Genomic DNA, 45,973 nt, shown 5'->3' on the forward strand with positions numbered 1-45,973 from the left:
CGGCTTGGGTCCGAAGCCGCTTTCCCTACCGCCGCTTTCGTCCAGTAAACCATCAGGAGCGTGGTTATGAAAAATTTTCCCTACACCCATGGTGTGGTATCCGGCATCCTTGAAATACTGGTGAAGGAGGGTGACCTGCTGGGTGGACTCGTTGGTTTCTTTGATTTTATTGTCATCAATAAACCCATATATACCTGTGGTAGAGGGTCTCAAACCAGTCATAATCGCCGTTCTTGACGGACTGCACATGGGAGCCTGACATTGGGCATTGGCAAACAATACCCCCCTGGAGATTAATCTGTCCAAATTAGGAGTGATAGCATCCGGGTGACCCATTCCACCGACAAAATCGTTCAGGTCGTCCACAGAGATCATCAGGATATTGGGTGGTTGAGAGTCCTGGGCTCGTACCCAAACTATGTTTAATACAAGTAGAAAAATAATACAAGGCAAAACTTGGTAGGGATTTTTCATCATCAACAAAAATCAGATTAATTCAATATGGTAAAGCACCAAAAACAAGAGCACCAGGTTTATAACTGTCCTTAAAATAGCAAACAACCAGTTCCTGCGCATTTTTTTTTCTTCTTCGTTATTCAATACCTGATAAAACAGTATGCCTATCAGGATGATATTAACAGTCAAAATAAGTAATGACAGGTATCCTACCCAGTGGGGCCAGTTCAAATACACCATCAAACCATTGAGCACATAAGCTGTCATGGTCAGGAAACTCGTATTGTTATGCAGCTCCTTGGGGTGAAAAAAAGAAATTGGATTGGCTTCCACAATTTTAATTTGGATAAAAAATCAGAGAAAATCAAATAAGGGTTTTTTTTAGGGCTTGGGCCTTCTTGCCTGTTGCCAAATGACCAGTTAGAAAAGGGGTATAATTCGTACAGCTTCATTAGAGATTGAAGGAGATTGATGGGAAGAGATTGAGGGAGATTGAAGGAAGGAGATTGATTGAGGTTGGTTTTAGGTTTAAAACAAAAATTCATATCCCACAACTTGCTTCAGTTTTTTATCCAACGTCCAGAGTTGGAGTTCGTTTTTCTGTACTGCATTAAAAATTACCGCATCGATTATTCCTACTCCATGATGAACCAAGCCAGAATGATAAGAAAGAAAACCAGATTCCATCACCAAAAAAGGTTCATCCAAAGTGGGAACCAAAGATGCATACTCCAGGATAACATTCACCTCTCTTTTGCTTTTTGCACCTTGCAACAGTTCTGCAAAAATAAGCTCAAGGCCGAACACCCTGCCATTCTCAAGAAGTTCCTGGCAAACATTAAAGTATTTGGGATTTCCCTTCAGGTATTCAATCCAGATGGAAGTATCGAACACAACACCTCTCATTCGCGATTCAAGTCCCGTAATTCCTTCGAAGCGTACCTAAACGCCAATGGTTCATTCAAAACCGTGGCTCCCAGTTGCTTGATTTTTTGGGTTCTGATGTAAGCAATTAAAGCGATTTTTACCGTTTCTGTGATTGTATCTGCCTTGGATAATTCCATGGCTTCCGCTATCAATTCGTCAGGAATAATGGCTGTAACTTTCATACTTTTAAATTTTTACGAATATACGATAAAGTATCGTATTTTCACCAGTTAATAAAAGCAAAATTCTAAACCATTTGGACCAACAGGATTTTACTTATATTGGTGGAGCTGTATGCGATTTAACTCCCACAATAGAAAAAGCCAACGGTCTCCCCTTTGCAACAGGGATCCCTTTATTGATCAGGAATGCTGTCATGTTTCTCCAGAAACTGTAGCACCTGACGCTCCACAAAACCGTTTTCATGGGGTATCATTCTGCCCAGTGCTTCATTTAATCTGGCTGAATGGATGCTATGTGCTGAATATAACTTCAGTAGCTTTACCAGCTGCGGACCATTTACCTGGCTAAGGTTCTCCATTGAATGATCCACTACCGCCGGATTTAAATGGGCTGCTTCAGCCAATCGATCAAAAATCAGGTTTTCTATGCCCGCGTCTACCTTACCGATAAGCTCGAAAATCCGAAGTTGCAGTTCATCCGATCCCAGCTGTTCTATTGTAATGGATTTCAACAAAAGGTAGGACTGGAAATATTCATCCTCAAGCAATACTCCGACCAATCCATCAATCACCAGATCATTTAGCTCTCGAAGTAAGCCAAGGCGTTCGAGGGCCCAGGTTCTGTCCGATTGATCAGTACTTTGAAGAATTTCTGTAAACAGATGTGGATCCAGGCCGCTTTCTGTAAGTGCTGTTACTTGCTCCTGAACGGGTCCGTGCACGATTTGATAAAGCTTATGGGTGGTATAAGCCGCTCCTGGTACGACATAAGCCAGTACATCCTTTGCTGTGGCACCCGACAAGCCGTCTACCGAAGCATGGTCGGATGCCGAATGACCCACCAGATCCTCAAACGCATAATTGCCCAACGGAAGAAACGGATCAGCCAAAAGCTCGTGCAGTTGCTCGTATTCGCCGGCAACAAAAGGCTCATGATCCTGCTTGCTCAGGTACTCTCCATCAGAGAGCTCAAATCCCAGGTATCTTCCGGTAATGTTCCAGTACAGCCTGATTTTCAGCGGCCGGCATTTGTTATCGAAACACACGCCGGTATGAAGCTCCAGATAATAATTTACAGGAATACCGGCAGCTCCGCCCTTTCGAGGCATTTCCTGCCGGTATAAGGAATCATTGATGGGTATGCTGACCAGACTGGAAGAATCCGCAATGGATATGGTAGCAGGCTGAAAATACCTGATATCCTCGGTTTCTCCATAAAAAAACAGGACCAGATAAAGCCCGGGCAATACACATTTTAACCAACTGACCATCCAATTTTTATCTTTTCACTATACTTCCGGCACAATTCCCCCATGCTCCTTCAGCAATGCTTTCAACTCATCCAGGGGGACCTGCGCTGGCGTTACCTTGTGTTTGATAGCCAATACTGCCGCTGCAGCAGCTGCCTGGCCCATGCCCATACAAGATGCCTGTACCCTCAAAGCAGAATTGGCGAGTCGATCGCTACTGAGACAACGTCCTGCTACCAGAAAATTTTGGCTGCCCTTCGGTATCAGTGCCCTAAGCGGGATGGTAGCGACCACATCTTCTTTCAGAAACTCCTGATAAATGGATTCACCATCCCTATGCAAATCAATCGGATAAAAGGAATAAGACAAAGAGTCGTCAAAAACCCTTCCTGAGACATAATCCTCATGACTTATTTTATAAAGTCCGTCGATCCTGAAAGTTTCCCTTACTGCTGTTTCGGTCTGTGCATCCATTAATTTTAATTTCTCGCAACCGGGAAATTTCCTTAACGTTCTGATCAATTCCAACAAGGAAGCTCTGCCTTCGATATTGGCTTTGGTATGCAATTCGGCTGTTGAAGAATCAGCACCGGGCACATAGACATAATTATAGGGCACAGTAGGAGGGAAATTATTAACTGATGATTCTACTTTCACATCTTCGTTGATGAGCATATTTTGCCTGAGCCTGCTATGGTATTCCTTTGGTATTTGGGAAAGATCGAGGGATTCGAAATCATAACCCCCGATCCGGAAAATGAAGGATCCCGGTTGGGTATCCGCCTCTCTGAGAAGGGGAAATCCGGCAATGGAAGCTGCGGCCGCATTACCGCTGCAGTCGATGATCTGGTTACAGCTAATTTCATTGGCAATTCCCTTTCCCACGGTTTCCACAGTCCATTTTCCTTTATTCTGCTTAATGGAAGTCGGCGTTTCATAATAGTGTATAGCCACTCCGGCCTCCCTGCACTTTTCTTCTGCCAGCAGCGCATAAAGGGATTTGTTGACGGTTACCTGGTGTCTCCAATGACGAATGGTATCGTTATTAGGAATAATGGAAAAGTTGGGCAGGATATCATCATTTAACTCAACGGCTTCCAGCACCAGCTCCCAACCTATGCCTCCGATGATTTGCTTCCCCCAGGCATGGAATATCCCGGGAAAGGATACCCCACCGGTGGTGGTGGTCCCTCCCAACTGACTGCCGCTTTCTATCAGGGTGGTTTTGGCCCCTGCCCTACCTGCCTGTATGGCGGCCACGACACCGGCAGTTCCTCCGCCAACTATTAAAATATCTGTTTCAATTTTCTGTTTTTGAACGCGATATGGCGATGCCAGCCTTTCACCTTTTGAGAGCTGTGGAGCAGTCAGCCCCACGGATAGGGCCCCCATTCTGGCAATCATTTCTCTTCTTTTCATTTTCATTTGGTTTGAACGAACAAAGCTGCCGGCCAAATGGCCGGCAAGTTTAGGTTTGCTTTACAATTTAATATCCCGGATTTTGATCGGTGGAAGGATCTATAGCTCCATTGAAATTGACCTCCTGTAAGGGGATTGGCCACAGGTAATGGGCTTCTGCAATTTGCAGTCCCTTATTTTTCATGACCATTTCCTGAGCTTTACCCGTTCTTTTCAAATCCAGCCATCGTTTTCCTTCAAACTGAAATTCATAAGCCCTTTCCTGCAATACAGCGTCCAGGAAAGGTTCGACGTCCGACGGGGCGAATTGGTAATCAATTGCGGAAGCTTCAAATATTGGGTTTCCGTAAGCCCGTCGTTTCACCTGATTCAATGCAGCAAGGGCCGGCTCGCTGACTGCGCCCTGATTTCTGACAGAAGCCTCTGCAAATATCAGCAACACTTCAGCATACCTGTAAATGGGAAGGTCATTGCCAGCATCATTGCGGCTTATGGCTGCGTTATCCACATATTTACTGCTGACCAGGGTGTTTGGGCCTAATCCAAAATCGATCTGATCCCACAGCGCCTTCCGGATATCCCCCTCATCCCATTCCATATAAAAAGGATTGGTAGCGTCACTGTAGTGTGCATAAGCTCCGCCAAAATTGAATAAACCCGTGCTGGGATGGTTCAAAATCCATAGCATAAAGTTTCCCTGCCCAAGTTCTCTTGCATACTTGAGATAAAAAATCTCTTCCGTTGTAGAAATCAACTCCGGGCCAAAAATATCCTGACGGATGTCTTCCACCGAATTGATTTCTACCAAAGCAAATTCGTCAGAAGCGATTACCTCGCTACTTTTTTCCATGGCCAGTTGATAATTTTCCAGGAAGAGGTGCACATCCGCCATCAAAGTTTTGGCTGCATAAACTGTAGGCCGGCCAATGTGCTTTGCTGTTGGAAGTAAATGGCTCTCTGCAAAGCCCAAATCCTCCAATATCAAATCGTAAACCTCCTGAACGGTACTCCTGGGAAGATCGATTTGCTGCATATTTTCTTCGGTCCGGAGAGGTACCCCTCCCCAGTTTCTTACCAAATCGAAATAAGCCAGCGCTCTTAAAAATTTAGCTTCTGCCAAATAGTAATTGAGGTCTTCCTCACTAATGTCAGTACCATCTGGCGCATTAGCGATCACCAGGTTGGCGTTTCGGATGGCTTGGTAGAACGAATTCCACCTCGAGCCCGCTGTATTGATATTGGTTGCATTTAATCCAGCAAAATCATTGTATTGGGCCCTGCTTCCTCTACCATATCCCCAATCGGTGTGCGCATCCAATATGGCAATTTGTTCAGCCCTTGTTGACCTGAGCGGACTGTAAATTGCATTTACTGCAGTTTCTACCTCTTCGGCGGTATTGTAGAAGTTTTCAACAGCTACAGTTTTCGGCTGCTCGATCAACAAATCCTCACATGCCGCCAGGGTCAATAGGACAGGCAGCAATAATACGTGTGCTATATTCAGATTTTTCATGGTTATTATCGAATTTAAATGATGATTAGTTTACAGCAATCGCTACCTAAAACCCAAGCCTCAGGCCCATAGTGAGGGTTTTTGGTATGGGATAACTGTAATGGTCTATACCCAATTGGGTACCAGCTCCCCTGGAGTTTACCTCCGGATCCCACCAGGAATACCCGGTAAGCGTGATGAAATTCTGTGCACTGATATAAACCTGTGCACTATTCAGGGATTTGTTGACCAATTTACCGGACGGAAAATTATAGGCAAGCTGTATATTTCTAAACCGGAGGTAAGAACCATCCTCAACAAACCTATCTGAAACCCTCACTGCCGTGTTCCGGCTGATTCTGGGGTATTTGGCAGTTGTATTTTCAGGAGTCCAATGGTCGTACAATACCTCTTTGGGCATGTTCATTCCCTGTCCGAAATCCAAAGTGCTTGGAATCGAACTCACATTGAATATATCATTCCCATGGGACCCCTGAATGAAAAAGCTAAACTCAAAATTCTTATAATTCATACTGGAATTAAGACCATAGATAAAATCCGGGTTTGGATCCCCGATGTAGGTCTTATCTCCTTCATTAATGATCCCATTATCGTCTCTGTCCACAAACCGGATGTTTCCATTTTCATCGTACCCATCTTCTTCAAAGCCCCAAAACTGTCCTATAGGTCGACCCTCCCTTAGTATGGTCACATTGTCACCCACTACCAACACGCCTACAAATGCGCCTAGGATGTCTTCTCCGTTGTGCAGACTGACCACCTTATTACGGTTAAAGGCCATATTACCAAATAAATTCCACTTAAAATCCCTATCCATTACCTTTGCATCAAGGCTCAGCTCTATGCCTTTATTCTGGACCTTGCCTACATTCTGGACGGTGGTGGTAAAGCCCAGGGAACTGGGTAAGCGTACCGTATTCAGGAGGTCACGGGTGTTTTTAATGTAGTAATCCGCATTGAAAATAAAACGGTCATTCAAAAATCCTACATCCAATCCGATATCTATCTGCTCGGTAGTTTCCCACTTCAGATCTCCTGGCAGCACCGTACTAGGAGCAAAGGTGTTGAAAAGCATGTTTTCAAAAATGGTATTGCCTGGATTCAATTGGTTTAGGGTGGCATAGGGTGAAATGGCCTGGCTACCGGTCAACCCCCAGCTTGTCCTCAGCTTTAGGTCAGAAAGAATTGAACTTTCTGACACGAAAGGCTCCTCGGATAGCCTCCAGGCGAAAGCCCCCGAGGGGAAATAGCCCCATTTGTTACCCGGACTATACCGGGAAGATCCATCCGAACGAAAACTAAAAGTGAAAAGAAACCGCTCATCATAGGTATAATTTATCCTGCTCAGGTAGGACAGCAATACGGATTGGGCATACCCGCTACTTGGTATGCCCGGGTTTTGCGCTGCTCCCAGGCTGTGGGTTTCGAAAGCATCGCTCAGGAAACCAACACCCCCTGCGCTTAAAAAAGTAGTAGTAAAATCCTGGTAGGTAAATCCCACCACCGCATTTAGCTGATGTGCTGCGCCAATTGTCTTATCATAACTTAAGGTATTTTCACTTAGCAAACTTCTGAATTGGCTGGTACTGATATTTGCGCTTCCCTCAGAATTGAAAAAATTCCTGCTTGTATAGCTATCGGTCCGGTCATCTCTGTTTTCAATACCGCCTGAGATTTTTAAGGTCAATTCCGGTAATGGTTTGTAAGTAAAGGCCAGGTTGGATAGCACTACATTGGCCTTAACTTCATTGAGCTGTTCGTTAATAAAATTTAAGGGATTGATGATATCCGGAGCAATAAAGGGAAATTCATTCCCCAAAACATTGTAGGTACCGTCCTCATTATAAGGTTGAGAGATGGGTGCTGCTGATATGGCTGCTCCTATCATGGAATTGCCCCGCTGTCCGCCTCCACTGTCCCGGCGCTCCGTTTTCAGGTGGCTGAGTGTATTGTTAAAGTTGATCGATATACGGTCGCTTATGGTATGGTTGATATTGGCCCTCAGCGAAAACCGGTCATAATCGCTACCTTTTATGATCCCATCCTGCCCAAAAAAACTGCCTGAAATGGCATACTTGGTTTTTGCATTGCCTCCACTTACATTTAGAGACGTGGACAAAATGGGCGCGTCCCGGAATATCAGGTCCTGCCAATCAAATCCCTGCCCAAATCCTTCAATTTCCTGATCTGTAAAGTACAGTGGAATATTGTCATTGGCAGCCTGTATATTTTGCAACCGTGCATATTCAGTGCCGTTCATCAGGTCCAGTTTTTTTCTCAGACTTTGTACACTATAACTGGTTTCGAAGTCCACTTTGGAAGTCCCTTCTTTGCCTTGCTTGGTAGTGATCAAAACAACACCGTTGGCACCCCTGGAACCATATATGGCAGTAGCTGAGGCATCTTTTAGTACCTCGATACTTTCAATATCAAAATTGTTTAAATTGGTGGGGTTTCCAGAAAACGGAAAACCGTCAATGACATATAGGGGTTCATTGCCTCCCTGTATGGAATTGGTACCTCTTATTCTGACACTTATTCCCGATCCCGGGGCACCGCTATTTTGAATCACCTGTACACCTGCAGCCCTGCCAGAAAGTGCCTGCATTACATTCGTGGTCGGAAAAGCATTGATCTCCTCTGATTTTACCTGAGAAACCGATCCGGTCAGATCACTTTTTTTCACCGTACCATAGCCTACCACCACCACTTCTTCCAAAGCGGAATCGTCCAGCTCCAATTGCACATCATACTGTGTCTGATTGCCAACGGTGATTCTTGTGGGCTGATAACCAATAAAGGAAATCACCAAAACAGCCCCCTCTTCCACATTGATAGAAAAATTTCCATCAATATCTGACACAGTACCGGTACTGGTATTTTCCACGGTAATCGTGGCCCCGGGTAACGGCTCTCCATTTTCATCTTTCACCGTTCCGGTAACGTCTATCGGAGCCAGTTCTGCTTCTCCGGAGACCGGGTTCTGCCCAACCTGTTGCCCGGTTTTCCGGACATGAATATTCCGGTTTATCTGCTTAAAATACAATCCCGTCTGCTGGCCAATTATTGATAAAAGGTCATACAAACTTTGGGACTGGCTATCTGTGGTCACCTTCGGAACGCCTTCTAATTCTTTATCGGTATACACAAAACTGAATCCGGTCATTTTCTCAATGGTCGAAAACGCCCTTTCTATCCTTACCTCCTCAAAGGTGACGGATATCATTACTTCTTCAATATCTTTGACCTGAGCAATGCCGTTGGAGGCAAATAAAACGCTCATCGACAAAAGCTGAATCAGAAACGCATAAGTGAATAGTTTGGTCATGCGTATGACATGTAATAGTATAAGATTTTTCATACCTTTACTTTGTTTGTTTTAAAACTATGGTGAATGGTTTTGGATAAACATGCCCCGGAATTCCGTCAGATAGTTTTCCGGAGATTGATTTGGCCGGGGATGTTGGCGCATTCCCGGCCTACTTTTTCAATTGGGTTTATTTCATAGGCAACTTTTACTTAGTCTTTAAAAATGATTCTTACATCCTCGCTATCAATTGTGAATTCAAATCTCGCCGAAAACTTCAATCCTTCCAGAACATTTTCCAGGGTCTCATCTTGAAATTTTCCCGAAAGCAATACTTGGTTGAGAGGCCTGTTTTCAATAGAGATTTGGACCCCATACCAATTTTCCAGAACCCGGATGGCTTCCATCAATGGCGTTTCTTTAAAAATGATCCATTTCCTGGTCCAGCCGATTACCAAATCTTTATCAAACCTGGTCTTGGCCAATTGCTCCTTTTCGGTATCGATCACCAGGCCTTCACCGGGAAGTAAAGTGACGGCCTCGTTCGCGTCCTCTTTCATGTCAACGGCCACTTTGCCTGTCAACAGGGAAATATTCACAGTTTCCCCGGCGTACGCCTTGACATTAAAGCTTGTGCCCAAAGCGGTGGTAGTCGAACCGCGGGAATTCACCGAAAAAGGTTTCAGGGAATCCCGGGCCACACTAAAGAAAGCCTCCCCCTCTAAAAAAACCTCTCTCCTGTTCTTTTCGAAATTTTTCAGGTATCTTAACTCACTTCCGGAATTGAGAATAACCACCGATCCATCGCTTAAAGTAAGATGTGATTTTACCCCCGGAACAGTCTTGTGTTCAACGTAAACACTCTCAGGAGTATCTGTTAGGGGAATAACAGGTTCGGAATAAATCCATCTGAATAAAAACCCCATTCCTATGGCCAGGGCCAATATACCCGCCACCCTGATACCAAATGCATCAAAGAGGTATCTCCGAGAACCCCGGTTTCGGGCTACACTTTCCAGCGTGCTCACCGCATGAATAGGAATCACCTTATCTTCTTCCTGCACATTTTCCGCTGCCACCGGTTCTGACATTTTGGTCGCGATATCTTTCCATAAGCCCGACATCTCGCGATCTGACAAATCCGGCTGCTCTTTGCTTTCCAATCGCAGGATAATAGCTCTGGCATCCCTGGCAGCCTTCTGCTTATGGGGATATTCCAATAATGCTTCCTGCCAATAAAGATTCAATGCAGCGTTGGGATGCAGGATCCATTTTTTGAAAGAAGGGTCCAATACAAAATCCTCTGTGGTATAATTGGAGATATTCATTATCAGTCAAATTCGACCACATAAGTCCGGTGCCAATAAAATCTATCCTTAATCCGGAGAAAAATTTATTTTTTTACAGATAAATTAAAAATTACTAATTAATGTTACGAATACTTCAATATATCCGAAAAATATTATTTATTTAAAATGGAATTTCTGCCTCAATGCAGTAAAGAAAATGCTAAGAAAAATGCCTTGCCACTGAGAATACGGATCTCCGGCGCCAGGATCCCAGATCATCCTTGACCCACCGGCGCTTAACACCAACAAAAAATCAGGAATACCAACAGCAATCGCTTTTTCAAATTAGCGATTGCCTTCCAGGCCAGGGAATACGCAGACTGAACATTGATTCCCATGATGATACAAATATCCTCATAGGAGTGGTTTTCATAATACAGCAAGTGCAAAACTTCTTGTTGCCTGCCCGGCAAAGATTCCAGGGCGCTTTGAAGATGCTTTCTTTTTTGCAGATTTGTCACCGCACCCATCAAATCTACTTCCGGATCTATAGACAGCCTTTCTTCAATTTCCGGGGTCAAATTGCTATACTTCTTTTTTTCCTTTCCGATTTCCTTATGAATTTTGTTGCTCAGACATTTAAACAGATAAAGTTTAACATTATCGTTGCCCTTTATGCTATGCCTGTAACGCCAAATGGTAAAAAATACATCCTGAATACAATCTTTCACCAAATTTCTGTCCGCTTTTATGGCCATACCAAGCCTGAAAAGTTCTTGGGTATATTTTACATATAGCGTTTCCAATCCCGAACTTTCATCATTCTTGATTTGCTGCCAGCAAACTTTATCGTCGGAATTCTCCTCGTGGGGCTCGAGACCTCTTTCTGTGCGCATGTAATGTCATTCGGGTTTATTGCCATCGAAAATAGGTATTAATACATATATTTAAAAAGGAATAGGGCTTTATTGTGCAAATCTCATCTGCTACTTATATCAAAATCAGAAAAGTTTAAATACCCGGAACATGTTTCAAGCAAACGAATGTAATTTTGGTGATGATGCCCTCCTCCCCAAAGGCCCCTTGCTTCTTCTGAATAAAAGAAGAAAATATATCAACAAATCCCAGCAGGCAAACCTTGCGATAAGCCTGTTTCCACCAATACAAGGTTTTGGAAGCATTGATTCAAAAGAATAGGAAAAGACAAAGGAATCCGGAAAAGGTACGGCAATATAAACTCAGTACCCCAGCTCTAAGCGTCTTTATAAAAAAATCTACCGCATCAGGTGGACAGCCCTGCGCAATCGCCGCACCATATCGAAATACCAGGGCACAGAGGCCCAATCACTGATTTGCTGCGTTCTTTTCCTCTTTTTCCAGCCTTTTAAAGTACCTTCTGAATAAAAAATTGGACCGCATTGCTTCCATATTGGTATCGAACTTCTCGGTGCTGGACTCCAGGTTCATCAGTGTCTGCGTCAAGGTGGCCCGGAAAAGAGAGTCTTCCAAAATTAACCCAGCCGTTCCTTCACCAGCTTTCACTCCCCCGATCAGCTGATTGAGGTGCCGTAGTACCAACTGTGTCTCCGCCGTAGTCGATTCGATCTGCACCAGGCTTCGCTCCACGCTTGCCGTCATCACCGAATCCGAAATCAAGGCGCCTGCCAAACCATCACCCTTTTCGATGTTTTCCAGCAATTCCTTCCCGGCCAGGGCCATCTGTGTCACCTGATTCCCCGACAGGCGAAACGAGCGAATCGCTTCTTTCATCTCCGCCAGCAGGAGGGTATCCGAGAGCGTATCCCAGAGATTCTCGTTTTGGTTGATCTTTTCTGTGATTTCAGATAGGTTCACCAGTGTATTTTGCAGGTAATCGCCCGAACTGGTAAGCTGTCGAAGCATGTCCTCAGTGCCAACTTGCTCCAGAGGAATCAGGACATCCCCCTCTTCAACCGGCGATGACTCTCCGTCCTGCGGGTGTATTTGCAGAATTTTGTTCCCGATCAGCCCATCGGTATTGATGGTGGTTCGGGCATTTTTGAGAATGAAAGGCGTCATTTTTCTGCGAATCAGGAGATCCACCTGAATGGTATTTTCATCCAGCACATTGATGTCACTCACCGTGCCCACATTCATCCCCTTGTACAACACGTTATTTCCTGGCAATAACCCATTTACATCTTCCATTTCTACAAAAACGTGCATGGATTTTCCCAGGATATTCTGATTCCTCCCGATCATGTAGAGCGAAAAGACGAGAAACAGTAAACCTGCGATCACAAGTGCGCCAAGCTTCGCATTGGATAATTTTCTATCTGTACTCATAGTCCTTCAAAGAATTCCCTCACCCTGGGGTCTTGGTTTTTGATTAAATTTTCAAATGTTCCTTCCGCATAATTCCTACCTTCAATCAGCATAATGATGCGGTTGGCAGTCATTCGGATACAATTCATGTCGTGCGAAATGATGATGGAAGCAGTGTTGTATTTTTCCTGAATCCGGTTCATCAGCTCACTGATTTCTCTAGCGGTAATCGGGTCCAAACCGGTGGTCGGTTCATCATAAAGAATAACCTTTGGCTTGAGAATAATTGTACGGGCCAGTGCAATTCGCTTGCGCATTCCTCCGGAGAGTTCGGCAGGCATCATATCGATGGTATGCAATAGGCCTACATCATCCAATGCTTCTTTCACCGCCGATTCGGCATGTATGGCACGCTGCTCCCTGGTCCAATGCCGGCGAAGCGGGAATTCGAGATTTTTTCGGACGGTCATGGAATCGTAGAGCGCATTGCTTTGAAATAAAAAGCCCACATCGGCGCGAAGCAAGTCCATTTCGTCCTGATCCAACAGGCTGATGTCCTGATCAAAAACCGTAATCCTTCCGCTGTCCTGTTCAATCAACCGGATAATGCATTTGATCAAAACGGATTTCCCGGAACCTGACTTTCCAAGAATCACCAGGTTCTCTCCCTGCGAAAGCTCAAGCGAAAAATCCCGAAGCACGTGATTCTGCCCAAAGGATTTATTCAGGTTTTTTACCTCGATGATGGACTTGCCTTTTTCCATAAAATCAGGTAAGCCCCAGCACATCGGCTACTTGAACCGCGATCAAATCCAATATAAATACCAACAGCGAAGCCACAATCACTGCCGTGGTCGCAGACCTTCCTACTCCTTCGGTTCCCTTTTGAGAATGGTAGCCTTTGTAGCAGCCTACAATGCCAATGGCAAAGCCAAAGAATATTGTCTTGACCATAGCCGGTACAAAATCCCCAAAAATCAATACCTTATAGGCCTGATACCAATACAACGACCAACTGACATCTCCTTTTAAATTTGCCCCCAAATAACCTCCGTACAAGGAAATCGCAATGGCCAAACTGGAAAGAATTGGTACCATGACTGTGGAGGCCAAAACGCGGGTAATGACCAGATATTTGAAAGGATTGGTTCCGGAGACCTCCATCGCATCGATTTGTTCGGTCACACGCATCGATCCCAGTTCTGCGCCAATTCCAGAGCCTATTTTACCCGCGCAAATCAAGGCTGTAATCACCGGCGCGATCTCCCGGACGAGCGAAACAGACACCATGGATGGAAGCATAGACGCTGCCCCAAACTCCACCAGGGTAGGGCGTGACTGTATCGTCAAAACCAGCCCCATGATAAACGCGGTAATACCTACAAGTGTAAAGGTCTTGTAACCGATGAAATAGCTTTGATTTACAAACTCCTCCCACTCCTGCCGGGGTTTACTGACTTCCCGGAAAAAACGGCTCGTAAATCGGGCAATTTCTCCTGCTTCCTGAAAGAAAGGCGTATTCAGTTTATTCAAAAGTGCCATAGATTGGGTTCATGGGTCTATAATTTACATGGCCATAGCCTGCCCCGTATCACAAGTGGGGGTAGTTTTTGCCGATCTCATCAGGATGAGGTCGCATGGTTTCCTCCCGATAGGTATTGGAGCTATAGGAGCATCTCAATATATACAGGTAACATAGTGCCGGACTGCCCCAGACAGGCTCCGTTTCGTTTCCCAAATTCATCAACTTTTCTAAGAAAAGCCGTTACATAGGTCAAGTCTATTTATGATAAAAATCAGTAAAATTTAAAGCTCCGAAACATTTTTCTACCAAACGAATTCTATTTTGGTGATAATAGCCTCATCCCAAAATCCTCTTGCCTCTACGGCTTTCCTGAAATGTACGGAAAGAAACCGCCGGGAATAAACCTGAATCAGACAAGAATACCGCAGGAGTTTCCCTGCCGGAAACTGATCCCTTATCAGGATAGGAGAATGGAATACTTGGACTACATTAAGGTTGTCTTAAATCTACAAATCCCTTACTTTTACCGTTAAGGTTGCATGTATGGACCTACGTTTATTGAAGCCATTCAATGGCTTTATTTTGAAAGCGGGGATATTACCTCTTTATCAATATTCCCGGCAGGTATATTGATCAAACCAACTGCCCCATGAATAGCAGAAGAAAATTTATCAACAAATCCTTGCAGGCAAGCCTGGCGATAAGCCTGTCTCCGCAACTGCAAGGTTTTGGAGAAATTGTTTCAGAAGATATGAAAAGACAAATGGATCTGAAAAATGTAAAATTGCCCGCCAACTATGGGTTGGGGGGTGTGGCCATAGGAAATGGATTCCGGCCTACCACTGATGAGCAAGCCCAACTGGCAATGGAAGGAGCCTGGGAAGCGGGCGTCAGGTTTTTTGATACCTCCCCCTGGTATGGCCTGGGTTTAAGCGAACGGCGCTTCGGTCGCTTTCTCCACAACCAAAGACGTGAAGATTATGTCCTCGCTACCAAGGTGGGACGGCTATTGAAACCTGCAAAAAAAGCGCCTGGCAACAACTCCTGGAAAAATGCTTCCCCATTCGACTATGAATACGATTACAGTGCTTCAGGGGTGCGCAGGTCCATTGAAGACAGCTTGCAACGACTGGGCATCAACAGCATAGACATCGTTTTCATCCATGACCTCTCACCCGATAATGGTGACATGAAGGATAACTGGAAAGATTACTTTGAGGTAGCTGCCAAAGGAGCCATGCCGGAACTGACAAAAATGAAAGAAGAAGGGCTGATCAAGGGCTGGGGCCTTGGTGTAAACCGAATAGACCCCATCTTGGAAACCCTAAAAGTGGCTGATCCGGACGTGTGCCTTTCTGCCACCCAATATTCACTGATGTACCATGAGGATGCCCTGGACCGCTTGTTTCCGGCATGTGAAGAAAAGGGAGTGGACATCGTGGTGGGTGCTCCGCTGAATGCCGGCTTCCTGGCTGGCATAGACCGGTACAATTACTGGGGAGAAATGCCGGAAGGCTTTAAGGAAAAGCGGCGACAAATGAAGGAGATCGCCGGCCACCATGGTATTGACCTGATAGCTGCAGCCCTACAGTTTTCTGCGGCTCCTGATGTGGTTTCTGCCGTGATTCCTGGTACAAGATATCCGGATCAGGCCAAGGCGAATGTAGAAGCCATGAAAGTAAAAATTCCTGAGGGCTTTTGGGAGGAGTTGGTAGAGAAAAAACTGATTTCCGAAAAAGCTCCCTGGCCGGGATAAATGTCTTGCTGCGGTGTTAACAGAAAGATTGAAGGCGCCTGGGTGGAAGGATTGATTCAGATTGAGGAGAGATTGAAGGAGCCTGGCCTTTGAGGAGCTCAGAGATCCGATTGAGAGAGGTTGTACTGTTGGTACAGATGAAGCAGGGCGTACATAAAATCAGGTCCTCCGGTGATGGCCTCATAATGATCGTGTTGATTGCTTGCTCTGGGAAGCGGATTTCCATCAGGCATAAACAAGTCAATTCCTGACCATGCAAAATATTCTGCTCTCCCGAGAAACTTCTCTGCGCCTGTGATTTTGTGGGTATTGATCATGAGCTGGATCACATTGGCAAATGCATCCGGTTTTTGCAATTCATTTTCATCAGGACTTGCCGCAAGATACTGCTCTGCTGCAGTAACTATAAGTGTTTTGTATTTCCCGGCCAGTTGCGGATGGCTTTCCTTCAATTGCAAATACCTGGAAAAAAGCAAATTCCCTAAATCCGCATGAGTAGAATACCCGTAACCTGAAGCCCAAACAGCCGTGTAGGGGATATTCATGGACCGGTGCCTGGGCTCTCCTGTTTTAGCATGAAGCGTCACTGTAAAACCACCGCCTTCATCAATATGGTGTTTTGTCCTGTGGAAATCCAAATCCTGCTCCATCGCCAAATGCTCCATCCGGATAGCCAGCTCCCTGTCAAACGGTTTGATCTTATCTGCTGCGTTCCACAGGCACCTGGCCATCTCCAGGTTATTGTTCAACCACACTACATTGATATGGTCTCCCTGCTCTGCCCTTCCCGCGATCAGGTAACCGGATTCGGCTATTTCACTGTTTTCTTCCATACGACGTACTACCGTAGTCATCGCATCAATCAAGTCTTCTCTTCGGGCATTATCTTCATTTTCCTTTCGGACATACGCATCAGCCCATGTTGAAATCATCTGTCCGGCATACCTGGGAAATTCGAAGCCCTGATACGTTTCACGCCTTGACCAGCGGGCGTGTCTGGAATAATCGCCTGTTTCCTTGCTGTCAATTTGGTTGTCCCACAAACCCAAGGCGAAACGCCAGCTTGCTTCCGGAGCCAATCGGTAACATTGCTCCCAGAATGGCCATTCCCCATTGATCTCGTGCATGTCTATGCCGCCTACCGCTTCACTGCGAAAATCCCAGAAAAGATGCTCTCCCCAGGCCATTAAGCCGGTTTCAGGACTTTGACAGTGGTCAAAGAAATATTTCAATGATTTATCCGCTTCCCGGGCATATTTCTCGTCAGCCGTAATTTCGGTCAACTGATAAAGAATCGCATACAACGACCGATCCTCCTGAGGATTGGCACCCCCCAGTGACCTGTCACTTTTGCGAACACCTTGAATCTCTCCGAAAAGGTCTGCCGATCCAAGCCTCATTCTGGACCTGTCAAGTGCTGCTGCGAATAGGGGCGATTGCTTATCCCCATAGCCGTCTCTGCCTTTTTCAATCATGGCATCTGCATAGTCCTTTACGATTTTTAAGAGCCTGTCCTTCTCATGCTCTTCATTGGAAACAAAAGAGTACAGGCCCAGTAAGAACAAAACTGAAAATAGCACTGCATACCGCTTCATATCATTTGCATTCTTCAATTTCATAACGCACGTATTTCTTCATCCTAATTCCTCAAAATAAAAACCGGGCAACCTTCTCCATTATAAAAATGGTCCTGGGACGGCCCTGATTAAAGGCGAAGTGGAAGCCAATAAACCCCAAGGAATTATCCAGCCCGGGAAATTATTTAAAACAATTAAACCTGCAAACCTTAAGCGGGAATATTTTGATGCCAGGATTAAACTTTACTTCCAATTTGTTATATTCAGGTATGGAAAAAGAAAAGGCCAAATCTTCCGTAAAAGAACCCGACCTAAGCTATGGCAGGTATACCTATGCCGATTACCTGTCCTGGGATATGGAAGAGATGGTCGAACTGATCAGGGGCAAAGTTTTCAAAAGGGCTGCCGCAGCTCCAAACCGGATTCATCAACGACTGACCGGAGACCTCTATACAGACTTAAACCTATTTTTGAAGGGCAAAACCTGCCAGGCCTATATCGCCCCTTTTGATGTCCGGCTTCCGGTCAAATCCAGAAAAGACGATAAAATATATACCGTCGTACAACCGGATATCTGCGTGGTCTGTGACCTCGACAAATTGGACGACAGAGGCTGCATCGGAGCACCTGACCTGGTGGTGGAGGTCCTCTCCCCGGGCAACAAACAACTTGAACTTCAATATAAATACGAGGTGTATGAGGAATCCGGGGTCAGGGAATATTGGCTGATGGATGCAGCCGGACAGACACTATTGATCTATACCCTGGCCCAAGGCAAGTACCACAGTTCCCGCCTGATGACTTCCGGAGATAGGGCAAGGTCTTCTGCTGTACCGGGGTTTGAATTGGACCTGGAAGCATTTTTTGCGGACATCAGATAATAAAATGCATTGGACAGTAAGGCAGCTGGTGGCCACTTCAGGGATTGAATGAAACAGAAAACTCCTATTCCACCACCTGCTGCTGGAGCCCGTCTTTTTCGGCAAATAAAATAGAGGACCCGGTACCCATACCTACAATCGACCGCATTGCTTTTTCAGGTTCTATGTCCAGGAATTTCAATTGAGAAACGGGAACATGATAAATATTTCCGTTCATCGGGTTGGGTGCAGTGGGTACAAAAATGGTATACATGTTTTCTGACACCGACTCGGTGACAAAGCCTGTGAGCAATACACCAGTATTGAAAGCGTCCACCAGCACAACCTGACTAAAGGGCATTTTTTTAAGACCAGTAAACTGGGCTATGGTCTCCTGTATGGTGGAGTACAATGGTATTTGCAACAAGTACCTGTACTCAAAAACCTTAAACATGCGTTTGCTTCTGCTATTATTGAGTATCAAACCGATTACGAAAATTATTGCAATGAGTATGAGCAATGCCAGCAAATTAATAATCAGGGTCGGTGATTCGGAGCCATTGTCCAGTAATGCGCTGATCGGCGAAACCAAATTGAATACGAACTTGAAAATCAAGGATAGTAAAAACAAAATGATGATGATGGGCAAAATCAGTAACAACCCATTCAATAATGTTTTGATAAAGAAGGATTTGGTCCAGAAACTTTCCTTGGGAAAAGTATCTCCGCCTGGCAGTAGTGCTTTATTTTTCATAGATTATTTGGGTTAAAATATCATTGATCACGGCTAAAAAATCTACAATACATGATGTTAAAAAACGCGATCGCCCTGTTTTTCTCCGGATAGAGGCACAAAAAAAGGAAGACTCTTTCAGAACGGGCAAAATCCGTGCCTTTTTATCTCCTCTGACCCAATTGACAAATGGGAGATCTGACCGCTTAAAAGCAACTCAAGCGTCAATTGGTATTGCCTGTTTTATTTACCCAAAGTTTCGTTCCATCACCTAAAGCTACCAGATCAAACTGACCGAAGCTGCCCAGTACCTCCACATCTCCGGAAAATGCCGCATGTTGAAATTCAGGCGATCCCCAATTTGATTTAAACCAATCTGTAGGCTGAAGGGTCCTTTGCTGTAGGGATGTGTCTGCCACTTCTGCCAGATTTTCCGCCAGAAATCCCTGACTGTTATCCGGAAGCCTGATCCTCAGCCAGCCATCAGACTGACCTTCAATTCTTAAAAGATCCTGCTTTTCCAACTTGCCCAAAATCTCAAAGCCGGTACCGGGACCTTGACGTAGATTGACCAGCCCAGCCTTTACCCTTCCCCAATTCTTTAACCATGCCGAATCTGCGACTGGAAGATCAGGCAACTCAGGGGATTGTTTGAAAAAATACAAAGGATCTATACTGCTCCATCCAGGCCCATATATACCAAAATGAAGGTGTGGGGCGGTGGTCCGCGCATTTCCCGTATTGCCCACCGTACCCAGGGTGTCGCCAGGCTTAACCCTACTGCCCGCAGCAACCATCTGGCTGTCCAGATGTGCATAATAAAAGGAATATCTACCCGAGGACACCCTTACCGTTTTTCCTCCCAGCCGGTTGTCAGCTACCCTGGAGACCCTCCCCTCGCTGACAGCAAGTACAGGTGTGCCTCTCGCTGCGAAAATATCCACTCCTTCATGCTTTCGCCTTCCTCCATCCCTGGGATCACCAAAAAAACTGGCTATATTCAAATAATTCTTATTCAACAGCGGAAAACTCAGGCTGGCAGCATAGCTGACGGACAATTCCACCAAGCCCCCCTTAAGCAATTCCGGCTGCAGGCGAAGCAGAAAATTTTCTTCAGATCCAACAGGATACCTTCCGAATGATCCCCCCTCTTCAGGTTTCAATTTCTTCAATTCACCGCCTTTCTGCACCTCAAAAAGATCAGTAAACCAGACCACACTGGTATCCGAAAGCATTTTCAAATCTATTGTAATTTCCTGTCCTTGATTGGCAGAAAACAGGAATGAAACCGCCTCCGGCTCAGCAGGGTCAAACCTCATAAGTTCCCTATAGGGGAGTTCTACGCGGTTTGAATCTGACAGTGCCGCCTTTCCTGCTCTCTCCCAATCCCTCACCATAGCATAGTCTTTCAGGTCGGAAGTCTTGAGCCCCTGCAGGTATTTTTCATAAGGACTTCCGGAGCGCAGTAGCTGCTCAATTTTTGTTCCCTGACAAGAAAGACACAAACAAAACAATATATAAAACGATATTTTTCTCATCTGCTATTCCTTACTTCCTATGATCATCATCTATAATCCAACAAAGGGAGAATCCATTTTATGAATGAGTTTATGGAACCTGATGCCGGAAAATCTCTCCAACCCTATAATTTCCTATTTCTGGTTTTGTATAATTTCCTCATAAAAAGCAAAGAGCCTGCCCATTTGCACAGGCAGGCTCTTCTATCAAGCTAATCCATTATAAAAATTACAGTGTTTTCTGCTCTTCATGAATTCCCTCCCTGATCTCTTCGATGAGTTTTTTATTGAAGGCAGGCAGGTCATCCGGCTTGCGGGCAGTTACCAGTGCTGAATCACAAACGCATTCGCTGTCTGTCCATGCTACTCCCGCATTGACCAGGTCGGTCTTGATTGAAGGCCAGGAGGTCATCTCCCTACCCTCCAGAGCACCTGTTTCGATCAATACCTGAGGACCATGACAAATGGCTGCAACAGGTTTGCCCTTCGCAAAAAAGGCCTTGATAAACTCAATTGCTTCTTTATTTGTCCTCAGCTTGTCCGGATTGATGACACCTCCGGGAAGTACCAGGGCATGGTAATCTTCGGGGCTGGCATCCCGTAACGGTTTGTCTATTTTGACTTCATCAGACCAATTGCCGTCTTTCCAACCTTTGATCGAACTGGCCGGAGAAATAACGTGTACTGTGGCACCCGCCTCTTCAAGGGCTTTTTTGGGGCTTTTCAATTCGCTCTCCTCAAATCCGGTTTCGGTTAAAATGGCTACGGTCTTATCTTTTAGCGTTGGCATGTTATTAAATAGTTTGGTTAAACAATCGTTTTCATCCCCAGGGCCAGATCATTACTGCCGCCGGAGATATCACAATAGGTTCAAGTACCATGCCATTTAAATAACTATTCTAAAAAAAACATAACATATCCAATTTTTTAAAGTATAAAACCTTTCAAAAGAGGTCCCTATTACCTTTTTATAGGATTTATTTCAATTTAGCTATTGGGAAAAACGGATTGACCAACACTCATTTGAAATCTCTGGAAGGAAACAATTCCCCCTGTTGGCCCTTCTCCCCTGAGGAGGATTGGGGTATTTTTTTACCAACCTTTCCTTTACCTGGAGGATCCGCTTTAAGCAGTCTGTTCAGGTTATGGCAGGAGCGCACCACCACATGGATGACTTCTCCTTCCACCTGCAGTTTACCCGAAACCATCAATAACCTGGATTGCAGGATGACAGACCGGTATTTTTCAAATGTTTTGGCCCACACCACCAGATTGGCAAAGCCGGTCTCGTCTTCGATGGTAATAAAAAGGACCCCTTTGGCGGTGCCCGGGCGCTGCCTTACCGTAATCAGACCGCATACTTTGACAAAAGCCCCATCTTTCATTTTCCCCAAATGGGCTGTAGGGCTCACACGCAACTGATCCAGAGGCTCACGCACATGGCTAAGGGGGTGGGACTTCAGGGAAAGTGTAGTACTGGCATAATCCCGAAGCACCTGTTCCATGGGAGGTATGGCAGGAAGCACTACTTTCTTTTCGCTGGGCGTTTCCTGAACCTGCCCGGTAAACACCCCTATAGGCCTTCCCTGAAGCGCCAGCACATCCCAAAGGGCCTGTCTGCGGTCCAGGCCCAGCGAACGAAAGGCATCTGCATCGGCCAGGCGCTCCAGGGCAGCCTTGGGTACGCCGGCATTGATCAGGTCGCTGATATGGGCGTAGGTTTTTTTCCTTTGCTCCACCAGTAGTTGCATGTCTGCCTCATGCAAGCCCTTCACTTGACGAAATCCCAGCCGGATGCAATAGTATCGACCTGACTTTTCTTCAAACACATGGTCCCAGCAGGAACGGTTTACATCCACCGGCCTCACTTCCACTCCATGCTTGCGGGCGTCACTGACGATCTGTGCCGGTCGGTAAAAACCCATGGGTTGGCTATTGAGCAGGGCGGTGGCAAAGACATCCGGGTAGTGGTACTTCAGCCAGCAGGAAACATAGACCAGCAAGGCAAAACTGGCCGCATGGCTCTCGGGAAAACCGTAGCTACCAAATCCTTCCAGTTGCCGAAACACCCGCCTGGCAAAGTCCTCTTCATAGCCACGGGCCACCATACCTCCCACGAGCTTTTTTTCGTACTGACTCACCAGACCATGGGCTTTGAAGGTCGCCATGCTTCGCCGCAGTCCATCTGCCTCTGCCGGGGTAAAGCCTGCCGCTACAATGGCAATCTCCATGGCCTGCTCCTGAAACAGGGGCACCCCCAGCGTACGGCCAAGGATCTCCTCCAGTTCGCGGGAGGGGTATTCCACTGGCTCTTCTCCCCTGCGTCTTTTGAGGTAGGGATGCACCATGTCTCCCTGTATCGGTCCCGGTCTTACAATCGCCACCTCTATCACCAGATCGTAAAAGGTCCTGGGCTTCAGACGTGGCAACATGGACATCTGGGCACGGCTCTCTATCTGAAATACCCCCAGAGTATCCGCATGACTGATCATTTCATAGACTCTGGGATCGTCCTGCGGAATATTGGCCAGGGTAAGGTGCCGGCCATAATGCGATTTGACCAGATCAAAAGCCTTGCGTATGCAGGTCAACATGCCCAATGCCAGCACATCCACTTTAAGGAAACCCAGGGCATCGATGTCGTCCTTGTCCCATTCGATGCAGGTGCGGTTTTCCATCCGCGCATGCAGTACCGGACAGAGATTGGAAAGCTGGTCCCGGGTGATCACAAAGCCTCCGGTATGCTGGCCCAGCTGCCGGGGAAACCCCATGTACTGCCAGGTAAGCAGCAGTGTCTTTCGCAAATGGATATCCCGGGGGTCAAATCCCTGGGAGGACACTTTCTCTCCCTGCAGCCATTCTTGCGTCAGTTCGTGTCCCGACTTCGCAAGCCGGTCTACCGCATCCAGTGACAAGCCCATGGCTTTGCCCACGTCCCGTACCGCCCCCTTCCAATGCAGCCGGGTGACGGTGGCCACGATGCCTGCACGGTCCCGACCATACTTTTCGTAAATGTACTGCATCACCTCCTCCCGGCGCTCGTGTTCAAAATCCACGTCTATATCCGGCGGTTCGTTGCGGGCATCGGACATAAAGCGGGCAAAAAGCAGCTTGAACTTGGAAGGATCCACGGATGTAATGCCCAGGCAATAGCAAACTACCGAATTGGCTGCCGACCCCCTTCCCTGACAGAGAATACCCCGCTTCCGGGCAAAGCGAACCAAATCGTAAACCGTCAAAAAATAAGAAGCATATTCCTTGCGGGCTATAAATTCCAACTCCTGCTGTATGGTGTTTTGGAGGGTTTCGGTAAGTTGCTCTCCAAAACTGCTTCGGGCTCCTTCCCAGGTCCGCAATTCCAGTTCTTCCTGTGTGCTGCGGCCTCCACTGCTGATTTCTTCGGGGTATTGGTAAGTCAACTGATCCATCGAAAATTGGCAGGAAGCACCAATTTCCACCGCCCGGCGAAGGGCTGCCGGGTATTCCCGAAACAGGCGGTGCATTTCTTCCCGGGATTTCAGGTAACGTTCTGCATTGGGATGGAGGCGAAAGCCCGCACTTTGAATGGTACATTTTTCCCGGATGCAGGTCAACAGGTCCTGCAAGGCCCTCCTTCCCGGCGCATGATAGTGCACGTCATTGACCGCCACCATGGGTATGTCCAGGCTTTTCTCCCACTGTGCTATGCGAAACAGCCGCTTCTGATCGCTGCCATTATAGGCAAAAGCAGCGGCCAGGTAAAGGTTGTCACCCAATGCCTCCCGGTATTCCTCCAGAGCAGAATAAAAGGACGGCTCAAAATCCAGGTGGGCATTCAGTTCATTTGGAGGAACGGCGATAAAAACGCTATCCTTTGCATGGGAATATACGTCCGCTTTGTACAAGTGACAGACACCCTTCTCTGCCCGGAGATTACCCAGGCTGAGCAGGGAAGATAGCCGGCCGTAGGCTTCCCGGTCTCTGGGATAAGCCAGCAGGCTGGGACCATCCAGCAAGTCCAGACGGCAGGCTGGAATGAAGCGAAGACCTGACTGCCTGGCTGCCTTGTGTGCCCGCACAATTCCTGCCAGGGTGTTCCGGTCAGTGAGTGCCAGGGCTTCGTAGCCCAGCTCAATGGCTTGCTGCACCAATTCTTCCGGATGCGAGCCTCCCCGAAGAAAGGAAAAATTGGAAGTCACCTGCAGTTCGCTATAGGCCGCTGCTTGCATGTTTTGTGTGTATCTAATCTTTGAATAAATTTTTCCGAATCAGGAGAAATAACCGTGCAAAAACCATTGGGGCTCCCCCTTTCCGTAAAGTCCCAGCCGGAAAAGCCAGTACCTACCTCCCTCGGGATCTTCCACACTGTAATAATCCCGGGGTGGTCCGGTCTGCAGCCACCACTCCTGCTCAATGCGCTCCGGCCCATCAGCACGGGCCACCCGAACCAGCTTGCCCTGATGCTTAAAATGCAGGGGAGGGTAATCTGGCAGGGGTACCATGACTGAAATGGGCTCCGGCACAGACAGCAGGTGCAGGGGGCGCACCGAATCGGGCCAATCCGTGTCGGGCATTTCGTCCAGGGAGCGCGCAGGACGCACCGAATGCTCCGGCCAATGCCGCTCCTGGGGCAGGAAACGGTGCATTCGCCCAGACCCCAGCCTGGTCCCTATCCGGTCTACCAACTCTGCCACCGCAGCCGGATCTCCGGAGCGATGCCAAAGCTGCTCCTGTGGCAGTTGAACCTTTTCCACCATTAATCCTTCCAGGTAAAACAGCTCTATCCCCAATGCCGGCTCCAGCAAGGGGATTTTCAGGGCAAAGAGCCGGAAAAGGTGCTCCGGATTGTGAGAAGCACGACCGGTACCAATGGAAATTTCTACCGTCTTCCCATCTATGCGCAGACCTTTGAAAACGGCCTTGCGCAGCCCCTTCCCTTCCCGGACCAGGCGCTGACAAAGCCCTTCCAGCAGCTTCCGAAGGGCGATCTCAATACCTCTGGCGGTGCGAATGGGCTCCAGACAGGGCAATTGCTCTTCGTAAGGAACCCGGGGCTGTACGGGTTGAAAAGCCTCCTCTTCCTCACCCAGGGCCTGCCCCAGCCGAAACAGCAACTCCTCTCCAAATCTCCTGCGCAAGGTAGCTGCGGGCAGGTCTATAAACTGTTCGATTTGCCGGAAACCCAATTTTTCCAACCCTTCCAGGGTCCGGGCTTCCAGTCGAAGGGCAGCGGGTGGCAAAGGCAGCAAGGCTTCCCGCTGCATTCCCTTCCCGGCGATACAGGCCTGTTCACCGTAACGTGCCAGAGCCCATGCTGCCCCTATGGTATCGGCAATGGCCGCCCGTACATGGTAGCCCTTGTTTTCCAATGCGGAAACCAAAGCCTCCAGATATGCGGATTCTCCTCCCCAGAGATGTGGGCAACCCGAAATATCCAGCATCAAGCCGGAAGGAGGATCTGCAGCAGGCAATGGGGTATACTGCAGGCACCAGCCAGCCAGCCGGTAGAGGAGCCGTTTGCTCCAGCCGGGCTTATCGGCATAGACCTGTATATCCGGGAAAATGGCCCTGGCATCAGCCACAGCCTTACCCGGCCGGATGCCCCGCGCATAAGCCTCCCGGCTACTGGCCTGCACCACAGCCCGACCCCGTTCGTTACCCGCCAAAACGAAGGGTTTTCCCCGTAGTTCCGGATATCTGATAGCCAGCCGGTCCGTGGTCAGGTGACAAAACCAGAGAGATAAAAACCGCTTAGGCATAATTTTTCCTGTTTTGAACAATTTCTTGTGGCTGCTGATGGAAAAGCTCCTGAAAACCCTCTCCGTCCCATTGCAACTGCCAGTGGCCCGGCTTTCCGTTTCGTACCTTGAGCAAGGATACCTTCCAGGCAGGCCAGCCCATGCCCGGCATGCCTGCCGGCACCGGACTGGGTAGTGGAGTCAGCTTCCATCGGGTGGCGCAGGCCAGAGCATGCAGGCTTCGGGGTTGGTGCCGGTGGAGAAAGCCAGTGACCCGGCTCCGCTCCACTGCTAACTGCAGCCGCTGGGATTCGGAAAAGCCCAACTCCCGGATTTCACCCACTACTGCCACCAAAGCTTCGCAACTGAGAGCCTGCTCCAGCGTCCACAGCAGGTCCCTTTCCCTGGGTACATTCACAAAAAGCACGCGATCGGGGGCTAGCCCAAAGTGCTTTAAGGCGGGAGGAAAGACCTGGGGGCGGGTCCCCAGCCAAAGGCAAAATCCGCCATTCTGCATCAGCATGCCCAGAATAACTGCCAGAAAACCTTGAGTGGAAGCAGCCTCGGAAGGACTGTGACTGATAAATTCGTGGTTGGCGCCCAGGGGAAATACCCTGCCGGGAAAGGCCTCATGCAAGGGGCCCAATTGCAGTCTGGAATCGGTTTGCTGTCCTTTTTGGGGAAGATACCCTTCCATCTCCATAATTTCCTGCTTTAACTGCCTCAGCCGCTCGATTTTATCGCTATTAAGTTTCATGGTTTCCGCAGAATGAGTATATTTGACACGATTAATAACAAACTGTTGACTCTAATACTAGCAAACTTCGATGAAAAAGTCAAAAAACTTTTTTCCGGGAAACCTGAAATTTCTCCGGGAGCGGAAGGGGCTGACCCAGCAAGGGCTGGCAACAGACCTGGAACTGACCCGGTCCAAACTCAATGCGCTGGAATCCGGGCAGACCAAAGCGCCTGCTCCCGAGGATTTTCTGGCAATATCCAGCTATTTCGGGATCAGTATCGACAGCCTGATACGGGTAGACCTGCGCACCCTGGGGGAGCTGAAATTGCGGGAGCTGGAAGCAGGAAACGACGTGTACATGCGGGGCGGCAACCTGCGGGTGTTGGCCATCAGTGTGGACAAGGGCAACCAGGAAAACGTGGAATACGTGCCCATCAAAGCCAAAGCGGGCTACCTTTCCGGGTACAACGATCCCGAGTTTATCGCCTCCCTGCCCCGGTTTTCCCTACCCAACCTTCCCCGGCAGGGTACCTACCGGATATTCCCTACTGTAGGGGACTCCATGTTGCCCATTCCGGGGGGGAGCGACATCATCACGAGGTACCAGGACGACTGGACTGCCCTGAAGCCGGACACCCCCTGCGTGGTAATCCTGAGTGGTCAGCAGGACTTTGTATTTAAATTGGTGACGGTACAGGCAGAGGGGCAGCTACTCCTTCGCTCCCTGAATCCCATCTTTGAGCCCTTTACCGTACCTGTGGGCGAGGTAGCAGAGATCTGGAAATTCCATGCCTATACCAGCAAAGAAATCCCCGAACCCGAAACCGACCTGCAGCAATTGGTCCGCGCTGTCCGGGACATGCAGCTGGAGATCAAGGGGAGGAAGAGATAGGGAATTCAGGTTTTGGTTTGTTCAGATAGAAAAAAGTTCTAAAAATGACAAATCGACCATCTTTGGATAAGATTAATACAAGTATCGACTTATTGAATTCAGCGTTTGAAAACTATCAAAAATACCCATCTGAAACTGTCCGAAAAATCGGGCAGCCTATAGGTGGGGCAATCAAAATTTATTTGGACGTGTTAGCTAGCTAAACGGCTAATCTGGAGGCTGTTTTCGAACTCCTACCCCTGCTGGGCGAAACAATAGAAAGAGAACGAGATCTTACCAATCCGATTCAAAATTGTCCGCTGTACCTCCCACCTAAAATTGGGACCCCAAACTCACGCTTAACCAAATCAATGTAAATTCTCCTTGACCAATTATTTTTAAAAAATTTATTGTAATTATTTAAAGTATTTTTATTAGAACAAAACCAAGAAAAAACAATTTTATTTAAGCTGATCATATACTTTTTTTCAACATTTTAAATTTTGACCGATAAATCTACCTATTTATTTAAAAAATATTACCCAATATAATTCAATATTTTGGCTGCTGAAAACACACAACCATTCGTTTGTCAGGTACTTAAACTTGCTATTCTAAAAAACTATGTTTACCTTCATAAACGTATAAACGTCGTTTGAACCAACCAAACTGTAATTATTCCCGAAACGCTAACTTTATAGCCATGAATTCTCCAGCCGCAGGACTACTTCTTTTACCCATTTTGATAGGGACACTAGGTATCGCAAAAACCCAACCAATCGGATCGGCTACCTAATTGGATGTGCTCTATGCCGAGGAAGAGTTCAAGGCCTGTCCGGTAGACGATGGGTAGTATTGTTATCGGAAAACCTACCGTATCCATACAAAGAGTTTATTTACCAAATTCATAATTCAATTAATTTAATTAATATTTATTACTCATGTAAATTAACAGACATATATATTGTGATTTAAAACATATGAACATGGAGGAGATCAAAGTTAATTCTAGTGATTTAAAAATAATAGGTGATAAAATATTAATTAATCAATTAAATAATTATATTGGTGATATTAAAAACGATAAAAACCTAATATGCAATTGTCTTTCATTTCAAAGACGCTTTAATAACACCTATTACTATGAAGGAGTCTCAACAGGTTGTATAATAATTGTATTTTCGACCATAAGTGATAATAGAGTGACTTCTATGTCTGGTAATATTTCGATATATAATGGTATTCCTTTATCTATTACCATTACAGGAAAAGATGAAAAGCATGGTTTTAAATGTTGTTAACATTTATTATTACTATTTTTATAGTAACATTTATTTAATTATTTTATAAATAATTTAAATTTAAGATGAGATTTCAAATAAAGAAAATTACTTTAAATATAGAAGGAAAAGAAGTAGTTGCTATTCCAGTATCAGATGAAGAGTTGAATAAAGTCAAAATTCATTTAGAGAAATCCTATAAAGATAAAGAATGTACTTGCGGCGATCAATGGTGTAGCCCAGATGGCTTTTGGTGGGTATGTAGCCTTGGAAGAGAAAATAATTGCATATGGTTTAAAACTGACTGGAGATGCAATCCTTGATTTAAATTTGACACTAACTTTCTTATATTTATTTAATAAATTGAAATATGGCTAATAACTTAATTATATTAACCCCCGATGGCGAATTGGTTGAAAGTACTTTCGCTAAAATTGAAAAATCCAGTTCAGCAAAAAATTGCGTGGGTAATGCTTGTGATTGTATTCATTGGCGATTAGATTCAAAGAAGAAAATAAAAGTTATGAATCAATGTAATAGTTCAGTTGAAATTCATTTTAAATTTGCAGATATGCTTGGAGGCTGTGGGAGTGGACAAAGAATAAAAGTATTTCCTAACGAAACCTATGAATTTCAAATGCCTACCCATTATCTGGGGATTTGTATGCCTGTAACAGCAAATAAAATTTAATTTCTATTAAAATTAGTAAAGTAAAAAATTTGATTATATTTAGTTTCAATCGGCATCTAGATTCAGGTAATAAATTCAACACTAACAGTTCAATTAATGTAGTTTTAGATTCTTCCATTGAATTGAATAACTAAAACAATTTCATTGAATAAGGCGTTTCTTAAACAGTAAATATAGGTCTGTAAATCCGCTATGGTCGATGGTGCTCGATTGATAAACGTAAATTACTACTACAGTTTAATAAAAATCTAATTAGATTCAAATTGAGGAGTTTCCTATTAAAAAAATTTTAACAATCAAAGGATTAAAAGGAAATCACCGGCTAACATCGTAGTTGTTTCAACACTAATTAAGCCTTTGCGAAATCTGATGGAATTTCATCCCAATGCTATTAAGTTAAGCTTTTTTGTTTTTTTATTTTAGTTTCAAAATGGATTAATTTTGATTTTCAGCTGACGGTTGCGGACTTTTTGTCAGGTTAAGGGCATACGCTTCCTTACTCCTGAAGCAGGTGCCTATTTTTCGGACGATATGCTATATTTTCTTCTCTTTCCTTCCGTTTTTTTACCGGTACCAACTTTTGCAGCTTTTGGGCTATCTTGGCGACCTGGATATTCCATTGAAATATTAAATCAGGCAAGCTTTATTCGATTTCTTTACACGATAAATCTTTGTATTTTTCATCACTTAAAAATTCGGCAATAACAACTTTCCTCCGAAGTCTGAATTATTTAAAAGTCTTGGTTTTCCGATAGATAGACAAGTATATGAACGACCCTAGTCTTTAATTTAGGTAGATCATAGTTTATAATTTCCCAAACCAGTTTTGAATCAATGCCGAAATACTCGTGCATATAGCTATTTCGCATGCCTTTTATCTGACCCCATTCAATCTCCCGGAATTTTATTTTGATCTCTTTAGAAATGTGAACGCTCGCTTCACCTATGATCTCCAATTACTTGATACAGGCAAGTCGCATCATTGAATACTTCAAGAACATTTCAAAATCCGCATTTTGTAGATAGGTCTCTATTTCAAAAATGGCAACAAGGATGTGGTTCAAACGAGCGTTGTCTCCGAGCCTATTTCGCATAAATCAGTTCTTTTTCAAGATCTAAGTAAGGTTTGACGTACTTTGACAAGCCGTTTGAAGAAACCAAATCAACCTTTGCATTCAATATCTTTTAGAGATCAATTTGCATCTGAATAAATTCCAAACCTATCTTTTTCGAGTAATCCAGGTCAACCAAAATATCTATATCGCTGTGCTGATCTGCCTGGCCTCTTGCATAAGAACCAAAAAGGTATGCTTTCAAAACCGGTCGGGTTTTTAAGTATGCTTTGATACTTGCGATTTTTGATTCATCCAGCCTCATACCTACAAATATAACGGTTTCTGTAATTTCATACACCAACGACAGGCAAATCGGATCCATTTATCACAAAGAGAGAATTGCTAAAAACCGGCAATAAAATTTTCAAGATCATGTATGATCGGCATACCTGGAACGTGGCTTCTTCTTCCTGTTTACCATAATAAACCAGTAAACCAAAGTACCTATAAAAACAAAGGCACTAACTAAAATTCCCCAACCGTACAGGTAATGATCAGAAAGGACTTTTAACGCAGCAAAAACAATAACTCCCAGTGCAGCTAATCCTAGAATAACTAATATCTCTTTCATCATCTATTTACTGATTTCTTTAATCTCCCCAATAACACGTTCAATGTCCAAAATATATTTGAGAAGCTTAGGCTGCATATAAATCTACTTTTGACCGGTAAATGGCTTCTCTTAGAATCGGATTCTTTAGTGATTTACTGGAAACAAGATCTACTTTTCTATTCAATATCCCTTGAATTCGTTCCAACAACGAAAAATAATTGTCGGCATAGTCCATTACATCCAGATCATCGGAAAAGTCAACCAGCAAATCGATATCGCTGTCCTCATGCATAGAGTTTTTTGCAGCAGACCCAAACAGGGAAATAGCATCAACCTGATGATCCTTACAGGCTGCAATTAGTTCATCGAGATTATTTTGAATCAACTTAACCATCTGATCAAAGATACATCAAAATTTCAATAATCCCTTTACCTTAATCATAACATCGGCATACAGGAAATCGTCCACCCATTCAATTTCCTCCAAAAAAATCCTTCCAAACCTCCGCCTTCAGTGCCTTGTCTTCTTCGCCGGTATAAATTAGGAGGCGGTAGCGGATGGTTTCAGACTCACCGGCAGCGAGGCCCCAGTCACCCAGTATTTGCCGGGAAGGACCCAGGCCCATTTGGCTGTCTACCCGCCAGGGTGTGGGGAAAGCCGCATTGTCCGGATGATCCAGGATGGCGATCCGGGCAAAATCCTCCCTCCCATCCAGCTTGATACCGATATCGCTCCAGATGGCACGCTGACCTTCCAGCTCCATGCCTTCCTGCCCCGATGCACCCAGGATCTCACAGATGGTCTCGGGCACCCAGGGCATGCGTACAAACAGGCCGCCTACATAAAATTTGCCCATAAGCACCTCCTTTTTGGCCTCTCCCTGCCATTCCAGGTCCAGGACATAGCGGTCGGCATAGGCTTGCAGGGACCAGTTTTGGGTTTCCACCATAAGCACCTCGCCCGACTCATCGAGCATTTCGTATACGGTCTGCCAGCGTACCGTCTCCCCGCTGTCCGGCTGCACACTTGCCGATATCCGCCGCCAATAATCCCGGTTCCAATTCATAAAGAAATCGCGCTCGTTTACCCGCTTCAGACCCCAGTAAATGCCCGTTTGGTGGGGATGGTGGTCCGGGCGGTATTCGGTCAACTCCCCCTTTCCATCTGGTGCCAGAATGGGATGCAGGTAGGGCCGTTGGTCCGGTAGTGCCCGTTGGGTCAATACAGGCCTGTTTTTGTCCGCTGCATATACCTCTATGCGAGCTGCCTCCTGATCCTGGTCAATGCGAAGGGAAAGGGCATTCTTTGGCCGGGGAGCTCTTGAAGAAGGCAGCAGACTGACTACCGGCACCTGATCTTCCATTGGTGTGAGTTCCAGACTGCCCTGCTGGATCCGGATATTGCGAAACCGGATGGAAAAACTACCCTGGGGATCGTTTTCGTTGTTGGCATGCAATTGCAGGCCGATAAAGCCCCGGAGGTAGCGATCGTCTTCCAAATGGGCAACGGGCACCCCGTTTACCCAGGTTCGGATAATCGGACCGACCGCCTCTATGCGGTAATGGTTCCATTGGTAGCCGTTCTTATCATCCCTTTTGAAGGCTGCCTTTGCTTCCGGGCCCATTTTTTCGGGTGGGTAAATCCAGCCCCGGTCGGCTCCTTCTTCATAAATGGCCCCGCTCCATTGCTGTGGCTTGGGGTCTATTTCCATTTGGTACCCATGCACCCGGCCGTTTTTGTATTCGGGATAGCTCTTGGATCGAAATTGTATGCCCGAGTTATTCATCAGCGTATCCACGGATACCTCCAGCTCGAGCACAAAATCACCAAATTGCTGCTCAGTGCACAAAAACCCGTTGGGCTGACCCGGAACGGTGCTCCCGACGATCATTCCGTCCCTTACCTCCCATTTATGGGCTCCGTTGAGTTCTCTCCAGCCGCTAAGGTCCTTCCCGTTGAATAGGGATTGCCAATCCTGCGCCTGAGCCGGCATTGTGAATGGTGCAAGGAAGCCTGCATAAAGAAGCAGTAAAAGGGAAGCAAGGGTTGGTGATTTCATCATTATTTTAGGTTTTTGTGAAAGTATACGCCTGATTTCATCAATCGGGCAGGGCGAAGGCAATGACCGAATCTCCGTGAGGGGTACCGTTTTTACCTCCCCCACCGGCAGTAATGACCAGGTATTGTTTTCCAGCTACCTGGTACACGCTGGGGGTGGCGTAGCCGCCTGCCGGGAGTTGGTGTTCCCAAAGCACCTGTCCGGAGAAGGTATCAAAGGCCCGGATTTTTTCGTCCGGAGTCCCGGCAATAAATACCAGGTTTCCGGCCGTCACTACCGGACCGCCAAAGCTTTTGGCACCGGTATTCCGAATCCCTTTTTCCACCAGCTCAGGATACTCTCCTAAAGGAACCTTCCACAGGATCTCCCCTTTGTCCAGATCAACGGCGTTTAGGGTGCCCCAGGGAGGGGCAATGGCGGGATACCCATCCTGGTCCACGAAAAAGGGAGCCACATTTGCATAACGCGGTACCTTGCTGGTATTGCCCGCTGAATCCGCAGCCCTGTCTTGCTCCTGGTCTCCTGCACTTTGGCGCAGGTATACCACTATGTCCTCAAGCTGCTGCTCCGAAAACCGGCCAAAAGCAGGCATCATGCCCCGGCCGTAAGTCAGAACGGCTTTGATGGAATCATCGCTGATCTGCAGGTCCTGAAGTGGCGGATACAAGGGTGGATTGCCTTTTTTATCGATGCCGTGGCAGGCGGTACAGGATGTATTGTACAGGGCTTTGCCACGCGTAAGTGCTGAGGCCGAAGCGGTATCGGCGTCCGCGTCCAGGGGGACCAGGCTGTGGATGGTGGGGGCTTCGTTGATATTGACATACAATACGTTGGTAGCCGGATCAAAGGCTGCGCCACCCCATTCGGCACCGCCCTGATGCCCCGGCATGGTGATCACACCTGCCCGGGAAGCGGGGGTATACAAAGGACCAGTTTCGTGCTGCCGGAAGATCTCAAGCACATATTCCCGGGTTTCGGGGGTAATGTTGCTCAGGTCGGCTTCACGAAGGCTGGTCCGGTTGAGCGGAGGTGGTTTTAAGGGAAAGGGTTGGGTGGGCCAGGCTTCCTCTCCCGGCACTTTCGAGGGGGGAACGGGCATGTCGACTACCGGAAACACCGGCTCTCCCGTCTCCCTGTCCAGTACGAAAGTAAGCCCTTGCTTGGTCAATTGTACTACGATATCCCGGGCGGTACTATCTGCTGTTACAGTAGCCAATATGGGGGCCGGAGGCAGGTCGTAATCCCAGATGTCGTGACGCAGGGTTTGGTAATGCCAGATGCGCTTACCTGTGTTGGCGTCCAGAGCAATTACACAATTGGCAAAGAGGTTTTCGCCTTTGCGCATCCCGCCATAGATAAAATCCGGTGCAGGCGAACCCGTGGCAAAGAAAACCCAGCCCCTTTCCTCATCCACCGTCAATCCACCCCAGGGATTGGTACCGCCATAGCTCACTCCTTCTTCAAATTCCCAGGTATCGTAGCCAAATTCTCCGGGCTGGGGAATGGTATGAAATATCCATTTAAATTCCCCGGTTAGCGCATTGTATCCACGTACGTCCCCAGGTGTGGATGGTGCTCCCTCTGGCGTTCTTCCGCCGATGATGAGCATGTTCCTATATACCATGCCCTGGGTGGTGGCCTCAAAGTCTACTTCTTCCGGATCTTGAGGCAGGTTTTTCCGCAAATCGATCCATCCGTTTTCTCCAAAGGAAGTGATCAGCTCACCACTGAGGGCATCGATGGCGTAAACCCGATCCTTCACAAAGTTCAGGATGCGTTTATTTTCTCCATTTTCATCTTCCCAGTAGGTAAGACCCCGATTTCTACCCCGGAAGGGGCGTTCGTCATTCCTGTACTGGTCAGGGCGGAATACCCATACCTCCTCCCCGGTGGTGGCATCCAAGGCAACAGCGTTCACTTCGGGAGTGGTGAAATAGAGTAAGTCGTCTATGATAATGGGATTGGCATACATGCCCGGTCCCACGGGATTGCCATGATGGTATTCCCAGACTTTTTTCAGTGATTGGACATTGCCGGTATGGATTTGGTTAAGCTCGGAATATTGGATACCGGAGGAATGCCCGCGGTAAATCCCCCAGTCTGTATGGTTGTTGAGCCGGCTTTGGTAGACAGAGCCCTGATATTGATCCCTGAATTCGGGATTACAAGCGAAAAAAAGCAGTAGGAGAAGAAAGTTGGGTAAAACAGGTGCTTTTGGGTTGCTGTATCTCATGTGTGTCCTTTCAACAAACAATAGGTATGGGTGATTATTTTTTCAGGTTAGGACAAAAATACCAAAAACTTCGGGAAATAGGTAATGCAGGCTCCATTGAACTAATTTTTCATTTTATATGGAAAAATTCATTTCGGACAATTGCACCAACTGCTGACGATGGGGCCTTTATTATTTTCACCGCTACTACAGCAATACCCATGAAGTGTCGAGCGTATGTAGGGGGCAGGCAGTCCTTTTACTGGGAGGGGAAAAAGACGGGGGATTGATTAAGATTTGGGGCTAGCGAGGCTGTTTTTTTTGCAAAACCACTTCCAACGTATAATTTTCTCGTTCTGGTAGTTGAATGCTGCCATGATCCGGATCAATCTTCTTCCAAATCCTCCCGTCTATCCTTACCCTTTTTATCTCATAATTAAAATCCTCCAAAAGTAAGGGAAACAGCTTATCCGTATCCGCTGAATTCATGTGGTAATACAATGTAGCAGGCTGTTCATTTACCCAATAATCCAGGTAGAGCATGTTCAAAAATCCGTTCTCTACCGAGTGATAGGAGGTCTTGGTCACTACCGCTTTACTGCCATTTATATAATTACCGTCTTTATCCACGCTCAAGTAGGCTCCGCCATTTTGCCTATCAATAAAATTATTGTTCCAGAAAGTAGCACCTGTTGTGAAATTACGGCAGTATTCTTTTTCGTCAGAAAGTGCGTAAAGGTAAAGTTGAAACATATTCCCATAGGCTTGCACCCACCAGGGGCTATCCTCACTATGCTGTTCCGGATTGTCAATCTGAAGTTTATGGTACCATATTCCGGTTTTGCCGTCAAAGGCGTATTTTAAAAGTTGTTCATTGAGTCGTAACGCCTGCTCACTGTAATGTCCTTTACCGGTAATTGCGTAGAGCCGCATAAGCATCCAGGCTACTTCCACATTATGGCCGGTATTCATCATTTCGTTCATTTGCTCCAGGGAATTCCAATTCCGGTCGAAACCCTCCATTATCCAGCCGCTTTCTTTATCGTTCATGCGGGTCAACGTCATCTCCAGTAGCTGTTCAGTTTTCAGCAGGTATTTTTCTTCCCGGGTAGCTGCATACAAGTAGAGCAAATAACCCGATACAGGTGCCAATTGGGGAGAAAAAACCTTGTTTGAGTCCTGAATACGGAAGTCTCGATGAAGTCTGCGGAAATAACCGCCCCCATTTTCATGGTCCCAGGCATGATTTTCCATGATGTCGATACTTTGGTCCAGGTAGTGTCTCACTTCCTCGTTCCGGGTTACAATATAATACATCGCCATTCCGGTAATGGCATAGGCGTTCATGAACATGTCTTTTTCCTTAGACACGGCATTTCCAGAGCGATCCAGTTTATAGAACCAGCCGCCGTATTGATGATCCCAGCCCTTATTGATCAAATACTCAAAGGTTTCCTGAGCCAATCCAAGGTAATTTTCATCACCGGTCATGTGATAACCAAGCGCATAGGAAAAAAGATGCCTGGCGATCATTCCCGGGTATTTTTCCTGCTTTCCCCCTACTTTCCAGTCTTTATCCAGAATGGCATGAAATGATCCAAATTCCTTATCTTGAGCAAATTCGGTCCAGGGTTCCAATACGTCAGACAATACTTGTTTTTTCCAAAAATTACCACGCATTATGTCCTGGGCCTGGAGCGATTGGTTGATAAAGATAAAAAGGGGGATAAATATTATTTTAGAATAGTGTTTAATAATCGGCTCCTCCATTCTTAAAAAATTATTGATGATTAAAATCATTTTACCTGTTGGATCAAATTAATTACAAATTCTTGTCGCACAAAACCCTGTATCGGGTTCATTTATCAAAACTATTTTTTTTAAATTTTATTAACCAAAAACGTTCGGAATGTGTGGTTGGCACCAGCTTTTTCCAGGTGATATGCCAGGTTTTTTATCCATGTTCAACTAGTTAGCAACTTCCACAGAATCCACTAGTTGCCTTTTTGGCCTTATCCGAATAAGAATTGGTATCTCCATTATTCGATATCCCCAAAAAACTCCTCTAAATCCAGTGTAAATCCCTGGATTACCCTGGACTCCACCTCATGTCCTGAAGTAAACAAAATTGAAGGGACATATTTTCCATCGATAAGGCTATAGATGAGCAAATCCTGCGTTTCGGAATGGATGATCCAGTATTCCCGGACTCCGTTGGACTCGTACAGCTCAAACTTATTCTTCAATTCGGTTTTACTATTGCCCGGAGATAAAATTTCCACGATCAGGTCTGGTGCTCCGATGCAACCTCGCTCATCCAATTTCTCCGGATCACAAATTACACAAATATCCGGTTGTACCACATCATGTATTTTCTTATCTTCTTTGGATGACTTTGGAAAGCGCACATCGAAGGGCGCAGAATAAACCTGGCATTTTTTCCCTCTCAGAAAATTGCCTAACCTTAAAAATAACTCCCCAGAAACTTTTTGGTGAATCCTTTTCGGAGCAGCAGCCGCTTTCTTAAAAATTTTCCCTTTGATCAGCTCGACCACTTCATCCATCTGCCAGGTAAGGTAGTCGGCATAGGAATGGTTGCTGTATTCCAGATCCGGTTCTTTAACGGTGTCGTCCTTTTTGGCATTCATGGAATAAATATAATAAATTCAGCCATTATTTGCCATCCTCAACCCTCCTTTCGTCGCTTAGGAAATAGGGCAATGGCATCATCGATGATGCGCTGGGGATAGCCCAATCCAGTTCCGAAATCAGTCCCACATCCCTGGTCTCCAAGATCCAGCGATCCAGTTCTTTAGACAGGCTTCTTACCCTGGCTTTGGAGGCTGTCTGTTCGACAAGGTTATCTACCTGCCAGGGGTCTGCTTCTGTATCAAAGAATTGTTCCAGGGGTTTGGGTTGGTAAAATTGGGATTGAATTTCATTGGTATTCCCAGCCTCATAAGCCGCTTCATAGGCCCGCCAATTGGCTTGCACCTGGTAGCTGTATCGGGAATCCCTGCCCCTGGGTCTGTGGGCATAAAGTATCGGATATAATAGTACTTTCCATCGGTCACTGCCCTGGAGAAATCATAGCGTTCGGTCATTCTATCCCTGAAAAAATGAACGAAGTCAGGGGATTCAGAGGATTCCTCCCGAAAAAGGACCGTCCCTGCATGATAGCAAAATTGTACAACCGGCCTAATAGCCTGTCTTCATTAATATTTGGGAATGCGGTCAGGGGTACCAAGTACGATTACGAACAAAATGGTTATAGCAGTGATCGTCCCAAGGTAAGCATAGAAAACCAAGCTGATGAGGATCAATCTGAAATAAGCATAGAACTCCCCAAAGGCGTATATGTTGGTAGTAGCATTGGTTTTAAGATTGAAACTTTGCCATAATTCATAGGATAATAATTTTTTTTCAGCGGTAACTCCTGTCAGACGGTTTAGAACCGGAACTTATTTTCTTCATATCTATAATGGAAAAGAAGTTTTGTCGAAACAGATAACCGTTAAATAGCTGGATTATGTTATGACTCAGCCAATAAAACTATAACCGAAATGTCACTGTCAAAAAAATGTATGCTCTTCGCTTTTATGGGCTTTTTGATGATTTCCCAGAATAAGTTGAGTGCTCAATCTGAGCCGGAGACCGAGGCCGATATTTTCACTGCGAAAAACTCCGTACATGCCGAATTACTCGGGAACTCTGGTTTATATGGCCTACATTATGGAAGGATTTTTCATCAAAAGGATAAGCTAAAGCTAGTGGCCAGTTTGGGTTTCTCTTTGCAATTTCAAAGAGAAATCCAACCCATTCACTCTAGCTATGTGATACCTATTTTCCCGGTGGAGGTTACGGCCTTTTGGGGAAGGTCCAGGCACCATTTGGAAGTAGGGAGCGGCTATACTGCTGCGCTAAACAGACGCTTCATCTTTGATGAGAATTATCCAAATAACATAAGAGAACAGGTATATTTAAATCAAGCTTTGGTACCCAGGATTGGGTATAGGTATCAAAAACCAGAAGGAGGGTTTTTATTCAGGGTTGGATATACTCCCATTATTGGCATTAGTAGTTCGAATTCCTCAGAAAACATATTCAATATTTTCCCATATTGGTTTGGAATCAGTTTAGGGTATAGTTTTTAAAGGATGTCACTCGCCAAAAAAATATATTCTGCGCTCTCATTTCTATCCTGAAAAGATCTCGGCGAACAAACCATATGCCACCCCGTAATACAGTTCGGCGATTGTGATAGTAGAAATTTTAAACATTGAAATGGGAAAGGACCTTAACTTATTCTGGACAATTTCAGGTCGGTTCTTGATAAGGTAAATACAAATATTCGTGTCCAAAAGGTAATTCAAAACATTTCTCTTTGCTGGATGGGAGGTTGATTTCGTCCGTCTTCGAAATAATCATCCGAAAATGACGTAAGACTCCGGATTACCATTTCCCATGAGCAGGCTTTAGGACTGAGAAGTACCGGGGAACCTATCCTGCGGATGTAGAATTGTTTTTCATCGGTATTGAATTCCTTTGGCAATCTTAGTGCCTGACTATTTCCACTCTTAAATACTTTGGCTGTCCTTTCCATAATCCATTTCGAGGTTTTTGTATATACGTTTTAGTATATACAAATATTCGGAACAAAACCAAACAGGTTGTCTTTATATTAAGTAACGGTCAACAAACGAATACATTCCCTAGTAGGATAAAGCAATGTTTACATCGCTATTTTATATCCCCAAAAAACTCCTCCAGATCCAATGTAAAGCCGTCGAGGACCTTTGACTTCACCACATCTCCGGAAGTAAAAAGCCGGGAGGGAACATATTTTCCATTGACGAGGCTGTAGATAAGCAAATCCTGGGTTTCGGGATGAATGATCCAATATTCCCGGACACTGTTGGACTCGTAAAGATTAAATTTGTATTTTAATTCAACTTTACTATTACCGGCAGATAGAATTTCCACGATCAGGTCGGGGGCCCCGATACAGCCCCGCTCATCCAGTTTTTCCAGATCGCAAATCACACAGATGTCTGGTTGTACCACATCGTGGATTTCCTTATCCTCCTTGGATTTTTTCGGGAATCGGACATCGAATGGTGCACCGTAAACCTGACAGGGTTTGTTCTCTAAAAAAACATAAAGCCTTGTCAGAAGCTTGGCCGAAATATGCTGATGGATACGTTTCGGTGCAGCGGCTGCTTTTTTAAAGATTTTACCCCTAATCAGTTCGACCACTTCCTCCATCTGCCAGGTCAGGTAGTCGGCATAGGAATGGTTGCCGTATGACAAATCCGGTTCTTTGACTATATCGGGTTTTTTGGTATCCATGATATAAATATACCGATTTTAAGCCTTTGATGAAAGATTGACATCGTCTTTAAGGAAATTTAGCTCCTGATTTTCCAAAAAGGGCAAAAAGCCGGGTTTCGGGTACTTGTTACATCAGGAGGAAAAGTAAACGCTGTATTTCATTAGGTGTAAAATAGTTCTATTCAGCCCCTATCATTTCCTTTCAATACACCTTTCTCCGTTTTGGGAAAAGTGCGATCGCATCATCGATGATGCGCTGAGGATAGCCCAATCCGGCGCCGGGATCACCTTCGGCAAATTCCTTTTCTTTAAAGTGCTGCCAGTCTTCCAGTTTAAGCCGATCATCGGTATAACTGTATTGAAAAGCATTGAGGGCCTGGAGTAAAACGTAGCCGTTATCGGTAGCGTTTGCTTCTTTCATGATGGCTTCAAAAGCTGCCTCAGGTTCTCCGCATACCCCAAGTGCCTGTGCCGCCATAATCCTATTTGCCGAAGATTCATCTTCCCTGACCATAGCTTTCAAACTGTTTTGCATGACATTGCTTTTATCTGGATAAAGAAAAACCCCATAAGCTCCCCAAAACCGGATAATCGGGTTTTTATCCTCTAGGTACAGCAGTAAATTTTCGGGGCTTTCAGCCGTAGCAGCCTTCGCTGCCTTCAGTATTTTCCGGATAGGGTAATCTTTACTTTGGGCGAATTCATACAGGGTGGTATATTTTTTTCCGGGACCTGTCAGTTCATGAAACATGGGTTCCGGAATCAAGCCCACATCTCTGGTCTCCACCATCCAGCGATCCAGTTCTCTGGATAGTTTCTCCATCCGGACTTCCAATACCGCCTGCTCCGCAAGGTTATTCACCTGCCAGGGATCATTATCTGTGTCAAAAAATTGCACCACAGGTTTTGGCTCGTAAAATTGCGACTGAATCGCATTGATTTTCCCTTCTTCATAAGCTGCTTCATAGGCCCTCCAATTGGCCTGCACCTGGTAACCATATCGTGAGTCCCTGCCTCTGGGTCTGTGGGGAAAAAAGTTCCTGATATAAAAGTATTTTCCATCCGTCACTGCCCTGGAGAAATCATAGCGTTCGGCCATTCTATCTCTGAAAAAATGCACAAAATCAGGGGATTCCGTGGATTCCTGTCCCAGAAAGGACCTTCCTTGCATGATAGCAGGAATGTCACAACCGGTAATGGAAAGCAGGGTTGGTGCCAAATCCACGAAACTGACCAATGACTCGTCCACCTCTCCGGCAGGCACCGGTGACAAGTGTTTCCATTTTTCGGGAAGCTGTACCATCATGGGCACCTGGGTGCCTACATTGTAGATATACCGCTTGGATCGGGACAATTGCCCGCCATGATCTGAATAGAAAAATACGATGGTATTTTCGGCAAGACCAGCCTCCTCCAGTTCCTCTAGCAACTCACCCACCTGGCTGTCCATCAGGGTGATCAGGTCATGGAAACGGGCCCAGTCCTCCCTGATTTCAGGAAGATCCGGGTGATAAGGAGGAAGCTGAATGTTGGCTGGATCGATCCGTGGTTTCTCCGGGATCATTTTATTCTCGACATAATGGTCTATCCGCTCCTTACTGAGCTGGCTTTCGTGAGTAACTGTCAGATTGAATACCGCAAAAAAGGGCTGATCCGCTGCTCTGTTTTTATAATGCGCTTGATTGCTGGATTCGTCCCACAGTTCAGGATCATTGATAAAATTGGAATTGTAATCTTCCTTGCTATTATTGGTGCAATAATAACCTGCCTCCCTTAATATTTTGGGGTAGGCGGGAATCTGTTCCGGCAATTGCACCCTGGTTCTCATCTGGTGTGTACCAGTAGTAGAGGCATACATTCCCGACAGAATGGTGGCTCGTGTTACCGCACAAACAGGTGCATTGGCATAGGCATGAGCATACTGAATGGATCTCCCTGCGAGCCGGTCCAGATTTGGGGTATACGCCTGTTCGAACCCGTAACTTCCCAGGTAAGGACTGATATCTTCACAGGTGATCCAAAGTACGTTGGGTCTGTCTGGGGGCGTTTGCCGGGCCAGGACTCCCCTGCTGAGCAAGAGAATAAGCAAGACAAGCGATGTCCTTCCAAAGGTATTCAAAACACTCATTTTAGAGTACTACCTTCGATAGGTTTCGGGAATTCCCTCATGGGGCTGTAACGCAGGTAGGAATCGAAAACCTCCGTATCGGGTCCCACTACCCTGGGGTCTCCGGTTTCTTTCAGTTCTGTCAACAGGGCCTGTCGCATTTCCTCTTTGATTTCAGCATATTCCGGATCCTCTGCCAGGTTGTTCATGCATTCGGGATCGGATGTCAGATCATAAAGGAGTACTTCGGGATTTTTCTCAAAAGCGGCTTCAAAGTACGGCCGCACATCTTCATCATTTCTATTTTCTACCAGAAACGATTTGGTGGGTGCAGCATCCACATCGGTAAATGCCCATTCGGAATGGTGTTCTCCATTCTTGTCTACACCAAACAGGGGCAGCAACTCATTTGGATTGTCGGGATCGATGCGCTGTGGGGCACCTGCCGGCCAGCGGTCGGGCTTGATGTTCCAGATCAGCAGGTGGTCCTGGCTGCGGATTACCCGCTGTGGATAACCCCAATTTTGGTAGCGTGAAGAAGAATGGCGTTCGCGGCCGGAATACACATATTTCCTGGAGGGATCTATGTCCCCATGCTCATCTGATTCCAATATATGCCGGAGACTCTTCCCGGTGATGGGCAACATGCCTTCATCACTGGTTTCTGTCAGATCCAGAATAGTGGGGGCTAAATCTATAAAATTAACGGGATCATTTACGATTCTGTCGCCTGGAAACGCCTTAGGATACCTGATTGCCAATGGGACGTGTATACCGTAGTCATAGCCATTGGCTTTTGCTCTCGGGAAGGCCATTCCATTATCGGAGGTGACGATGACGATGGTATTATCCAGTTCCCCTTTTTCTTCCAGGTATGTCAGCATGTATTGGAGGTGTTGATCAAACCACTCGATTTCCACGGCGTAATCCAGCAGATCTCCCCTCACAATGGGGTGGTCGGGTAGAAATCCGGGGACTTCCGCATCGGAAAGCTTTTTATCGGTGCGTTTCCAGGAATCCTGCTCAAAGGCCCTGTGGGGTTCGGTAGCGCCGTACCAAAAGAAAAAGGGATCTTCATCCGTCCTCACATTTTCCATGAAATATTTAAAATTTTCAAAATAATTCAGGGAATTGATCTGGGCAGCGGGCCTTTTATCTTCCTCCGTACCAGTCTCATACCGGATATTGCTATGTGCTATACCGGCGGCATCGGTCTCTCTCCACAGCGAATCCTTTTCGTCCCGGGCATACCGGAAGGGGGAAACCCCCTTTCCGGTACGGCCGGTGACATAGCCATTTTGATCCAGCATATCGACGAAAGGCACATGCTTTTTAAGCCAGGGCGCAGCATGCTGGCCGGATTGCTCATTTTGCCAATGATGCCTGCCGGTGATGATGCTGCTCCTGGAGGGGGCACATCCGGGTGATCCGGCAATACAATTGGTAAAATATACTCCCTCCCTGGCCACACGGTCAAAGGCAGGAGTATTGACAAATCCGCTTCCTGCAAAGCTGGTGTGGTAATAGGACTGGTCATCACTGATGACAAACAGGATATTGGGTGTCCGTTGTGTTGTTTCTTCAGCGCGGGGAGAACAGCTCCAAATTGAAATTACAGCAATAAAGGTGATTATTCTGAGCAAATTTTTCATGAATAGATGCTTGGGTTTTGGTATTGGATCAGTAAGTTCGCTTAATATAATCAAACTTTTTCTTTTCGCCTTGCTTGAGAACAAACGGGCCGCCAGGATCCATTAATCAGCAGCGTAGCCCGGATTCTGCTCCAATCTTGCACCTGTATTCCGCTCAATCTCTGAAAAAGGAATGGGCCACAGGTTATGGTAAGGCTGTACGTCTACACCAAAATTGGTCACATCGGGCCTGCCTTCACAGTACCTGTTTGTACGCTCGTAGAGTAATCCCATGCGATTGAGGGTAAGGCGCCGTTTTTCTTCCACGCCGAGTTCGCGCATGCGTTCGTCAAGGATAAAATTAGCAACTACAAAATAACAAATGTGATTTTCGATTTACCGATTATCTTTCAATTTGTTATTTCTGTTGAACCTTTTTATAATTCAGGTAAAAAAATGCTCTATCAAGGGAATTTTAAATTCAATTCATCACCACCTCATCGACCATGAGCCAGGCCTTGCTGCCTGCCGCTCCGTGCCAGGCGGGCAATTTGTCCAGCGGTTTGGCCAGCAATTTGAGCTGCTTTACTGCTTTGGCAGAGAAGGGGATGTCCACCTGCCGGAGCAGACTTGGGGCGTCTTTTTGTAAGGGTGTCGGTCGGAAAGTATCTGCCAGCTTCCAATCCGAGTCGTCACTATCCCGCGTCCAAAGCTGTACCTGGCCGGGTGGGAAAAAGCGGGCACCGGGGTTTTGCCACAGAGAAATGGCCAGTTTGTTGATATCTGTAGGTTGCTCAAATTTCATCTCTACTTCCAGGGGATTGTTCAGAAAACCGAGCCAGTTCAGGTTCCACACATCGGGAATGGCTTTTTTCTTGTCAAATAAGCTTTCCTGTCCATCTCCTTTGTACCTGTCTTCCGGAAGGTAGTTCATCTGAAAAGAGGATGGACTGAGGGTAGCTTTGATGAATTCGGCTTCTGCTTTTTCGCTGCCTATCCAGCCATCTGCAAATGCCCTGGCTTTCAATGTCATGTTTTCGTCTATCTCCAG

General features: G+C 46.1%; 43 protein-coding genes and 1 pseudogene (1 of these 44 running past the window's edge). 8 read left to right on the forward strand and 36 right to left on the reverse strand.

Going from position 1 to position 45,973, the window contains the following annotated elements:
* From BUB19_RS22285 to BUB19_RS22330, 10 genes are all read right to left on the reverse strand, one after another.
* Positions 1–375 carry the start of a sulfatase gene (locus BUB19_RS22285; RefSeq protein WP_245802929.1) on the reverse strand. 969 nt of this gene lie to the left of the window's left edge, so 375 of the gene's 1,344 nt are visible here — the first part of the coding sequence; it begins with the start codon at positions 373–375; the stop codon falls past the left edge of the window.
* 111 nt (positions 376–486) lie between these two features.
* Positions 487–789, reverse strand: a complete 303-nt coding sequence (locus BUB19_RS22290; protein WP_073097896.1) for a hypothetical protein — start codon at positions 787–789, stop codon at positions 487–489.
* 195 nt (positions 790–984) lie between these two features.
* Complete coding sequence (locus BUB19_RS22295) at positions 985–1,362, reverse strand: PIN domain-containing protein (RefSeq protein ID WP_073097898.1); 378 nt, start codon at positions 1,360–1,362, stop codon at positions 985–987.
* Positions 1,359–1,565 carry a type II toxin-antitoxin system VapB family antitoxin gene (locus BUB19_RS22300; RefSeq protein ID WP_073097900.1) on the reverse strand — a complete coding sequence of 69 codons (207 nt, stop codon included), beginning with the start codon at positions 1,563–1,565 and terminating at the stop codon, positions 1,359–1,361. The genes BUB19_RS22295 and BUB19_RS22300 overlap by 4 nt, the downstream gene beginning before the upstream one ends.
* Positions 1,566–1,738: 173 nt before the next feature.
* Positions 1,739–2,836, reverse strand: a complete 1,098-nt coding sequence (locus BUB19_RS22305; protein ID WP_073097901.1) for a hypothetical protein — start codon at positions 2,834–2,836, stop codon at positions 1,739–1,741.
* Between the two features lie 18 nt (positions 2,837–2,854).
* A complete protein-coding gene (locus BUB19_RS22310; RefSeq protein WP_073097977.1) occupies positions 2,855–4,234 on the reverse strand; it encodes an FAD-dependent oxidoreductase in 1,380 nt (459 codons plus the stop codon).
* Positions 4,235–4,301: 67 nt separating this feature from the next.
* Positions 4,302–5,747 carry a RagB/SusD family nutrient uptake outer membrane protein gene (locus tag BUB19_RS22315; RefSeq protein ID WP_073097903.1) on the reverse strand — a complete coding sequence of 482 codons (1,446 nt, stop codon included), beginning with the start codon at positions 5,745–5,747 and terminating at the stop codon, positions 4,302–4,304.
* 46 nt (positions 5,748–5,793) lie between these two features.
* The gene (locus tag BUB19_RS22320; protein WP_073097906.1) at positions 5,794–9,108 is read right to left on the reverse strand and encodes a SusC/RagA family TonB-linked outer membrane protein; all 3,315 of its coding nucleotides are present in this window, start codon (positions 9,106–9,108) and stop codon (positions 5,794–5,796) included.
* Between the two features lie 158 nt (positions 9,109–9,266).
* The gene (locus BUB19_RS22325) at positions 9,267–10,382 is read right to left on the reverse strand and encodes a FecR family protein (RefSeq protein WP_073097909.1); all 1,116 of its coding nucleotides are present in this window, start codon (positions 10,380–10,382) and stop codon (positions 9,267–9,269) included.
* A gap of 257 nt (positions 10,383–10,639) precedes the next feature.
* Entirely contained in the window at positions 10,640–11,239 is a 600-nt protein-coding gene (locus tag BUB19_RS22330; RefSeq protein WP_073097911.1) for an RNA polymerase sigma factor, read from the reverse strand.
* Positions 11,240–11,369: 130 nt separating this feature from the next.
* Here BUB19_RS22330 and BUB19_RS24300 point away from each other — a divergent pair, with 130 nt between their 5' ends.
* A complete protein-coding gene (locus tag BUB19_RS24300; protein WP_178371558.1) occupies positions 11,370–11,540 on the forward strand; it encodes a hypothetical protein in 171 nt (56 codons plus the stop codon).
* A 147-nt stretch (positions 11,541–11,687) separates the two neighbouring features.
* On the opposite strand, the gene BUB19_RS22335 is transcribed toward BUB19_RS24300, so the two are convergent.
* Genes BUB19_RS22335 through BUB19_RS24305 form a run of 4 tightly spaced genes read right to left on the reverse strand, consistent with a single transcriptional unit; the run spans position 11,688 to position 14,391 of the window.
* Positions 11,688–12,668 carry an MlaD family protein gene (locus tag BUB19_RS22335; protein ID WP_073097913.1) on the reverse strand — a complete coding sequence of 327 codons (981 nt, stop codon included), beginning with the start codon at positions 12,666–12,668 and terminating at the stop codon, positions 11,688–11,690.
* Positions 12,665–13,411: an ABC transporter ATP-binding protein gene (locus tag BUB19_RS22340; RefSeq protein WP_073097979.1), complete on the reverse strand. Its 747-nt coding sequence runs from the start codon at positions 13,409–13,411 to the stop codon at positions 12,665–12,667. Before BUB19_RS22340 ends, BUB19_RS22335 begins: the two co-directional genes overlap by 4 nt.
* Before the next feature lie 4 nt (positions 13,412–13,415).
* Positions 13,416–14,189, reverse strand: coding sequence for an MlaE family ABC transporter permease (locus BUB19_RS22345; RefSeq protein WP_073097915.1), 774 nt, complete (start codon positions 14,187–14,189; stop codon positions 13,416–13,418).
* A 49-nt stretch (positions 14,190–14,238) separates the two neighbouring features.
* Entirely contained in the window at positions 14,239–14,391 is a 153-nt protein-coding gene (locus BUB19_RS24305) for a hypothetical protein (protein WP_178371559.1), read from the reverse strand.
* Positions 14,392–14,821: 430 nt separating this feature from the next.
* Here BUB19_RS24305 and BUB19_RS22350 point away from each other — a divergent pair, with 430 nt between their 5' ends.
* Positions 14,822–15,928 (forward strand): aldo/keto reductase, encoded by a 1,107-nt coding sequence (locus BUB19_RS22350; RefSeq protein ID WP_073097917.1) that lies wholly within the window; start codon positions 14,822–14,824, stop codon positions 15,926–15,928.
* Between the two features lie 98 nt (positions 15,929–16,026).
* On the opposite strand, the gene BUB19_RS22355 is transcribed toward BUB19_RS22350, so the two are convergent.
* Complete coding sequence (locus BUB19_RS22355; protein ID WP_073097919.1) at positions 16,027–17,547, reverse strand: hypothetical protein; 1,521 nt, start codon at positions 17,545–17,547, stop codon at positions 16,027–16,029.
* Positions 17,548–17,774: 227 nt separating this feature from the next.
* Between BUB19_RS22355 and BUB19_RS22360 the strand changes: the two genes are divergently transcribed.
* Positions 17,775–18,386 (forward strand): Uma2 family endonuclease, encoded by a 612-nt coding sequence (locus BUB19_RS22360; protein ID WP_073097981.1) that lies wholly within the window; start codon positions 17,775–17,777, stop codon positions 18,384–18,386.
* 64 nt (positions 18,387–18,450) lie between these two features.
* On the opposite strand, the gene BUB19_RS22365 is transcribed toward BUB19_RS22360, so the two are convergent.
* The 6 genes from BUB19_RS22365 to BUB19_RS22390 form a co-directional block, all read right to left on the reverse strand.
* Positions 18,451–19,119 carry a DUF502 domain-containing protein gene (locus BUB19_RS22365; RefSeq protein ID WP_073097921.1) on the reverse strand — a complete coding sequence of 223 codons (669 nt, stop codon included), beginning with the start codon at positions 19,117–19,119 and terminating at the stop codon, positions 18,451–18,453.
* Positions 19,120–19,322: 203 nt separating this feature from the next.
* On the reverse strand, positions 19,323–20,603 hold the full coding sequence (locus BUB19_RS22370) for a M23 family metallopeptidase (RefSeq protein WP_073097923.1): 1,281 nt from the start codon (positions 20,601–20,603) through the stop codon (positions 19,323–19,325).
* Between the two features lie 241 nt (positions 20,604–20,844).
* Positions 20,845–21,405 (reverse strand): type 1 glutamine amidotransferase domain-containing protein, encoded by a 561-nt coding sequence (locus BUB19_RS22375; protein ID WP_073097925.1) that lies wholly within the window; start codon positions 21,403–21,405, stop codon positions 20,845–20,847.
* Positions 21,406–21,634: 229 nt separating this feature from the next.
* Positions 21,635–24,823, reverse strand: a complete 3,189-nt coding sequence (locus tag BUB19_RS22380; protein WP_073097927.1) for an error-prone DNA polymerase — start codon at positions 24,821–24,823, stop codon at positions 21,635–21,637.
* Between the two features lie 39 nt (positions 24,824–24,862).
* Positions 24,863–26,353 carry a Y-family DNA polymerase gene (locus tag BUB19_RS22385; protein WP_073097983.1) on the reverse strand — a complete coding sequence of 497 codons (1,491 nt, stop codon included), beginning with the start codon at positions 26,351–26,353 and terminating at the stop codon, positions 24,863–24,865.
* The gene (locus BUB19_RS22390) at positions 26,346–27,089 is read right to left on the reverse strand and encodes an ImuA family protein (RefSeq protein WP_073097929.1); all 744 of its coding nucleotides are present in this window, start codon (positions 27,087–27,089) and stop codon (positions 26,346–26,348) included. Before BUB19_RS22390 ends, BUB19_RS22385 begins: the two co-directional genes overlap by 8 nt.
* Before the next feature lie 70 nt (positions 27,090–27,159).
* Between BUB19_RS22390 and BUB19_RS22395 the strand changes: the two genes are divergently transcribed.
* From BUB19_RS22395 to BUB19_RS22410, 4 genes are all read left to right on the forward strand, one after another.
* The gene (locus BUB19_RS22395) at positions 27,160–27,963 is read left to right on the forward strand and encodes an XRE family transcriptional regulator (protein WP_073097931.1); all 804 of its coding nucleotides are present in this window, start codon (positions 27,160–27,162) and stop codon (positions 27,961–27,963) included.
* A 965-nt stretch (positions 27,964–28,928) separates the two neighbouring features.
* A complete protein-coding gene (locus BUB19_RS22400) occupies positions 28,929–29,243 on the forward strand; it encodes a hypothetical protein (protein WP_143156135.1) in 315 nt (104 codons plus the stop codon).
* 65 nt (positions 29,244–29,308) lie between these two features.
* Positions 29,309–29,545: a hypothetical protein gene (locus BUB19_RS22405; RefSeq protein ID WP_073097935.1), complete on the forward strand. Its 237-nt coding sequence runs from the start codon at positions 29,309–29,311 to the stop codon at positions 29,543–29,545.
* 47 nt (positions 29,546–29,592) lie between these two features.
* Entirely contained in the window at positions 29,593–29,913 is a 321-nt protein-coding gene (locus BUB19_RS22410; protein ID WP_073097937.1) for a hypothetical protein, read from the forward strand.
* 731 nt (positions 29,914–30,644) lie between these two features.
* Here the strand turns inward: BUB19_RS22410 and BUB19_RS24810 are convergent.
* The 9 genes from BUB19_RS24810 to BUB19_RS22460 all read right to left on the reverse strand — a co-directional run bounded on the left by BUB19_RS24810 (position 30,645) and on the right by BUB19_RS22460 (position 38,847).
* Positions 30,645–30,869: a HepT-like ribonuclease domain-containing protein gene (locus BUB19_RS24810; RefSeq protein WP_084097573.1), complete on the reverse strand. Its 225-nt coding sequence runs from the start codon at positions 30,867–30,869 to the stop codon at positions 30,645–30,647.
* 229 nt (positions 30,870–31,098) lie between these two features.
* On the reverse strand, positions 31,099–31,350 hold the full coding sequence (locus tag BUB19_RS24595) for a nucleotidyltransferase family protein (RefSeq protein WP_317041601.1): 252 nt from the start codon (positions 31,348–31,350) through the stop codon (positions 31,099–31,101).
* 48 nt (positions 31,351–31,398) lie between these two features.
* The gene (locus BUB19_RS22425) at positions 31,399–31,602 is read right to left on the reverse strand and encodes a hypothetical protein (protein WP_073097939.1); all 204 of its coding nucleotides are present in this window, start codon (positions 31,600–31,602) and stop codon (positions 31,399–31,401) included.
* A gap of 64 nt (positions 31,603–31,666) precedes the next feature.
* Positions 31,667–31,975: a nucleotidyltransferase family protein gene (locus BUB19_RS22430; protein ID WP_073097941.1), complete on the reverse strand. Its 309-nt coding sequence runs from the start codon at positions 31,973–31,975 to the stop codon at positions 31,667–31,669.
* Between the two features lie 79 nt (positions 31,976–32,054).
* Entirely contained in the window at positions 32,055–33,644 is a 1,590-nt protein-coding gene (locus BUB19_RS22435) for a 3-keto-alpha-glucoside-1,2-lyase-like domain-containing protein (protein ID WP_084097575.1), read from the reverse strand.
* A 37-nt stretch (positions 33,645–33,681) separates the two neighbouring features.
* Entirely contained in the window at positions 33,682–35,874 is a 2,193-nt protein-coding gene (locus BUB19_RS22440) for an outer membrane protein assembly factor BamB family protein (protein ID WP_073097945.1), read from the reverse strand.
* Between the two features lie 282 nt (positions 35,875–36,156).
* A complete protein-coding gene (locus BUB19_RS22450; RefSeq protein ID WP_073097949.1) occupies positions 36,157–37,653 on the reverse strand; it encodes an AGE family epimerase/isomerase in 1,497 nt (498 codons plus the stop codon).
* A gap of 239 nt (positions 37,654–37,892) precedes the next feature.
* Positions 37,893–38,501, reverse strand: a complete 609-nt coding sequence (locus tag BUB19_RS22455) for a Uma2 family endonuclease (RefSeq protein WP_073097951.1) — start codon at positions 38,499–38,501, stop codon at positions 37,893–37,895.
* Positions 38,502–38,526: 25 nt separating this feature from the next.
* Positions 38,527–38,847 (reverse strand): hypothetical protein, encoded by a 321-nt coding sequence (locus tag BUB19_RS22460; protein ID WP_073097953.1) that lies wholly within the window; start codon positions 38,845–38,847, stop codon positions 38,527–38,529.
* 179 nt (positions 38,848–39,026) lie between these two features.
* Here BUB19_RS22460 and BUB19_RS22465 point away from each other — a divergent pair, with 179 nt between their 5' ends.
* Positions 39,027–39,254: a hypothetical protein gene (locus BUB19_RS22465; protein ID WP_143156136.1), complete on the forward strand. Its 228-nt coding sequence runs from the start codon at positions 39,027–39,029 to the stop codon at positions 39,252–39,254.
* 968 nt (positions 39,255–40,222) lie between these two features.
* Here BUB19_RS22465 and BUB19_RS22475 read toward each other — a convergent pair.
* The 6 genes and pseudogenes from BUB19_RS22475 to BUB19_RS22500 form a co-directional block, all read right to left on the reverse strand.
* A complete protein-coding gene (locus BUB19_RS22475; protein WP_073097958.1) occupies positions 40,223–40,456 on the reverse strand; it encodes an antitoxin in 234 nt (77 codons plus the stop codon).
* Between the two features lie 137 nt (positions 40,457–40,593).
* Positions 40,594–41,202 (reverse strand): Uma2 family endonuclease, encoded by a 609-nt coding sequence (locus BUB19_RS22480; protein ID WP_073097960.1) that lies wholly within the window; start codon positions 41,200–41,202, stop codon positions 40,594–40,596.
* Positions 41,203–41,386: 184 nt separating this feature from the next.
* Entirely contained in the window at positions 41,387–43,312 is a 1,926-nt protein-coding gene (locus BUB19_RS22485) for a sulfatase family protein (protein ID WP_073097962.1), read from the reverse strand.
* Positions 43,309–44,943, reverse strand: coding sequence for a sulfatase family protein (locus tag BUB19_RS22490; RefSeq protein ID WP_073097964.1), 1,635 nt, complete (start codon positions 44,941–44,943; stop codon positions 43,309–43,311). The genes BUB19_RS22485 and BUB19_RS22490 overlap by 4 nt, the downstream gene beginning before the upstream one ends.
* 102 nt (positions 44,944–45,045) lie before the next feature.
* Entirely contained in the window at positions 45,046–45,264 is a 219-nt protein-coding gene (locus BUB19_RS22495) for a RagB/SusD family nutrient uptake outer membrane protein (protein ID WP_073097966.1), read from the reverse strand.
* Positions 45,265–45,403: 139 nt separating this feature from the next.
* A pseudogene (locus BUB19_RS22500) lies at positions 45,404–45,973 on the reverse strand (c-type cytochrome domain-containing protein); the annotation flags it as partial.

Source organism: Cyclobacterium lianum, from assembly GCF_900143075.1.
GTDB classification, from domain to species: Bacteria; Bacteroidota; Bacteroidia; order Cytophagales; family Cyclobacteriaceae; genus Cyclobacterium; species Cyclobacterium lianum.

What these genes read in the sequence shown, in the direction of transcription:
- BUB19_RS24300 (WP_178371558.1), top strand. Translation starts at nt 11,370, where the DNA reads ATGTTTCAAGCAAACGAATGTAATTTTGGTGATGATGCCCTCCTCCCC.
- BUB19_RS22335 (WP_073097913.1), bottom strand. Translation starts at nt 12,668, where the DNA reads ATGAGTACAGATAGAAAATTATCCAATGCGAAGCTTGGCGCACTTGTG.
- BUB19_RS24305 (WP_178371559.1), bottom strand. Translation starts at nt 14,391, where the DNA reads ATGAATTTGGGAAACGAAACGGAGCCTGTCTGGGGCAGTCCGGCACTA.
- BUB19_RS22490 (WP_073097964.1), bottom strand. Translation starts at nt 44,943, where the DNA reads ATGAAAAATTTGCTCAGAATAATCACCTTTATTGCTGTAATTTCAATT.
- BUB19_RS22455 (WP_073097951.1), bottom strand. Translation starts at nt 38,501, where the DNA reads ATGAATGCCAAAAAGGACGACACCGTTAAAGAACCGGATCTGGAATAC.
- BUB19_RS24595 (WP_317041601.1), bottom strand. Translation starts at nt 31,350, where the DNA reads ATGGATCCGATTTGCCTGTCGTTGGTGTATGAAATTACAGAAACCGTT.
- BUB19_RS22315 (WP_073097903.1), bottom strand. Translation starts at nt 5,747, where the DNA reads ATGAAAAATCTGAATATAGCACACGTATTATTGCTGCCTGTCCTATTG.
- BUB19_RS22345 (WP_073097915.1), bottom strand. Translation starts at nt 14,189, where the DNA reads ATGGCACTTTTGAATAAACTGAATACGCCTTTCTTTCAGGAAGCAGGA.
- BUB19_RS22310 (WP_073097977.1), bottom strand. Translation starts at nt 4,234, where the DNA reads ATGAAAAGAAGAGAAATGATTGCCAGAATGGGGGCCCTATCCGTGGGG.
- BUB19_RS22385 (WP_073097983.1), bottom strand. Translation starts at nt 26,353, where the DNA reads ATGCCTAAGCGGTTTTTATCTCTCTGGTTTTGTCACCTGACCACGGAC.
- BUB19_RS22320 (WP_073097906.1), bottom strand. Translation starts at nt 9,108, where the DNA reads ATGAAAAATCTTATACTATTACATGTCATACGCATGACCAAACTATTC.
- BUB19_RS22435 (WP_084097575.1), bottom strand. Translation starts at nt 33,644, where the DNA reads ATGATGAAATCACCAACCCTTGCTTCCCTTTTACTGCTTCTTTATGCA.
- BUB19_RS22305 (WP_073097901.1), bottom strand. Translation starts at nt 2,836, where the DNA reads ATGGTCAGTTGGTTAAAATGTGTATTGCCCGGGCTTTATCTGGTCCTG.
- BUB19_RS22425 (WP_073097939.1), bottom strand. Translation starts at nt 31,602, where the DNA reads ATGATGAAAGAGATATTAGTTATTCTAGGATTAGCTGCACTGGGAGTT.
- BUB19_RS22450 (WP_073097949.1), bottom strand. Translation starts at nt 37,653, where the DNA reads ATGATTTTAATCATCAATAATTTTTTAAGAATGGAGGAGCCGATTATT.
- BUB19_RS22380 (WP_073097927.1), bottom strand. Translation starts at nt 24,823, where the DNA reads ATGCAAGCAGCGGCCTATAGCGAACTGCAGGTGACTTCCAATTTTTCC.
- BUB19_RS22330 (WP_073097911.1), bottom strand. Translation starts at nt 11,239, where the DNA reads ATGCGCACAGAAAGAGGTCTCGAGCCCCACGAGGAGAATTCCGACGAT.
- BUB19_RS22440 (WP_073097945.1), bottom strand. Translation starts at nt 35,874, where the DNA reads ATGAGATACAGCAACCCAAAAGCACCTGTTTTACCCAACTTTCTTCTC.
- BUB19_RS22340 (WP_073097979.1), bottom strand. Translation starts at nt 13,411, where the DNA reads ATGGAAAAAGGCAAGTCCATCATCGAGGTAAAAAACCTGAATAAATCC.
- BUB19_RS22475 (WP_073097958.1), bottom strand. Translation starts at nt 40,456, where the DNA reads ATGGAAAGGACAGCCAAAGTATTTAAGAGTGGAAATAGTCAGGCACTA.
- BUB19_RS22410 (WP_073097937.1), top strand. Translation starts at nt 29,593, where the DNA reads ATGGCTAATAACTTAATTATATTAACCCCCGATGGCGAATTGGTTGAA.
- BUB19_RS22405 (WP_073097935.1), top strand. Translation starts at nt 29,309, where the DNA reads ATGAGATTTCAAATAAAGAAAATTACTTTAAATATAGAAGGAAAAGAA.
- BUB19_RS22325 (WP_073097909.1), bottom strand. Translation starts at nt 10,382, where the DNA reads ATGAATATCTCCAATTATACCACAGAGGATTTTGTATTGGACCCTTCT.
- BUB19_RS22355 (WP_073097919.1), bottom strand. Translation starts at nt 17,547, where the DNA reads ATGAAATTGAAGAATGCAAATGATATGAAGCGGTATGCAGTGCTATTT.
- BUB19_RS22495 (WP_073097966.1), bottom strand. Translation starts at nt 45,264, where the DNA reads ATGCGCGAACTCGGCGTGGAAGAAAAACGGCGCCTTACCCTCAATCGC.
- BUB19_RS22390 (WP_073097929.1), bottom strand. Translation starts at nt 27,089, where the DNA reads ATGAAACTTAATAGCGATAAAATCGAGCGGCTGAGGCAGTTAAAGCAG.
- BUB19_RS22360 (WP_073097981.1), top strand. Translation starts at nt 17,775, where the DNA reads ATGGAAAAAGAAAAGGCCAAATCTTCCGTAAAAGAACCCGACCTAAGC.
- BUB19_RS22485 (WP_073097962.1), bottom strand. Translation starts at nt 43,312, where the DNA reads ATGAGTGTTTTGAATACCTTTGGAAGGACATCGCTTGTCTTGCTTATT.
- BUB19_RS22365 (WP_073097921.1), bottom strand. Translation starts at nt 19,119, where the DNA reads ATGAAAAATAAAGCACTACTGCCAGGCGGAGATACTTTTCCCAAGGAA.
- BUB19_RS22400 (WP_143156135.1), top strand. Translation starts at nt 28,929, where the DNA reads ATGGAGGAGATCAAAGTTAATTCTAGTGATTTAAAAATAATAGGTGAT.
- BUB19_RS22430 (WP_073097941.1), bottom strand. Translation starts at nt 31,975, where the DNA reads ATGGTTAAGTTGATTCAAAATAATCTCGATGAACTAATTGCAGCCTGT.
- BUB19_RS22465 (WP_143156136.1), top strand. Translation starts at nt 39,027, where the DNA reads ATGATAGCAAAATTGTACAACCGGCCTAATAGCCTGTCTTCATTAATA.
- BUB19_RS22350 (WP_073097917.1), top strand. Translation starts at nt 14,822, where the DNA reads ATGAATAGCAGAAGAAAATTTATCAACAAATCCTTGCAGGCAAGCCTG.
- BUB19_RS22480 (WP_073097960.1), bottom strand. Translation starts at nt 41,202, where the DNA reads ATGGATACCAAAAAACCCGATATAGTCAAAGAACCGGATTTGTCATAC.
- BUB19_RS22375 (WP_073097925.1), bottom strand. Translation starts at nt 21,405, where the DNA reads ATGCCAACGCTAAAAGATAAGACCGTAGCCATTTTAACCGAAACCGGA.
- BUB19_RS22395 (WP_073097931.1), top strand. Translation starts at nt 27,160, where the DNA reads ATGAAAAAGTCAAAAAACTTTTTTCCGGGAAACCTGAAATTTCTCCGG.
- BUB19_RS22300 (WP_073097900.1), bottom strand. Translation starts at nt 1,565, where the DNA reads ATGAAAGTTACAGCCATTATTCCTGACGAATTGATAGCGGAAGCCATG.
- BUB19_RS22295 (WP_073097898.1), bottom strand. Translation starts at nt 1,362, where the DNA reads ATGAGAGGTGTTGTGTTCGATACTTCCATCTGGATTGAATACCTGAAG.